Source organism: Dactylosporangium maewongense, assembly GCF_039531485.1.
Classification (GTDB): Bacteria; Actinomycetota; Actinomycetes; order Mycobacteriales; family Micromonosporaceae; genus Dactylosporangium; species Dactylosporangium maewongense.
The window spans coordinates 225388-277060 of record NZ_BAAAQD010000017.1; the positions used below are offsets into that span (position 1 = coordinate 225388).

Sequence of the window (51673 nt, forward strand, 5' to 3'; positions counted from 1 at the left end):
GACACGCCTGCGCTGGTCCGGCGGCTCGCTTCGTCCGCCGGCCGTACCGCCGCCGTCACCGAAGTGATCCACTCCGGCTACACGCTGCGGCAGACCTGGGACGGCGGCCTCGTCGCGCGGGCGCTCGGCGGCGGCAGGCGCTACGACGTCATCGTCCTGCAGGAGTACAGCACGCTCGTCGCCACGAACCTGCCCGCGGCGAAAGGCACCCTGCTCAGCCTGTACGCACCGACCTTCCGCCGCACCCTGAAGCCCGGCGGCCGGGTCGTGCTGTTCAAGAACTGGGCCCTGGTCGACCCCGCCCCGTTCCCGTCCCGCGCCGCGGCCAAGACGGCGATCGACACCAACTACGCGGCCCTGTCAGCCGCCCTGCCCACCCCGAACGTGGTGGCCCCGATCGCCGACGCGTTCGAGACACTGATCGCCACCCACGGCGCCCCGTTCCTCATCGACCCCGACGGCAAGCACCCCAACGACACCGCCCGCTACCTGGACGCCGTCACCCTCTACGGCATCGTCTTCCGCGACTCACCCCGCGACCTCGCCGACCTGTACCTGCCCGCCCCGGTCGCCGCCGAACTCCGCTCCGTCGCCGCCGCCGCGCTCGGCTACTGAGCCGCCACACTCCCCGACGCCGGCGCCGTGGGCGTGAGAAGGTGGGGTATGCCGTTGGGTGCGTACCCTGTCAGGACGTCGGTCGCCGTGTCGGACATCGAGCGGGCGGTGGCGTTCTACGAGGGCAGGCTGGGGCTGCGGGCGGTGTGGTCCGGGCCCAGTGCGCACATCGCGGGCGGCAGCCGGGTCTACGAGTCCGGGGGCGGGCCGGCGTTGAACGTGTACCAGTCGGCCACCGCCGGGCAGACGTCGGCGACCCTCGCCACCTGGTACGTCGACGACATCGACCAGGTCGTCGACGAGCTCGTCGCGGCCGGTGTCGAGCTCAGCCGCTACGAGCAGTACGAGCAGGACGCCAAGGGGATCACCGCGCGGGCCGGCGGCGGGAGGATCGCCTGGTTCCGGGACCCGGACGGCAACACCTTCGCCGTCGAGGCGGACGCCTGACCCTTCGCGCGGCAACGCTCAAGCCGGGCGCCGCGCGGCCGATTGGCGGGGCAAGGGGGTGTTGGGATGGTTCGGAACCTTCCGATCGCCGGGAAGCTGGCGTCGACGGTGGCCGTGGTGTGCGTGCTGCTCGTCGCGGTGGGGATGCTCGGGGTCAGCCAGCTCGGCGCCGCCCAGGACCGGCTGCGCGGCATGTACAGCGACAATCTGCAGGACATCGCCGACCTCGACGCCGTCGCGCTGCACTTCCTGATGGTGCAGAACCACGTCGCGAACCTGGCGATGGTCACCTCCGACGCCGACCGGCAGGCCGCGCTCGCCTCGATCGACGAGGCCAACGCCTCGCTGGACAAGGCGTGGGACGAGTTCAAGGTGCTGCCGGCGGCGGGTGACCCGGCCGACCACACCCGGTTCGAGGAGGCCCTCTCCGGCTACCGCGCGCTGCTCGAGCAGGAGGTGCTGCCGCTGGCGAAGGTCGCCGACGCGGACCTGGAGCAGCTCACCGCGCTGCGCAAGACGAAGGCCGACCCGCTCCTCGCGGCCGGCCAGCAGGCGCTGGACCGGCTCGACGCGGCCGTCGACGCCAAGGCCCGGGACACCCTCGCGACGTCGCAGCGCGCGTACGACCGCTCCCGGGCACTCATCGCCGGGATGATCGTGGCGGCGGTGCTGCTGGCCGCGGCCCTCGTGTGGGCCATCAGCCGGATGATCGCCAGGCCGTTGCGCGCCACGGTCGGCGTCCTGGAGTCGATGGCCGAGGGCGACCTCGGCGGCCGGCTCGACGTGGCCGGCCGGGACGAGGTCGGCCGGATGGGCGCCGCGCTCAACCGTGGCCTCGAGCGCCTCGGCGAGTCGCTGCGCGGGGTGGACGAGCTCGTCGGGCGGGTCTCCTCCGCGTCGGAGCGGCTCAGCCAGGCCGCCGGCGGCATGAGCGGCAGCGCCGAGCGGTCGGCGGTCGAGGCCCGGGCCGCGTCCCGCGAGACGGACCAGATCAGCCAGGACATCGGTTCGGTCGCCACGGGCTCCGAGGAGATCGGAGCCTCGATCCGGGAGATCGCCCGTAGCACCTCCGACGCGGCCGGGACCGCCGACCGGGCCGTCCGGGACGCCGCCGAGGCCGCGGGCGTGCTGCACCGCCTGGGCCAGTCGTCCGGGGAGATCGAGACCGTGGTCAAGCTCATCACGTCGATCGCGGAGCAGACCAACCTGCTCGCCCTGAACGCGACCATCGAGGCGGCGCGGGCCGGCGACGCGGGCAAGGGCTTCGCCGTCGTCGCCACCGAGGTGAAGGACCTGGCCCAGGAGACGGCCCGGGCCACCGAGGACATCGCCCAGCGGGTGGCGGCGATCCAGCGCGACTCGACCGCCGCGGTCACCGCCATCGAGCAGATCAGCGGCGTCATCACCACCATCCGCGACGCCCAGACGAGCATCGCGGCGGCGGTCGAGGAGCAGTCCGCGACGACGAACGAGATGAACCGCACGGTGAGCCAGGTCGCCGGCCGCGCCCACCAGATCAACGCCAACGTCACCAGCGTGGCCACCGTCGCCGACGAGACCACCGGCGTCGCCCAGGGCACGGCGGACACGGCCGCGGAGCTCAACGGCATCGCCGGCGACCTGCGCCGCACGGTGTCCGTGTTCAGGTATTGACCAACGTCACAGCAAGCCGATCCGCCGACCAGCGTCACAGCAAGCCACATCCGCTGACCAACGTCACAGCAAGCCGTATCCGCTGACCGGCGTCACAACTGGGCGATCGCGGCCTGGAGGAACGCGTCGCGTCGCGACGTCGCATGCGGGCTGTAGAGCGCCGTCGGCGTGTTGAGGGCGGCCACGGCGTCCCAGTACGGGACGTCGGCGGCGCGCGTCCCGTCGGCGCGTTCCCAGCCCTCCAGGACAAGCCGGGGCGCGTCGTCGTCGTACAGGATGGCGACCTGTTTGCGCAGCTCGCCGAGGTCGACGCCAGGAGAGCCGGCGCCGGCGGTCTTCCAGTCGATCAGCGCCCGCACCGCGGAACCCACGACGATCGTGTTGCCGGGCCAGACGTCGCCGTGGACGAAGACCGCCGGCCCACCGGGTGCCGGGAGCACCCGTACCACGGCATCGGCCCGCAGCAGCAGCGGCGTCGCCGGCATCCGGCCCGCCCGGCGGTCGGCCGCGAAGTCGTCGACCGCGATCGGCCGCGGCCGCAACGGCAGCCGCGGCAGCGGGTCCAGGGCGACGGCGTGCACCCGGGCGAGCGCGGCGCCCGCCGCCCGGAGCAGCTCGGCGGAGCACGCGGCGGGCCAGGTGCTCGTCCCGGCCACGACGGTCTCCAAGGTCCGCGGCGCGGGACCGTCCAGTGACGCCGCGAGCAGCCGGGGCGCCGGCAGGCCGTGCCGCTCCGCGACGGTCAGCGCCGCCGCGTTCGTCGCGATCTGCTCGGCGGTGATCCGGCTGCTCGGGCACCGCAGCACCAGCGCGGACGCCGGTGCCACATCGATCCACCAGGGGCTCTCGCCGCCGTGCAGCGACCGCACGGCCCGGATCGCCTGACGACCGTCCAGCTGCGCCTCGACCCAGGCGAGGAGTTCATTCCCGCACCGGACAACTCTGATCCGGCCGCGGGGAGCTGTCAACCTCGGCCGGTCAGACGCAGACCCAGCAGTACAGGCGCTCGCCGCGGCCGAGGGCCTCGCGCGCGAGGATCGCCAGCTCGCCCAGGAAGACCGTCAGCGGCTCCACGTCGTCGTCGCCGCCGAGCTCCTCCGTCCGCGCCCAGGCCGCGGCGGCCCGCGCCAGCTCGTCGGGGGAGCACCGGGCCAGGGCCTGCTGCAGCTCGTCGGTCACGGTCACCACCATCCGCTCGCCGTCGTCGGCCGACGCGATGTCGGCGCCGGCGCGCGGGCCTTCGACGATGTCGTCGTAGGCGACCCCGGTGATCAGCTCCTCCAGGGTCGCCAGGGTGACGATCGGGTCGAGGCCCTTCACCTCCAGGACCTGGAACCCGTGCTCGCCCCAGCGGACCCGCGGGGTCCGCAGCTCCTGGAGGGCGGCCATGTCCCCGGCGCGGACCCGGTCCATCAGCCCCGGCACGGCGGGCAGCGGACCGCCCGGGCCGGCGGGCAGGTCGAGGACCGTGGCCGCCCGCTCGTCCGACCCGGCGGCGAAGTAGTCGTACATGACGCCCATCGGGCGATCATGTCAAGGCGGTCCCCGGCCGGGCATACCGGGTGAGGACCGCGGCGCCGACCTGCTCGACCGACACGGTCTCCAGGTAGGTGGGCGGGCCGTCGGAGGGGAAGAGCCGCCGGCCGGTGCCGAGCACGGTCGGGAAGGTCAGCAGCCGGTACTCGTCGACCAGGTCCGCCGCCATCAGCGTGTGCACGACGCTCAGGCTCCCGGTGACGACGATGTCCCGCTGCTCCTGCTTGACGGCGGCGACGAGGTCGCCTTCCAGGACCCGCGAGTTGGGCCAGGCGGTGGTGTCTTCGAGGGTACTGGTGGCGACCAGCTTCGGCACGGCGTTCATCCGCTGGGAGAACGGGTCGTCGCGCTTGGGCCAGAGCGTGGAGAACAGCTGCCACGTGGTGCGGCCGAGCAGCATGACCCCGTCGTCCAGCAGCGGCCCGAGGCGGAACTTGTCGCCGGCGACGGACGCGGGGCCGTGCCGGAACGCCCAGCCGCCCGCCGGGGTGCCGCCGGACCCGTCCGGGTCGGACACGATTCCGTCGAGGGTGATGAACTCGATGACGATGACGCTCATGATGGTCCCTTCTGTCGGTGCTCACCCGTACATACCGGCGGCACCGGCGGAACTCATCGCACCTTCGGCAGATTGAACAATTCGAGCACGGCCGGGTCGGCGAACGTGACGTTGTGGGCGACCCGACCGTCGACGACGGTGAGGACCTGCAGCGTGTGCAGGTGGTGTACGCCGTCGGCCTGCGGCGCGTACGCGGCGACCGCCGGCTGGCCGTTGGCGGTCAGCGGCGTCATGACCCAGCCGGTGCCACGCATCTGGAAGACCCGCTCGATGAACCGCCCGTAGTTCCGGCGCCCGCGGTACCACAGCGGCACCGGCGGCATCTCCAGCACGGCGTCGTCGGTCAGCAGCCGCACCAGCGCGGACACGTCGGCGGCCTCGAACGCCCGGACGTACTGGTCGACGGCCCCGCGGACCTTGGCGTCGCCGGGTTCGGCGACCACGCCGGGGTCGCACGCGGCGACCGCCGCCCGGGCGCGCTGCAGGGCGCTGTTGACCGCCGGCACCGTGGTGTCCAGCTGCTCGGCGACCTCCGCGGCGCTGAACTGCAGGACTTCGCGGAGCACGAGCGCGGCCCGCTGGCGTGCCGACAGGGTCTGCATCGCCGCGATCAGCGCCAGCCGCAGGTCGGTGCGGGCGTCGGCGTCGAACCGCGCGTCGGGAAACGGCTGGAGCCACGGGATGTCGGTCGCGGGCGTGAGCGGCGCGCCGGGGTCGTCGCTCGGCGCGCCCAGCCCTGACGGCAGCGGCCGCCGCGCCCGCCCTTCGAGGGCGGTCAGGCACACGTTCGTGGCGATGCGGAACAGCCACGTCCGCACCGACGCGCGGTCGCTGTCGTACCGGTCGCGCGCGTTCCAGGCCCGCAGCAACGTCTCCTGCACCAGGTCCTCGGCGTCGTGGAACGACCCCAGCATCCGGTAGCAGTACGCGGTCAGCTCACCCCGGTGCAGGTCCAGTTCCACGCCGCCCATCCTGCCGCACGCGCCCGCTGCCATCATGACCGGATGGAAACGCGGCTGCTCTTCGTGCGACACGGCGAGTCGGTGCACAAGACGGCCGGGGTCGTCGGCGGGCCGAACGGCTGCCAGGGCCTGACGGAGGCCGGCCACGGGCAGGCCCGCCTCCTCGCGGAGCGCCTCCGCGAGGAGGTCGCCGGTCCGGTCGCCGTGTACTCGTCGGTGCTGCGCCGGGCCGTGGAGACGGCGGAGCCGATCGCCGCGGCGTTCGCCGCCGTCCCGGAGCAGCACTGCGGGCTGTGCACCTGGCATACGCCGTCCTACGCCGACGGCATGCCGATGCGCGAGTTCCACGCTGCGCACGGGGTGCCCGGCGGTGGCGTGTTCCGCCCGTCCCAGGAGGGCAACGAGACGTGGGCCGAGCTGATCGCCCGCACCGGCCGCGCGATCCTGGACATCGCGCACCTGCGCCGCGGCGGCACCGCGATCCTGGTCGGCCACGCCGAGACGGTGGAGAGCTCCTTCCACGCCCTCGCCGCCCGGCCGCTCGACCGGGCGTTCGACCTGGCGGTGGCGCCGGCGTCGGTCACCGAGTGGACGACCGGCGGCGACCCGACGGCCTGGCCCGCGCCCCGCTGGACGCTGCACCGCTGCAACGACGTCCGCTGACCTCACGTGGGCGCCGAGGGGCCCCGAGCCGGGAGCCCGGGGCCGCCTGACGATGCTCATGCCGCTTCGAGGGCCTGCTCGGCGCGCTCCGGGCTGCCCTCGGCGAGGCCGCGGTCGATGGCGCGGCGGGAGGCGAGCCACAGCACGACACCGGCGAGCAGGACGGTGACCTCGGTGACGGTGAGGGCCCAGATGATGCCGGGCAGGCCGAACCAGAGGTTGCCGAGCAGCACGACGGGCACGAAGAGGATGCCCTGCGTCATCGACATCACCGTCGCCGCGACGGCCCGGCCGGTCGCCTGGAACAGCGACGTGAGGAGGCCGGTGAAGCCGTTGGCGACCATGGCGACGAGCTGCGCGGTGAGGATCGTGAGGCCGGTGGTGAGGACCGAGCGGTCGGCCACGAACGCGGTGAACACCTGCTCGCGGAGCAGGAACACGATCGCCGAGAAGGTCACGGCGATGCCGCCGACGGTGATCGCGGAGCCGCGCAGCGCGGCGGTGAGACGCTGCCGGTCGCCCTTGCCGTAGGCGTACGCGAGCAGCGGCAGCACCCCGAGCGTCACACCCATGACGAGGAACTCCGGGACCTGCGCGATGCGGACCGCGACGCCCATCGCGGCGAGGGGACCGTCGCCGTAGGCGGCCGCGAGGTTGTTGAGCACCAGCGACGTGACGATCAGGAACGCGGACTGCAGCAGGGTGCCGACGCCCACCCCGAGGACCGGCGCCACGACGGTGCGGGCGAGCGTGAACCAGCGCGGTGCGATGCGCATGTGCTCGCTGTTGCGGTGCAGCCAGGTCGCGAAGTACGCGATGACGCCGACGTTGGCCAGGCCCATCGCCAGGGCCGCCCCGGCGACGCCCCAGTGCAGGACGAGGATGAACAGCACGTCGAAGGCGAGGTTCGCGACCGTGGACGCGATCAGGCCGGTCATCACCTGCCGAGCGGCGCCTTCCGCCCGCACGAGCTGCTCGAGGCACACGGCGGCGGCGAGGACGGGGACGAACGCGAGCATCACCCCGACGTAGGCCTTCGTCGCCGGGACGGCCGCGGCGTCCGCGCCGAGCAGCGACACGAGCGGGTCCAGCAGGGCCAGGCCGAGCCCGCCGGACACGGCGCCGACGATGACGGAGCCCCAGACCGAGAACGACGCGACGTGCCGGATCCCGCCGGCCTTCGCGGGGTCGTGCTCGGCGGCGCCGAGCAGCCGGGAGACGAGGGCGCCGCCGCCGACGCCGAACACGTTGCCGACCGCCATGACCAGGCCGAGGATCGGTGCGCCGTACGTGAGCGCGGCCAGCAGTGCGGTGTCGTGGAGCATGCCGATGAAGCCGGCGTTGACGAGGTTGTAGACGGCGGTGACGATCATCGCGGCGGCCATCGGCACGCACAGGTGCACGAGGGCGCGGACGATCGGCGCGGTCGACAGGTACCAGCGGTTGGTGCCGGCGGCGTCGGTGGCCACCGGGGATTCGAGGGTCGCGCTGCTCATGGGACCGCTCCTTTCCGGGCAGGCTTGAGCACGCGCCGGCGTCCGCCGGCACGGTGACAGGTTTGTGGGCACGCCGACGGAACCGCCGGCGCGGTGCGGGTTGATCCGCGCGCCGACGGAGCCGTCGACGCGGGTGAGGGGTTGCTGGGTGGCCTACGGCCTGGTCACGACCGCGTGGGTTGCGGCAGCTCCGAGGTGATCTTCGTGAGCAGGGCGTGCAGGGTGGCCCGCTCCGCCTGGTCCAGCGGCGCGAGGATCGTCGCCTCGGCCGCGGCCATCGCGGTGTCGAACCCGGAGATCAGCTCGGCGCCCGCCGCGGTGGCGTAGACGCGCTTGCTGCGCTCGTTGCCGGGCTCCGTCCGGCGCTCGACCAGCTCCCGGCGCTCGAGCCCCTGGAGGAGACTCGTGACGCTCGCGGCACTGGTACGGGTGATCTCGGCGATGTCACGCTGGATCGCGCCGGGGTGCTGGACCAGGTAGCCGAGCACGAAGCTCTGCTCGTGGCTGAGCTCGCGGGCCCGGATCCAGTCCTCGCCGGCCTTCCGCTGCGCCCAACCGATCCAGCGGAGCAGGTCGAGGGTCGTGGTGAGCTCCGGCGCGTCCATGATGAGAACTCTAAAAGTTAGAGGTCTAACAGTCAAGGCTCGAACTAAGCGGGCGGCAGGATGCCGCGGGCCATGGCGGTGGTGACCGCCGCGGTGCGGTCCTTCACGCCCAGCTTGTCGAAGATGCGCATGACGTGGCTCTTTACCAGGGCGGCGAGCACCCCGCTGAGCGCGACGACGATCCCGGCCGTCCCGGCGACCGCGTGCCGGGTCGGCAGCATCGCCCACACGTGCGGGAACAGCACGGCCAGCAGCGCCCCGGCCGGGGGCGCCGCCGCGAACGCCGCGGTGGCGAGGCCGCCCGCCACCGCCACGTAGCGCCAGCCGCCGGTGGAGCGGGGCAGCCGCAACCGCTTCGCCCCGACCGCCGCGTACCAGCCGGCGAGGGCCGCGAGCAGCGCCACGCCGAGCACCCGCCGCCCGGCCCCGAGCTCACCGTCGACCGCCACCAGCCCGGCGGCGAGCACGTCCAGCAGCGCGAACGCCGCGTGCCACCGCCCGGCGAGCCGGTACCACTCGTGCTGCCCCGGATCGACGCCGCCCATTGCGGCCGCCGGGGGATGGACGGCGATCATCCGGACAGCATCCCGCACCACGGAGGTCGCCCGCATCCAACTGTCGTCGGAGTCGCGGTGCCCTCGACCGGTGGCAGCGCGGCGGCGGCCGGCTCGTTCACGATCACGGGTATGAATCCCCGGATGTCGATGAACATCATGCTGGTCCTGTCCGTTTGCTACGGCGCCGCGATCGCGATCCTCGCGTTCCTCGACTCCGGCGGCCTGGCCACGTTCGCCGTCGTCGGCGCCATCGTGCTCGGCGTGCTGTGGACGGCCCGCGGTTTCCTCACCCGGTCGGGGCGCACCGGCTGAAGGCCGGGCAGGGGCCCGCGCGGCCGGCGCGGGCCCCTGCCGGTGACGGTCAGGGCGTGACGAGGTCGAACCTCTCCCACTGCCCGATCGCGGTGCGGTTGGCGATCAGCGCGGCCGCCCCCGCGTTCTCCGCGCACACGTAGCGGCCGTTGACGTTCGCCCGCAGGCTGAACGAGCCGTCGCCGTTGTTGAGCAGCTGGAACGACTCCCATGCGCCCGCCGTCGCCCGGTTCGCGACCAGCGGCGCGGCGCCCGCGTTCTCGGCGCAGACGAACAGGCCGTTCCTGGCCCGCAGCGCGACGTTGCCACCGCCGAGCGGGACCTGCTCGAACGGCTCCCACGCCGTCGCGCTCGCGATCAGCGTCCCGGTGGCCGCGGTGACGAACCGGCCGTTCGCCCTTGCACGCAGGCCGATGCCGCCACCCGTACCGGGGACGAAACGATCGACCCAGTACTTGGTACGGGTCAGGTACGCCGTCTCCGCCGCGGTGCCGGTGAGACCGTACGCACCCGAGTAGGTGAGGTACCCGTACCCCGACGGCGGGTTCGACGACGCGGGTTCGATCGACGACCCCTCGTGCCACTCGTTGAACGACGTGATCGACACCCACGACGGCGCGCCGCCCTGGGTGAGGGCGTTGTTCCAGGCCCGGTCGTAGGCGGCGCCGTTGTCGCGGCCCAGCGTCGGCGTCGTGTTGCCCGGCACGGCCCGGTCGTCGATGTAGCCGGGCGCGACCGACGGCGCCCACACCAGGCCGTTCGCGCGGCAGTACGCGTTCGCGTTCGCCCACCCCGGCGCGGTCGCCGCGGCGATCCCGTCGTAGGTGTACATCCCGCCGAAGTGCGCGACCTTGCTCGTGTCGGTCGTCTGCGCGAGGACGATCGAGGAGCCCCGCACCTGGTCCAGCGCGGTCCAGTCGGCGATGCGCAGGCTCTCGAACACGTAGTACGCGCCGCGGTTGCCGTGTGCCGTGTCGCGGTAGAACGCGGCGTGCGACCCGTACCGGGCGATGATGAAGTTGATGTCGGCGACGGTCGACGCGGCGGTCCGGCCGGAGTACGGCTCCAGGTGCCAGGCGACCTTCAGCCCGTTCCTGGCGGCGGCGTCGAGGATCAGCGGCACCAGGTTGTCCTCGTAGGAGCCCTGCCCCCACCAGCTGGTCACGACGACGCCGATGCCGGCGGCCGCGATCCACGCCATGTGCTGCTCGACGACGGCGGCGTCCCCGGAGTTGTACGCGCCGCGCACCGGGTAGTAGTTCGCGCCGAGATCCTGCGGCGGCGTGTGCCCGCCCTGGTCCCAGTGCCGGTAGGTCCCGTACCACGGGTAGTAGAAGACGTGCACGTTGGGCGCGGGCCCGGCGGCGGCCGAGGCGCCGCGCGGGGCGAGCGGAAGCACGGAGAGGCCCAGCGCCGTGGCGGAGGCGCCGAGCAACCCGCGTCGGGTCAGATGCATGCAGTTGTGTCCCTTCCGGGGAAGCGGGGCGGGCTGGCGGGCCCGCCCCGCTGCGGGGTCAGGAGAGCAGGAACTTCTCCCACGGACCGATCGCGTCACGGTTGGCGATGAGAGCGGCGGCACCGGCGTTCTCCGCGACGACGTACTTGTTGTTGACGGTCGCCTGCAGGCTGACGGTGCCGTCGGCGTTGCGGATCAGGCGGAACGTCTCCCACGAACCGGCCGTGGCACGGTTCGCGACGAGCGGGTTGGCGCCCGCGTTTTCCGCGCACACGAACTGGCCGTTGACCTTCGCCTTCAGCGCGACGTTGCCGCCGCCGAGGTCGACGACCTCGAACTGCTGCGCCGTCCCGACCGTCGTCGAGTTCGCGATCAACGGGCTGGAACCGGCGGTCACGTAGCGGCTGTTGACCTGCGCCATCAGCGACTGCCCACCGGCCGGCGGCGTACCGCCGGTGATGATCCGCAGGGCGTCGATCATGCCGACCGACGTCGTCTTGTTCACGACGCGGATGGTGTGGGTGCCGTTCGTCAGACCGGTCTTGCTGTACACCACCTGCTGCGCCTGGCGGGCGCCGGCGACGTACAGGTTGACGTTCGTCTGGAGCGTGCCGTCGATGTAGACGTCCATGTTGCCCATGTCGCTGAACCGCTCCGACAGCAGCTCGACGCCCGTGCCCGTGAACGTGTAGCTGGCGGCGGCGCCGACGGTCGTCGAGTGGTGCGTGTCGTCGTTGTAGTCGCCGTACCCGCGGCCGGTCGTGAGGTGCCAGTTCGCGTCGTAGGTCAGCGCCGTGTTGTTGACGAGGCCGGGGGTGCCGGCGCCGCCCGTGCCGAGCGTGGACGCGGTGCCCGACAGCGCCTTGACCCCGTTGTTGGCGGTGCCCGACAGCGACGTCGAGCTGTAGGAGGTCAGCGGCTTCGCGGTCCGCTCGACGATGTACACGGTGTTGGCGGCGGTACCGAAGGTGACCTCGCCGGACGTCGTGGTCGCGAGGACCGCGTTGTCGGAGGCGCGCCGCACCCGGATCTCGGCGGTGCCCCACGGGTTCACCACCCGGGCCTGCTTGCCGTAGAGGCTCTTCAGGCCGACGTACTTCGTCTCGTTGCCCTCCCGCTCCGAGCTGACCAGGAACCCGTCCTTCGCCAGCAGCGTGAACCTGCCGACGAAGTTCGTGTCGTTCGGCGCCGCGGGGAACACCCGGATCTTGTCGTTGTACGACTGCAGCAGCGTCTCGTTCATCGCCGCGAGGTGCACGCCGAGGTACTCGAACACGCCGTTGGTGTTGTTGGTCATGCCGTTGGGGTAGTTCTGGTAGCGCTGCAGCATCAGCTTCATGCCCTGCAGCGCCTGGTCGCCGAGGCCGAGCCGGGCGGCCTGCACCGCGTCGTTGGCCCACACGTTGCTGTACGGGTTCGGCCGCGTGTTCCAGCTGTTGAGCGCGGTCTGGAAGTCGGGCGCGCCGATGCCGGTCAGGTCGTAGGGCCAGATCAGCTCCGACGTGACGTTCTCACCGTTGCGCTGCTGCGCGGGTGCCGGCGGGTCGTGCGGCAGCCACGCGCCGTTGCTGGTCTTGTACGGCTCGATGCGGTCCAGCACGTTCTGCCAGCCTGCCCGCAGCCCCGCGTCGAGGCCGAGCTGGTTGCTGACCTGGATCGTGAGCGGGAAGATCAGCCGTACCGCGGCCAGGTCCGTGATCGCGTTCTTCACGTCCCAGTACGTCTCGTGCGCGTTGGACGTCGCCATGTAGTAGCGGCCGGTGCCGGAGTCGTAGCTCAGCTTCGACTGGTAGAACTTCACCACCTCCCGCATGTACGGGTAGGCGGTGTTCTGCAGGTAGCCGGTGTCGTTGGTGTACCGGTACTGCAGGTACATGTTGTAGGCGGCCTCGGTGCCGGTGGAGTAGATGTCGTTGACGTAGTCGCTGTTGATGGTGCCGCGCGCGTTGCCGTCCCAGCCCATCGTCTCCGGCACCCACAGCCCGTCGATCGCGTACCTGGTCTGCGTGTAGGCCTTCAACGCGGCGAGGTTCCGGCTGTACAGGCGGTTCTCGGTGGCGAACAGGTCGGCGTGGTTCGAGGCGAGGAACGAGTTGTAGACGTCCCGCTGGTTCCAGAACCAGTACCCGTTGCTCCACTTGGTGCGGTCCTCGGTCGCCCGGAACACGCCGTTGATGAAGTGCATCGGGTAGTTGCCGTACCCACCGGCGGCGATCATGTACGTCGACAGGTAGTACACGTTCTCCAGGTAGTCGCCCGTACCCGCCGCGCCGGAGTACTGGACGAACGACTTCGCCCAGAACGCGTGCCACCAGTCGAGGTAGTTGTTCAGGTTGGTGAGGTACCCCGTGCTCTTGGCCGCGGCGAGCTGGTTGCGCGCCTGCGTGACGGAGTTGGCGCCGGGGGAGTTGACCCGGCTCGCCGCGGTGAACCAGATCGTGTAGTTCGCCGTCGGCGTGATGTTCAGCCGTACCCGCGTGCCGTTGACGACCTGCGTCGTGTACGCGGCGCCCTCGACCGTCGCCGCGAGGGTGTAGCCGAAGTTGTTCGGGTCGTTCTGGCCGCGGCTGAACCCGGCGGCCGTCGCGTCGGCGAACGTGCTCACCTGCTTCCACGTGTCCAGGTTCGGCACGTCGGCGCTGTTGGTGACGCTCGCCGGGTCCCACATGCTCAGGTCGAGGGTGGTCGTGCCGAGCCCGGTGCGGCCGTCCTCGACGTGCACGCCCATCACCTCGGACCCGGGCACGCCGATGATCGTGACGGTGCGGTTGTTGTCGTACTTCGTGGTCAGCGTGCCGTCGTACAGCGACAACCGCTGCTGATACGAGCTCGAACCGGCGTCGAGGGCCGGGCTGGTGTTGAGGTTCACCAGGCCCGCCGCGAACGCCGACTGCGGCGACAGGTCCACGCCGGAGACCTGCATCGTGAGCCCGTTGGCGTTCCAGACCATCGCGCCGGTCTTGCCGTTGCCGACGGTGAGCCCGTACAGCGGGTTGGTCTGGGGGCTGTTGTAGACGATGTCGTGCTTGCTCAGGTACGAGCCGTAGTTCACGTCGAGCGCGCCGGTGCCGGGGTTGAACACCTCGTCGGTGGTCGACGCCGTCGCGCTCTGTCCATGGATCATGGTGATGAACGTGCCCATCAAGGCGGTGGCGGCCGCCAGCAGGGCGAGTCGGCGGGGCTTGCCCACAGGAACTCTCCTTCGCATACGTGGAGCGGGAGCCTCGCGCCGTCGAGTCTCGTGTGACAAGCAGTTAACATTGGACGTCTGTCTTCGTCAATGCCTGCCTGGTCTCTACTTCGTCCGAGACTATCCGTGATCTACGGCTTCCCGCTGCCAGATACGTAGGATGACTCCTTCAGTCCGTGGTGCCGAGGGCCTTGCGGAGCAGGGCGGTGAGGCGGTCCTGCTCCTCGGGGCTCAGGTTGGCGATCGCCGCGCGGGCGAAGGCGAACGACTCCTCGAAGCCGGCGTAGAGCGCGTCGCCGTCAGGGGTCCGGACGATCTGCCGGGAGCGGCGGTCGCTCGGGTGGGTCCGGCGCTGGACGAGCGCGCGGCCCTCGAGGCGGGCGATGATCTGGGTGACGTTCGACGCGTCGCACCCGAGCTCGTCGGCCAGCTCACGCATGCCGCGGGGGTCGGCGAGCCGGCCGAGGACGCAGGCCTGCGCCACGCTCAGGCCGTGCTTCGTCGCGGCGGTCTCGTAGGCGCGGTCATACGCGTCGACGAACTGGAACATCGCCCGCTCGGCGTCGGTCGACGCGGTCACCGGGCCCGACGGAACGGCCACGGGATCAGTCTACCAAAAAGCTTGATTGCCTCAAGTTCTCGTGCTTACGATGATGCTTGATTGCATCAAGTATCTACGTCGGAGGCAGGCATGGGCGTGGCAGCACGGGAGTGGCACCTGGCACGGCTGGAGGGGGCGCGATGAGCCGCACGGTGCTGGTGACCGGCGCCAGGGGCAAGACCGGGCGGGAGGTGGTCGCCCGGCTGCGGCGGCGGCCCGGGCTGGTCGTCCGGGAAGGGTCGTCGCAGCCGGGCGCGGCGGTCCCGTTCTCCTGGGACGATCCGGGCACCTGGCCGGACGCCGTGAAGGACGTGGACGCGGTGTACCTGATGCGGCCGGACGTGCCGGAGGCGCCCGAGCACGTGGCCGGGCTCGTCGACCTCAACCCCGCCGCCCATGTCGTGCTGCTGTCGGAGCAGGGCGCCGGCTCGCTGGCCGCCGGACACTGGGCCCGGCGGGTCGAGGACGCCGTCACCGGCCGCGCCGCCGGCTGGACCGTGCTGCGGCCCTCCTGGTTCCACCAGGTCCTGACCGACCCGCGCTTCTACCGCGACGACATCCGCGCCGGCCGGGTGTTTCGGCTGCCGTCCGGCGGCGCGCCGATCGCCTGGGTCGACGCGCGGGACATCGCGGCGGTCGCTGTCGCCGTCCTGCTGTCGCCGCTCGACCACCACGGGCGGGAGTACACGATCACCGGTCCCGCCGCGTTGCCGGTACGGGCGGTCGCGGCCGAACTGTCCGCACACCTCGGCGTGGCCGTCCGCGCCGACGACCCGCCGGCCGAGCAGGGCCTCGAGGGCCTGGACCCGTGGCTGCGGGACATCCTCGCCGACCTCTACGACCGCGTCCGGGCGGGCGGCTTCGCCCCGCTGTCGCCCGACGTCGAACGCATCACCGGACGACGCCCGACCTCGATGGGCGAGTTCATCGCCGCGCACCTGGAGGAGTGGCGCTGACCCTGGCTGGCATGGGCCTGCGGTGACGGCCGGCGCCCCCGTGGCACCGGCCGTCGCGGTGTCAGTCCGTCATGGCGACGCCGGTCTCCAGCAGCGACTTCAGGTCGCTGAGGATCCACGGCCAGCCGCCGCCCGCGCCCACGTCCTCCAGCTCGCCGGCGAGCATCTCCGCCAGACCCGCCTCGTCGCCGATCTCGTGCGTGACGGTCAGCGAGGTAACGCCGTCCTTGCCTTCCTTCAGCTCGTACGTGAGGCGGGTGAAGCCCTCCGGCACGTGGTTCGGGTCCATCAGCATCCTCCACGTCTGCACGAGCCGGAACGGCGCTTCCACCTCGACGATCTCGCCGTCGACGCCGAGCTCCGGCGCACCCGCGGCGATCATGCCCTCGTTCGACATCCCCCGGAACGCACCGCCCGGGCGCAGCTCCATGTGGTTGGCGCCGCGGTACCCGTACCGCGACGTCCACTCCGGCGTGGTGATCGCGTCCCAGATCTTCTGCGGGCTCGCCTTGATGTAGACCTTGTATACCTGCGTGCTGCTCATGGTTCGTCGTCCCCTTCGAGGTCGGTCTTCAGCTCCAGCAGTGCAGTCACGTGGTGCTCGGTGTACTTGTCGATCCACCGGTCGTGCACCTGGCGGATCGGGATCGGGTTGAGGAAGTGCAACTTCTCCCTCCCCATCCGGCGGGTCACGACCAGGTCCGCCTCTTCGAGCACCTTCAAGTGCTTCATGACCCCGAAGCGTGACATCTCCAGCTCCGACTCCAGCTCCGTCAGCGTGCGGCCGTCACGCTCAAAGAGCAGGTCAAGCAGGAACCGTCGGCTCGGGTCCGCGAGGGCCTTGAAGACGCGGTCGTCGTCATCCACTACTCGAAGTTATGTGACCCAAAGGTCACATGTCAAGTCCGGCGGGCAGACTCCCATCGCTGGGTGAGTCCGGCGCCGGCGCCGTGGTACCGCCCGGGTGAGACCGCGGGAATCGCCGGGTGAGCGGGATGGGAGATTCGGCGATGCCGTTCGCCGAGGCCGTTCTTCCTGCGATTTCGGCGGCCGGCCGCTCCTATGCTGGCGCGGTGTCCGTGAATGCCCCGGCCGACGTCACCACCACCGCTGACGTTTCAGCACCTGTCTTCGTAGATTCCACGGGCCGACGTGGACGGCGGATCCGACTCTTCTTCCACCTGGGCGGCGTGGCGGCACTGGTCTACGCGGCCCTGGTACTGGTCGCCGCGTTCCTGCTCACCGGCCCGCTGGACCTGTTGTCGTTCCCGGCGCCGGGAACGTCCGCGTCCGCGACGCCGCCGGCCAGGAAGAGCACGCCCGCGCCCGGCCAGCCCGTCAAGCGGCCCACCGGCGCCGGGACCGCCCGCAGCAGCTCCGCGCCCGCCTCGGCGAGCGCGTCCGTCCGGCCGAGCGGCTCCGTGTCCAGCGCCCCACCGTCCGGGGCGACGACGAGCGGGGCGCCCTCCGCCTCACCGCCGGCCGCGTCGGGCACGCCGACCGCATCGACGGCGCCGACCACGTCGACCACACCGCAGCCGAGCGCCTCACCGAGCTCCACCCTCGGCATCGCCGTGGTCATCGGTGTGGGCCCGGCGTGACCCGTGTGCGGAAGCGGGTGTCGTTCAGTCGCCTGATCTTCGGTCTGGTCGCGTTCATCGTGCTGGTCGGGGCGCTGCTGGCCGAGGCATACGCCAACGCCGAGTTCCACCCCGACCACACCGCGAGGCCTGGGCAGCACACCAAGGTCCCGGCCGAGGTCATCCATGGCGGCCCGATCATCGACACCCGCAACGGCACGGTGCGCTCCTACCGGCTGCCGGACCGCACCATCGCCCTCATCTTCGACGACGGCCCGGACCCGGAGTGGACGCCGCGGATCGTGGAGGTGCTGCGCCGGCACCACGTCAACGCCACGTTCTTCGTCGTCGGCTCCCAGGTGCTCCGGCACTCGGACATCGTCAGCGAGCTGGCCCGGGACGGCGACGAGATCGGCATCCACACCTTCACGCACCCGCAGCTCGAACGCCTGCCACGGTGGCAGCGGGAGCTGGAGTACTCGCAGACCCAGCTCGCCGTCGTCCACGCCACCGGCATCAAGTCGGCGCTGCTGCGGCTGCCGTACTCCTCCAGCCCCAGCGCCATCGACAACACCGAGTGGCCGCTGATCCGGGAGGCCGGCGGGCTCGGCTACCTGACGATCATGGCCGACGTGGACAGCCGGGACTGGAGCACGCCCGGCGTCGACGCGATCGTCGCCGGCGCGACCCCGCCGGGCGACTCGGGCGCGATCGTGCCCATGCACGACGGCGGCGGCGACCGCGCGCAGACCGTCGCGGCGCTGGACAAGTTCATCCCGTTGATGCAGCGGCGCGGCTACACCTTCACCACCGTCTCGCAGGGCCTGGCCCGCACGCTCGCCGGGCCGGCGGTCGTCGAGGCGCCGGCGGGCGCGGTCGACCAGCGGCGCGCCTTCGCCCTGGCCACGGCCGTCGTGCTGGCGGACTGGGTGACGGCCACCCTCCGCGTGCTGTTCCTGGCCGCCGGGCTGCTGACGATCGCCCGCACCGTGGCGCTGTTCCTGCTCGCGGGCCGGCACGCGCGGCGGCGGCGGGCCGCGTCGTGGCGGTGGGGCCCACCGGTGCAGCTGCCGGTCTCGGTGATCGTGCCGGCCTACAACGAGAAGGAGGGGATCGAGGCCGCGGTGCGGTCCCTGGCGGGCGGCGACCATGCCGGCGGGATCGAGGTGGTCGTCGTCGACGACGGCTCGACCGACGACACGGCATCGCTGGTGGAGGCGTTGCGGATCCCCAACGTCAGGGTGGTCCGGATCCCCAACGGCGGCAAGCCCAACGCCCTCAACGTCGGCGTGGCCATGGCGCAGCACGACCTGATCGTCATGGTCGACGGCGACACCGTCTTCGAACCGGACGCGATCCGGCACCTGGTGCAGCCGTTCGCCGACCCTTCGGTCGGCGCGGTCGCCGGCAACGTCAAGGTCGGCAACCGCCGTTCGATCGTGGCCCGGTGGCAGCACATCGAGTACGTCATCGGGTTCAACCTGGACCGCCGCCTGTACGACATCCTGCGCTGCATGCCCACCATCCCGGGCGCGATCGGTGCGTTCCGCCGCGAGGCGCTGCAGGACATCGGCGGGATCAGCCACGACACCCTGGCCGAGGACACCGACGCCACCATGGCGCTGTGCCGCACCGGCTGGCGCGTCGTCTACGAGGAGCGCGCCCGCGCCTGGACCGAGGCCCCCGCCACCCTCCGGCAGCTGTGGCTGCAACGCTACCGTTGGAGCTACGGCACCATGCAGGCGATGTGGAAGCACCGCCGCTCGCTGGTGGACCGCGGACCCTCGGGCCGGTTCGGCCGGATCGGCCTGCCCTTCATCGCGTTCTTCGGCATCGCGCTCCCGCTGCTGGCCCCGCTCATCGACATCCTGCTCGTGTACGGCCTGTGCTTCTCCGGCTGGAAGGCCACCACCGGCGCCTGGCTCGTCATGTTCGCCCTGCAGGTCCTCACCGCGGTCGTCGCCTTCCGCCTGGACAGGGAGAAGCTCCGCGTCCTGTGGGTCCTGCCGCTGCAGCAGATCGTGTACCGCCAGCTCATGTACCTCGTGCTCCTCCAGTCTCTCGGCACGGCCCTCACCGGCGCCCGGCTCCGCTGGCACAAGCTGCACCGGGCAGGCTCCGCCGGCGCGTCCGCCCCGGCACCGTCGGTGCCACCGTTCGTGGCGGTGCCGCCGCAGGCACAGGGCCAGGAACGGGCCACCGCGCAGCTCGCCCGCCACGCGAAGCCTCGCGACTGATCCCGCACGGCGCCGCCGCGCCGATTCGGGGAGGATCCCGTCATGGCAGAACTCCAGCTCCCCGCGCCCGCGCTCGCCGGGGATGTCGTGCGGCTGCGGGCCTGGCGTGCCGAGGACGTGCCTGGGGTGGTGCGGGCGTTCGAGGATCCGGTGATCCGGCGGTTCTCCTGGCGGGACGAGCCGTTCACGGAGCCCGAGGCGCGGGAGCACCTGGCCGGGCAGGAATGGGCGCGATCGAACGGTGACGCGCTCAGCCTGGCGGTGGTCGAGCCGGGCGACGAACGCGTGCTGCTCGGCGAGGTTTCGCTGCACGAGGTGCGGCCGACGCGGGGGAGCGCGGCGATCGGCTACTGGCTCGCGCCCGCCGGCCGCGGCCGTGGCGCCGCGACGCAGGCGGTCCGGCTGCTGGCCGGGTGGGCGTTCGCGGAGCTGAGGATCGCCCGGCTGGAGCTGACGTGCGGGCCCGACAACACGGCGTCGCAGCGGGTCGCGACCCGGTGCGGGTTCTCCCTCGAGGGTCTGCTGCGCTCCCACATGCCCTTCCGCGGCGGCCGCCGGGACAGCCTCATCTACAGCCTGCTGCCCGGCGAGCTGACCTGACCCAGCTCGCGCGCGACGGAGGTCGTGGCCTGAGGACGACCGGCTCCCGGACGAGGACGCCGAAGGCGAGCGGCCGCGGTCGCCGCCGTGCGACGTTGTGGGAGGCGGTCGTCTTCCACCCCACGTCCGCTTGTCGCCGGGCGGGCAGCACATGCACCCCACGTCCGCTTGTCGCCGGGCGGGCAGCACATGCGGCGCCGCGGTGGCCGGACTCGGCAGCTCGGTGGAGTTGCCGTCGCTGGTCGGCGGGACGTCGGCCGAACCAGCCCGATCCGAACGGCCCGGCGCCGGCTGTTGCGGGGCGCGGGGCCGCCTGTCCACCGCGACCGGACGGCCGGCCGCGGTGGTGGGATCGTCGGTCGGACGTGGTTCAGGTCATGGGGAGGCCCTGGGCGGCGATGGCGGCCTGGACGCGGCTGCGCAGGCCGAGCTTGGCCAGGACCCGACTGACGTGGGTCTTCGCGGTGGCTTCGGCGATCCCGAGGCGGCTGCCGATCTCGGCGTTGGACAGCCCGTCGCCGAGGCAGCGCAGCACATCACGCTCCCGGTCGGTGAGCCCCGATGGGTCGACCGGCGGCGCGGGCGGCCCGGCGAACGTGGCGATGACGCGGCGCGTGACGGCCGGCGCCATGACGCCGTCACCCCGGGCCACGGCCCGGACCGCGGCGAGCAGGTCGGCGGCCTCGGCATCCTTGAGCAGGAACCCGGCGGCCCCGGCCCGCAGCGCGCCGAAGACGTACTCGTCAAGGTCGAACGTGGTCAGAATCAACACGCCAGAAACCCCGAGCGCAACGATCTCACGCGTCGCGGCGATGCCGTCGAGCCGCGGCATGCGCACGTCGAGGACCACGACATCGGGCCGCAGCGCCGCGGCCATCTCCACCGCCTGCCGCCCGTCGACCGCCTCCCCGACGACGTCGAGATCAGGAGCGGACCCGAGGATGAGCACAAGCCCGGCCCGGACCGCACCCTGATCATCGGCCACGAGCACCCGCGTGGTCACGCCACCACCTCGGCCACGCTCCGACACCGGGCAGCCCCGACGCACTGTCGACGCCGCATGCCTACCCCGGCGTTGTGCTGTCGTTGGTTTGGTTGCGTTTCGGTGTTGTGATGGTCCGAAGCGCTGCCGATCCCACATGAGCGCCCGGTGTGCTCCGGATCGGTCGTTGCGGCGTCTCTGCGGGGTTCCGGTGCCGGGCCGCCCTGACGCGCTGTCGACGCCAAGTGACCGCTCGGCCGCGGTGATCCGAGCCGGACGTGCGGCGATTCCGGGCTGCCTGAGAGAACCCACGACCGAATGACCGCAGAGCCCTGTCGTCGCCGCGCTGCCGGTGAGCGGCCGTGCCTGGTCATGGCGTCACCTCGGCCGAGGTTCGGGCCCGGACCGGCTCGGCGCGGTGCTCTCGATGGGCGCCGGTCCCGTCCGGTGCTGGGCCGCTCACGGCGTCACCGGCGCCCATGTGTCCGCTGCCGAACCGATCCAGGAAGTGCTCCGAGCAGCTCGCGGCGAGACCCGCGTCGTGCGTCCACTGCCGAGCCGATCCAGGACGGCGCTCCGAACTGCTCATGGCGAAACCTGCGCCGTGCGTTTGCTGCCGGGCCGATCCAGGGCGGTGCTCCGGGCGGCTCATGGCGTCACCTGTGCCGTGCGTTTGCTGCCGGGCCGATCCAGGGCGGTGCTCCGGGCGGCTCGTGGCGTCACCTGTGCCGTGCGTCCGCTGCCGGGACGACTCAGGGCGGTGCACTGGGCGGGTCATGCGTTCACCGTGCGGGGGAGGCGGGCGGAGACGAGCCAGCCGCCGGCGTGCGGGCCTGCGGACAGGGAGCCGCCGAGCAGCTCGGCGCGCTCGCGCATGCCGATGACGCCCGCCCCGGCGCCGGCCGCGTCGGTGTCCGCGTCGGGGCGGCCGTCGGGCTTCCCGGCCGGAGCGGCCGAAGGGGAGGCCACCGTGATGTCCACCGTCGACGGCAGGTAGGCGACCGACACGGACACCGGGCCGCCGGAGCCGTGCTTGAGGGCGTTGGTCAGGGACTCCTGCACGATGCGGTAGGCGGCCAGGTCCACCGAGGTCGGCAGGGCGGCCGGCTCGCCCCGTACAGACACCGCAACGGCCAATCCGGAACGCCGTGCCCTCCCGGCGAGGTCCTCCAGGTCGGCCAGGCCCGCCGTGACGTCCTCGGCCGCCGACCCGCCCGCGGGGTCGCGGAGGAACCCGACCAGCTGGCGCATCTCGGCCAGGCCGCTGACGCTGTTCTCCCGGATGACGCGCAGCGCCTCGCGGGTGCGGTCGGGGCCGAGGTCGGTGCTGAGCGCCGCCGTGGCGTGGATGGCGACGGCGCTGAGGTGGTTGGCGATGACGTCGTGCAGCTCGCGGGCCATGCGGGCGCGCTCGGCGGCGACGGCGTTGGTCCGGTCGAGCTCGGTGAGGCGCACCAGCTGCCGCGCGACGAACGCCTGCTCCCGGTGGTGGCGCACGTGCGTGCCGGTGAGCACGGGCACGACGGTGACCAGGGCGAGGAGCACGGCGAGGCCGAGCGCCCGCACGTCGCGGAACACGACCAGGGCGACGACGGCGGTGATCACGGAGCCGGCGACGGAGCAGGCGAGCAGCGCCCGGGCGAGGGACTGCCGGCCGTGGACGCAGGCGTCGTAGAGGACCTGCGTGTAGACCAGTGGGGTCGCCAGGGACGGCCCGACGATCACGTCGGCGGTGAGCGCGGCGGTGCCGACGAGGACCGACGCGACCGGGGCGGTGCGGCGCAGCAGGACGGCCCCGCAGCACACGACGAGGGGCGGCACGAGCCACCAGACGCCGAACCGCGCCTGATATTGCCCGGTGGCGAACATGAGGACGCCGACGGCCAGCCCGGCCAAGGCCAGCACCACGTCCACCATCCGTCCCCGCATGCCTCGATTCCATCAAACAAGCGGCGCCGGCGGTATGCGACGAAGGATGTAGGCCCTGGGCCGTCTCAAGACCGATGCCATCGCGGCTGACTAGCGGAACGCTCAGGAGCATGGTCATCGGATTCATCATCGGTTGTGAGATCGCGTTCTGGATCGTGCTCGGTCTGGGGCTGCTGCTGCGGTACCCGTTGCGCCGCCCCACCGCCGGCGCCGTCGTGCTGGCGGGCGTGCCGCTGGTGGATCTCGCGCTGCTGGTCGCCTGCGCGGTCGACCTGCACAACGGCGCGACCGCCGGCTCGACGCACGCGCTCGCCGCGCTGTACCTCGGGTTCTCCCTCGCGTTCGCGCACACCGTGGTGCGCTGGGCGGACGTGCGGTTCGCGCACCGGTTCGCCGGTGGACCCGAGCCCGAGAAGCCGGCCAACCGGCGGGCGCACGAGTGGCGCCTGTTCGGCCTCGCGGCCATCGCATGGGCCGTGACCTGCGCATTACTCGCGGTCGGGATCTGGTGGATCGGCGACCCGGCGCGCACCGCCGCGCTGAAGAACGGCATGGGTCAGGTGTCGATGGTGCTCGTCATCTGGTTCGTTGTGGGCCCACTCTTGACTTCCAACACAAGCGGGCGTAAACAAAGCACAAGCAAAACGAAACGGCGGTGAAACAACACGATGTACGCCGAAGAACGGCAGCAAGAGATCCTCCGGATCGCCCGCGCGCAGGGCCGGGTCGAGGTCGCCGGCCTGGCCGACGAGCTCAACGTCACGACCGAGACGATCCGCCGCGACCTCACCATGCTGGAGCGGGCCGGCGTCCTGCGCCGGGTGCACGGCGGGGCGATCCCGGTCGAGCGGATCGGGTTCGAGCCCGCCCTGGCGACGCGCGACGCGGTCCTCATCGAGGAGAAGGAGCGCATCGCCAAGGTCGCGCTCGCCGAGGTGCCCGACGAGGGCGCCATCATCCTCGACGCCGGCACCACCACCGCCCGCCTGGCGCGGCTGCTGCCCGCCGACCGGGAGCTGACCGTCGTGGTCAACTCGCCGGTCATCGCCACCACCCTCGGAGTCCGCGCCAACCTCAACGTGCTGCTGCTCGGCGGCCGGGTCCGCGGCAAGACCCTCGCCACCGTCGACGACTGGTCGCTGCGGCCCCTCGCGGACCTTTACGTGGACGTGGCGTTCGTCGGCACGAACGGCATCTCCGTCGAGCGCGGCCTCACCACGCCCGACCCGGCCGAGGCGGCCGTCAAGCGGGCGATGATCCGGGCCGCCCGGCGCACGGTCCTGCTCGCCGACCACACCAAGCTCGGCAACGACTACCTGGCCCGGTTCGGCGAGCTCGCCGACCTGGACCTGCTCATCACCGACACCGTCGCCGACAACGACCTCGTCGGCGACCTGGAGGCCGCCGGCGTGAGGGTGACCCGGGCATGATCGTCACCGTCACGCTCAACCCGAGCCTCGACCGGGCCGTCGAGGTCGACGCGCTCACGCGCGGCGAGGTCATCCGCGCCACCGCCGCCCACCTCGACCCCGGCGGCAAGGGCGTCAACGTCTCCCGGGCGCTGCTCGCCAACGGCGTGCCGTCCGTCGCGGTGCTGCCGTGCGGCGGCGACGAGGGCGGGCAGCTCGTGCGCCTGCTGAAGGCGGAAGGCGTCGAGGTCCTCGCCGTCCCGATCACCGGCAGGACCAGGTCCAACATCACCCTCGCCGAGCCCGACGGCACCGTCACCAAGGTCAACGAGCCGGGTCCGGCGATGTTCCGCGCCGAGTTCGACGAGATCACCGACCGCGTCCTGACCCGTGCCGGCAGCGCCGACTGGGTCGTGCTGTGCGGCAGCGTCCCCCCGGGCCTGCCTGCCGACGCGTACGCCCAGCTGTGCCGCCGGCTGCGGTCCGCCGGCATCCGCGTCGCCGTCGACACCAGCGGCCCCGCCCTGCGCGAGGCCGCCTCGGCCGGGGCGACCCTGCTCAAACCCAACCGCGACGAGCTCGCCGAGGTCGTCGGCGCGCCCTTGAGCGGCATGGCCGCCCTCGGCGACGTGGTCGAGGCCTGCCAGCAGCTGCGCGCGTGGGGCGCGGACGCTGTCGTCGCCAGCCTCGGCGCCGACGGTGCCGTCCTCGTCGACGCCGACGGGGTCGTCACCGGCACCTGCCCCGTCACACGCCCGCGCAGCACCGTCGGCGCCGGCGACGCCCTGCTCGCCGGGTTCCTCGCCGCCGGCGCCCGCGGCGCCGCCGCGCTCGCCGAAGGCCTCGCCTGGGGCGCCGCCGCGGTCAGCCTCCCCGGCAGCCGGATGCCCGGCCCCGCCGACCTGATCCGCCACAACGTCACCATCCACCCCCAACCGGACCAGCTCCGCCCCCTGCTGCGCTCCGGCCCGCCCTCCTGAAGGAGAACCCCGTGTCGACCTACACCCCGCAGGTCCAAGGCGGTGGCTTCAAGGCCTCCGTGCAACGCGTGGGCGGCTACCTGGCCGCCATGGTCATGCCCAACATCGGCGCGTTCATCGCCTGGGGGCTGATCACGGCACTGTTCATCCCGACCGGCTGGCTGCCCAACGAGAAGCTCGCCGGGCTCGTCGGCCCGATGATCAGCGTGCTGCTGCCCGTGCTCATCGGCTACACCGGCGGCCGGCTCGTCCACGGGCAGCGCGGCGCGGTCGTCGGCGCGGTCGCCACCATGGGCCTCGTCATCGGCGCCGACGTCCCGATGTTCCTCGGCGCGATGCTCATCGGCCCGCTGACGGCGTACCTGCTGAAGCTCTTCGACGGCCTGGTGGAGAACCGGATCCGGCCGGGCTTCGAGATGCTGGTCGACAACTTCAGCGCCGGCATCATCGGCGGCGCGATGGCCATCGGCGGCGTGTACGGCATCGGCCCGGTCGTCGAGTGGCTCACCAAGCGCGCCGGCTCCGGCGTGGACTGGCTCGTCGACAAGGACCTGCTGCCGCTCACGTCGGTGCTGGTCGAGCCGGCGAAGGTGCTGTTCCTCAACAACGCCATCAACCACGGCGTGCTCGGCCCGCTCGGCGTCGCCGAGGCCGCCGACAAGGGCAAGTCGATCCTGTTCATGATCGAGTCGAACCCCGGCCCGGGCCTCGGCCTGCTGCTCGCGTTCATGCTCTTCGGCCCCCGCGCCCTGCGGCCCAGCGTCCCGGCCGCGATCATCGTGCAGTTCCTCGGCGGCATCCACGAGATCTACTTCCCGTACGTGCTGATGAAGCCGAAGCTGATCCTCGCCATGATCGCCGGTGGCGCCGCGGGCGTCGGCACCTTCATGGTCACCGGTGCCGGGCTCGTCGCCACCCCCGCACCCGGCAGCATCTTCGCCTACATGGCGGTCACGCCGAAGGGCGGCTACGTCGCGGTCCTGCTCGGCATCGTCATCTCCGCCGCCGTCACCTTCGCCGTGGCCTCCGTCCTGATGGGCTTCGGCCGGGGCGAGCCGCCCGCCGACGGGGTCGACGACGACACGGCCGCCGCCGCGGACGCCGCGGTCGTCGAAGAAGGAACCGCACGCACCACGGACGCGGTCTCCACCGGTGGACCATCACCAACAGACGGATTGCCGCGCACAACCACGGCCCGCCAGGAGGTTTAGCGCATGCCCACCATCAACGGCACCGCGATCAAGAAGGTCGTCGTCGCGTGCGACGCCGGCATGGGCAGCAGCGTCATGCTCGCCAGCACCCTGCGCCGGCAGCTGTCGAAGAGCGCCGTCACCGTCGAGCACACCCCGGTGAACCAGATCCCGGCCGACGCCGACGTGGTCATCTGCCACGCGGGCCTCGCCGCCCGGGCCCGGGTCAGCGCCCCCGACAAGGTGATCGTGCCCATCCAGGTGTTCATCGGCGACCCGGCGGTGACGAAGGTGGTCAATGCCGTCCAGCGCGGCGGTGAGCTCAATGGCTGACCAGCCGACCCAACACGCTGACCAGCTGGCCGACCATGCCGACCATGCCGACCAGCCGGCCGGCCTGCTGACCAGCGACGCGATCCGGCTCCACGAGCGGGCCGGATCGCGGGACGAGGCGATCCGCCGCTGCGGCGCGGTGCTCGTCGAGGTCGGCGCCGTCGGCGAGCAGTACGTCGACGCCATGCTCGCCCGTGAGCGGAGCGTCTCCACGTACATCGGCGAGGGCGTCGCCATCCCGCACGGCACGCTGAACAGCAAGGAGAACGTGCGCCGCGACGCCCTGGCGGTGCTGCGTTTCCCCGACGGCGTCGACTGGGACGGCAACGACGTGCGCGTCTGCGTCGCCATCGCCGCCGCCGGGGACGGCCACGTCGACATCCTGGCGTCCCTGGCCGAGGTGCTCATGGACCCCGATCAAGCCGAAGCGCTGCGGGACGCGACGGATGCCGGCTTCGTACAACGCCTTCTTACAAAGGAAAACCAGTGAAAGTCCTGACATTCCATGCCCCCGGCGACGTCCGCATCGAGGACGCGCCGGAGCCCACCCCGGGCCCCGCCGACGTGAAGATCCGCGTCCGGGCCTGCTCAACATGCGGCACCGATGTGAAGATCTACAACCATGGACACCACCACATCGTGCCGCCGCGGGTCATGGGCCACGAGATCGCCGGCGAGGTCGTCGAGGTCGGCGCCGACGTCACCGGGTGGCAGGCCGGCGACCGCGTCCAGGTCATCGCGGCGATCCCGTGCGGTCGCTGCGGCGAGTGCACGCGCGGCCACATGACCGTCTGCTCCAACCAGGTGTCGATGGGGTACCACTTCGACGGCGGCTTCGCCGAGTACATGGTGGTGCCGCGCAACGTGCTCGACGTCGACGGCCTCAACCGCATCCCCGACGGCGTCAGCTACGCCGAGGCCTCCGTCGCCGAACCGCTCGCCTGCGTCCTCAACGGCCAGAACCTCGCCCGCGTCGGCGACGGCGACGACGTGGTCGTCGTCGGCTCCGGCCCGATCGGCTGCCTGCACGTCCGGCTCGCCCGGGCCCGCGGCGCCAAGCGGGTCTTCCTGGTCGACCTCAACCGGGAGCGCCTCGACCTCGCCGCCGACCTCGTCCGCCCCGACGCGGCGATCTGCGGCGCCGAGACCGACGTCGTCGACGCCGTCATGAAGCTCACCGAGGGCCGCGGCGCCGACGTCGTCATCACCGCCGCCGCGTCCGGTGCCGCCCAGGAGCAGGCGCTGCAGATGACCGCCCGGCAGGGCAGGATCAGCTTCTTCGGCGGCCTGCCGAAGGACAAGCCGGTCGTCTCCGTCGACTCCAACATCGTGCACTACCGGGAGCTCACGATCGTCGGCGCCAACGGCTCCAGCCCAGAGCACAACAAGGAGGCGCTGCGGCTCATCGCCTCCGGTGCCGTGCCCGTCGCCGACCTCATCACCCACCGCCTGCCCCTCGCCGACGCACTCGACGCCTTCGGCATCGTGGCCCGCGGCGAGGCGATCAAGGTCACCATCGAACCGTAGGAGGTGCTTGATGCCCACCCGGACCGTCCTCGTCGGCTCCGCCAGCGGCCTGCACGCGCGCCCCGCCGCGCTGTTCGTCGCCGCGGCCGCCAAACAGCCCGTGCCGGTCACCATCCGTACCGGCGAGAAGAAGGCCGTCCCGGCGCGCAGCATGCTGTCCGTGCTGTCGCTCGGGGCGAAGAAGGGCACCGAGGTGACCCTGGAGGCCGACGGCGACGGTGCGCAGGCCGCCGTCGACGCCCTGGCGGACCTCCTGGAGCGCGACCTGGACGCCGAAGATGGGTGAGCTGCAGGGCATCGGCGTCAGCCCCGGACGCGCCGCGGGGCCGGTCCACCGGCTGGCCCCGCCGCCCCCGCTGCCGCCCGCGCCGGCCGTGATCGACGCCGACGCGGAACGCGCGCGGGCCCGGGACGCCGTCGCCGCCGTGTGCGCGGACCTGACCCGCCGCGCCGACCTGGCGAGCGACGCCACCGCCGCCGAGGTGCTGCGCGCGCAGGTGCTCATGGCCGGCGACGAGATGCTCCTCGAGGCGGTGGACGCCGCGGTCGACGGCGGCGCGGACGCACCGCACGCGTTCGACGCCGCGCTCGCCGAGCACCGCGCGGCGTTCGAGGCGGCCGGGGGCTACCTGGCCGAACGCGTCAGCGACCTCGACGACATCCGCGACCGGCTGGTCGCCGCGTCCCTGGGGCTGCCGATGCCCGGGGTGCCGTCGCCCGGCCACCCGTTCATCCTGGTCGCCCGCGACCTGGCGCCTGCGGACACCGCCGGCCTCGACCCGGCCGTCGTGCTGGGCCTGATCACCGAGGAGGGCGGGCCGACCAGCCACACCGCGATCCTGGCCCGGACCCTGGGCATCCCCGCCGTGGTGCGCTGCGGTTCCATTCTGGAGATTTCGGATGGTGTACTGGTGAGCCTCGACGGCTCCAGCGGCGCCGTCGCACCCGGCATCTCGGAACTGTCCGCGCGGGCGGTCAACGACGCGCAGCGGGAGCTGCTGGCGCGGCGCTCCGCGTCCACCGGCCCGGGCGCGACGTCCGACGGCCACCCAGTGGCGCTGCTGGCCAACATCGGCTCGGCTCGCGACCTTGCCCCCTCCGTGGAAGGCGTCGGGCTCTTCCGCACCGAGCTGCTGTACCTCGACCGCACCGAGCCGCCCGCGTTCGCCGAGCAGGTCGCCGCCTACCAGGAGGTGTTCGCCGCGCTGCCCGGCCGCAAGGTCGTCGTGCGGACCCTCGACGCCGGCGCCGACAAGCCGCTGCCGTTCCTGCGCCTCGCCGACGAACCCAACCCGGCGCTCGGCATCCGCGGCCTGCGCGTCGCCCGCACGATGCCGTCCGTCCTCGACACCCAGCTGTCCGCGATCGCCGCGGCCGCCGCGGCCACGTCCGCCGACGTCTGGGTCATGGCGCCGATGGTCGCCACGGCGGGGGAGGCCGCCGCGTTCGCGGCCTCGTGCCGCGAGCACGGGCTGCGCACCGCCGGCGTCATGATCGAGGTGCCCGCCGCGGCGCTGCGTGCGGGCGCCGTCCTGCGCGACGTCGACTTCCTCAGCATCGGGACCAACGACCTCAGCCAGTACACCTTCGCCGCCGACCGCATGTGCGGCGACCTCGCCGAACTGCTCGACCCGTGGCAGCCCGCCCTCATCTCGCTCATCGCCGCCTGCGCGGCCGCCGGCCGTGAGGCCGGCAAACCCGTCGGCGTCTGCGGCGAGTCGGCCGCCGACCCCGACTTCGCCCTGGTGCTCGTCGGTCTCGGCATCACGAGCCTGTCGATGGCGGCGCGCAGCATCCCGGCCGTGCGGGAGGCCCTGGCCGCCCACACGTACGACGAGTGCGTCCAGTTCGCCAAGGCCGCCCTCGCCGCCGACACCCCGACCGCTGCGAGGGCCGCCGTCCGCCCCTGACCTCCGGGCCGCCGGCCGTGCTCCGGTCGGCAGCCTGGCTGCGGTCGAGTGCCTCGCCGCCGTCGGGGGCCTCGCTTCGGTCGGGGGCCTCGCTTCGGTCAGCGGCCTTGTGGAAGATCCACACGCCCGGCCGACACGGACGGTTGACAGGCATGAGATCGTTGCCAACGTGTTACTCGAACCGCTTGCAGAAGTCGAAGAGCTGACCGACCGTGGCGTCCTCCGGACGTTCCTGGCGCCGTGCCTGCTCGTCGCGGCCTCGGTCCTGACCCTCGCCGGGATCACGGTCGCCGCCGGCAACCGCCTGTCGGCCGCCCCGCCGCCGTGCACCAGGGTCACGTCCCAGCCGACGAAGTCGGCCTGCCCCTGACCGTGACCGCTGGCGCTGCCGGGCGGCGCCTCAGGTCCGTTCCTGGTCGGCGTCGCCGTCGGAGGACCTGCTCAGGAAGACGATGTCCAGGTCGCTGATCCGGTCGGGGTCGGTGACGATGGCGATGCCGGAGATCCGGCCGTCGGTGATGGTGAAGTCGAAGACGGCCTTCGGCAGGCCGCGGTGGGACCAGACGGCCGCCGGCACACCGTCGACGAGCGCGAGCCGGGCCGCCTGCGCCCGTCCGGAGAAGATCGCGGCCACCGCGTGGGCGCCAGTGGCGTCGCCGGAGACGGCGTCCGGGTGCAGCAGCTCGAGCAGCGCGGCGAAGTCGCCGTTGCGGGAGGCGGCGAGGAACGCGTCGACGATCTCCCGCCGCCGGGACTGCGCGGCGTCCGACGCGGCCGCGGCGCCCTGCACCCGCCGCCGAGCCCGGCTGGCGAGCTGCCGCGAGGCCGCCGGCGACCGGTCGATGACGGGACCGATCTCGTCGAACGACACGGCGAACACGTCATGCAGCACGAACGCGAGCCGCTCCGCGGGCGTCAGCGTGTCCAGCACGACCATGAGCGCCACCCCGACCGAGTCGGCCAGTAGTGCCTCACCCTCGGGGTCCGCGGGTCGCACCGTGGTGGTCGCCGGCTCGGGCGGCAGCGCGCCGACCGGATCCTCGCGTCGGGCCTTGCGGGCCTCCAGCATGTTGAGGCACACCCTGGCGACGACCGTCGTCAGCCACCCGGCCGGGTTCTCCACCTGGCCGGTGTCCGCCCGGCTGACCCGCAGCCAGGCCTCCTGCACCGCGTCCTCGGCCTCGGCCGACGAGCCGAGCATCCTGAACGCCACCGAGTGCAGGCGGCTCTGGTGCTCGGCGAACCGCTCGCTCACCCAATCTTTCCCGATCATCCGTCACATTCCTCCGTCGCGGCCTGTCATAGGAGATGACCGGCGAACCAGGCCGGTTGTGACAGCACACCGTCGACGATCGGGAGACAACCCATGAAAGCGCACGTCAGCTCCATTCTGCTCGGAGTCCGCGACCTCGACCGCGCCACCCGGTTCTACACCGAGGGCCTCGGCTGGACCGTCAAGCACAACTACGGCGTGTCCGTGTTCTTCGAGCAGGACGGCGGCTCGCTGATTGGCTTCTACGGCCGCGAGGGCCTCGCCGACCAGGTCGGCACGAGCGCCGACGGCAGCGGCTTCAGCGGCATGGTCCTCCAGTACATCGTCCGCAGCGAGGACCGGGTCGACGAGATCATCGCCGAGGCCGAGAAGGCCGGCGCCACGATCCTCAAGCCACCCGCCGCCCTGCAGTGGGGCGGCTACGGCGCCACCTTCGCCGACCTGGACGGCTACGTGTGGAGCCTCGCCTTCAGCGCCCAGGGCAAGGACCAGCCCTACGCGGAGTAGCAACCCCGACGGCGGCGAGGTGCTTTCAGCGCGGCAGTGACGCGGTGTCGATCCTGAACGGAAACGGCTCCCGCACATCCAGCACCTCGCCGCCGCCGAGTCAGCTGCAATGTGGGGGCTTCCGACATCAACTCTATCTAGATAGAGTTAGAGCCATGACGCGCGTGAAGCGGTGGGGCGGGCATGGGGTCGCGGCGCTGCTGTGGCTGGGGGCGGCCGGTGCGCTGGTCGCGGCGGTGTTCGTGGCTCAGGGTGTCGGGTTCGAGGTGATGCGGCACCGGGTCGAGGTCATGGTCGGGGTCGTGGCGGTCCTTGTTTTGGTCGCCGCGGTGCCTGTCGGACCCGTGGCGGCGCGGGGGAGCCTGGCCGGGGTGGTGCGAGCGGCGGTCGCGTGTGTGGTCGCGCTCGAAGTGCTGGGCGTGGCGCAGGCGCTCAGGGTGGTGCCACCGATCACGAGGAGCGGGGGACCGAGGACCGGCGACGCCACCACCGTCCTCGTCGTATGGGTGGTGCTGCTTGGATTGGTGCTGGCGGCCGCGGTACACGTGACCGGCCGCCGCACCAGCGTCCGGTCTGAGGCCGCCGGGATCGCCGTGGGGTGTGGGTTCGGGGCGGGTGTGGTGTGGCTCGGGCTGGCGGCGGTGCTGCCGGAGGTCGCGGCGACCGTCGTGCCGGCGATCCTGGCGATGATGGCCACCGGCGGGGTGGCCGTCCGCCTGATCGCTCGACGGCAGGGCGACCCGGCTCGTGCGGGCAGGTCGGTCGGGGCGGGCGATGCCGGTACATCGGCGGCAACGGTCATCGGAGGGGTTGTCGCGGCCATGGTCACCGCCGCCGTGGTCGCCACGGCGATCGACGGGCTGTTGCCGCTCGGGCACCCGTGGATCCGCAACAGCGCGCCGCCGTGGGAGGTTGGGACCCGGCTTGTCGACCCGGTCGGGCTGCTCGTCCTCGCCGGGGTACTGGCCGTCGTGGTGGTGGCCGCGGGGCGCAGCCGAGCGGTGGAGCGCGGGTGAGCGCCGGGAGCTGCCGGAAGAGCGGTCACGGGCGGTGAACGTGGTCCGGCAGGGCGCCCGCACCCAGGTCGGCGCCGGCGATCCGACCCCTACCGGTCGGCACGTCAAGGTCATGCACGGCGGGCTCGCCGAACGGGGCGATGGTGGCCGGTTCGTCGAGAGGGGCGCGCGGCGGGGTGAGCAGCCGGCGGACGGAGCGGTAGACGCGCACCGCGATCAGCGCGGGCAGCAGCGACAGCAGGGCGAGCGCCGCCTCGAGGACGCGGCCGGTTCGGCGGTACGCCGCCGTCGTGGTCTTCTGGGTGTCCTCGACCGCGGCGGTCACGGCCGTGTTCGCCGTGAGGATCGCGTCGAACAGGTCCTTGCCCCGGGCGCTGCGGTCCGCGTCGACGCCGGGACGGCCGGCGGGCAGGGCGCTGATCGGCAGGGCCACCTGCGCCAGCCACCGCTGTGCGGCCTGGTCCTGGTCGCGGACGAGGACCCGGGTCCGGTCGTCGGGTGCGGCCCGCAGCGCCGCCGACCGGGCGACCGGGTAGTCCGCCGAGCCGGCGCGGAACGCCTCCAGGTAGGCCGGGTCGCCGGTCAGCTGGTACCTGAGCGCGGCGGTGTCGATGTCGGTGAGGTCCCGCAGCATCCGCTGGTTGGCCTGCCGCGCGTCGTCGAGGCCCCGCAGCCGCTCGTCGTGGACGCCGGTGAGGTAGTGGCCGGCGAGCAGCCGAGCGGCGCCGATGGACAGCAGCAGGAGGATGAGCCAGGTGAACTGCGGGCGCAACGTGGCCGCGATCGGTTTCCGCACCTGTGAACCCCCGCAGCCTCGCCCCCAGGCCCCTCCAACGCTAACGTGCCCGGGGCGGCGGCGCGGCCGATTCAGGGGCGCTCCGGGTCAGGCCGCGAAGGATCCGGCGAGCGGACGGAACAGCTCGCGCGGTAGTCCGGTGGCACGGTGCCAGTTGGCGTGGCGCCGTCCGCGCATGTGGCGGCGGTGGCCGTCGCGTCAACCTGCGCGCGGTCCACGAACTGGGCAGTCCCGTCGTCGCCGGTCGCGGCGACCAGACCGGCGACGCCACCGCCGACCAGCAGCAGCCCGAGCGCCGCCACCAGGATCCGGGCGACCGTCCGCCGCCGGTCGGCGTCCCTGCCGTTCACCCCGTGCGCGGTTCCGGCTCGTACCGGCGTCGGACCTGCCACGGGATCGGCGGGCGCTGCCGGTACCGACGCCGCCGACGCCGGACCTGGCAGCCGCAACGTCGCCGTCGATGGGGCTGCCGGGGCCGGCGCCGAGGCGACCTCCGACAGCATCGCCCGCGCCTGATCGGCCGTGAGCCGCTCGGCCGGGTCGCGGCGCAGCAGCCCCTCGAGCACCTCCCGCAGCGGCCCGGCCCGCTCGACCGGGTCCGGCGGCGCGGTGGCCAGGGCGTCGAGGACCTCGGCCGTCGTCCCGCGCGCGTACGGTGTCCGGCCCTCGACACACCAGTACACCGTGGCGCCGAGCGACCAGAGATCCGTCTCGACGCTGGAGACGCGGTCCCGGACCCGCTCCGGCGCGACGTAGGCGGGCGACGCGACCAGCGGCACCTCCGGCCCGTCGACCTCGTCGTGCAGCACCGCGATGCCGAAGTCGCCGAGCAGGACCCGCCCGTCGCCGGTGACCAGCACGTTCGGCGGTTTCACGTCGCGGTGCAGGACGCCCGCCCGGTGTGCCGCGGCGAGCCCGTCCAGCACGGCGAGCCCGACGCCCGCGGCGACGTCCGGTGCGAGGGGTCCGCCGGCGCGCACGACCTCCTCGAGGGAGCGGGACGGCACGTACTCCATGACGATCCACGGCCGGCCGCCGGTGAACAGCACGTCGTAGACCCGCACCACGTTGGGGTGCGCCAGCCGCGCCGCGGCCCGGCCCTCCGCGATGGTGCGCCCCCACAGGTCCGCCAGCCCCGGCAACGCCAGGACCTCCTTGACCGCGACGTCCCGCGCGAGGATCTCGTCGCGGGCGAGCCACACGCGGCTCATCCCACCCGTGCCGATGACCTTGATCAGCCGGTACCGGCCGGCGACCGTCCCCGAATCCATGAACGTGGTTCGGAGCCGGCGCCCGCCCGGACGGGTCGCTACGCCGGCCGGTCCTTCTTCGGCAGCTTGGACACCACCCAGCGGTACGACTCGTCGACCGCCTCGAGGATCTCCTCGTCGGGGATGTTCCCGCCGACGGTCAGCGTGTTCCAGCCGGACTTCCCGATGTACGGCGAAGCGGCCGCGTCCTGCGGGAACCGCCGCAGCCACTCGTCGGCGGCCTCCCGCGTCGGCGCGCACTTCACGCCCACGGCCGTCCTGTTGCCGAGGAAGGCGAAGATCTTCGGCCCGACCTTGACGACGAGGTCGTCCTCCCACGGGGTGTCCTGCCACGCCCCGGGCTTGGCCATGCAGTGTGCGATCAGCTCGTCCCGCGTCACGCAGCGACCGTACCGGTTAACTCGGTCGGAAGTGTCGTACCTCGCTGTTACGGTGCGGGCGTGACGATTCGAGTGCCATATCTCGGCGATGAGAAGCAGAGTCTGCATGCCAGTCTCAACCGGCACCGCGACGTGGTGCTCTGGAAGCTCGACGGCCTCGACGACGAGCAGCTGCGCCGCCCGATGACCCCGTCGGGCAGCACGATGCTCGGCCTGGTCAAGCACCTCGCCGCGGTCGAGTATGGCTGGTTCTGCGACACGTTCGGCCGTGAGCACGAGCCGCTGCCCTTCCGCGACGACGACCCCGAGGCCGACCTGCGCGTCGAGCCGGGCGAGTCCACCGCCGACGTGCTCGCCTTCTATGCCCGCGCCCGCGCCACCTGCGACGCCGTCATCGACTCCTTAGACGTGGAGGCGACCGGCACCGCCTGGTATGGCGAGAAGGTCTCGCTCCGCTGGGTCCTCATCCACATGGTCGAGGAGGTGGCCCGCCACACCGGGCACCTGGACGTCATGCGCGAGCTCCTCGACGGCGCCACCGGCGACCACCGCCCGGACGAGTAGCAGGGACGCCGGCGGCGCGGCGGTGGACGGTTGGCGGCCGGGCACGGCGGCAGAAGGGCCGGCGGGTGCCGGTCGGGGAGCGGCGCGCTGGCGTCCCGGCGCCGGTGGCCCGCGGTATGCGGGGCCGGCGGCCCGCGGTAGGTGGAGCTGGCGGCCCGCGGTAGGTGGAGCTGGCGGTCGGCGGCCGAACTGGTGGCGATGCTGCTCGTGTCCGGCCGTTGCGCTGTAGCGGCGGCTGGGGTGGTCGGCGCTGGTGGTTGGTGGCGGTGAATGTTGTGGTGGTTGGTTCCGTGCGCGACATCGGGAGCGACTCACGCCGGACTCGGCGGGTGCCCTCAGTGCGTGCCGTCAACGCTGAGCTGACAGTCGCCGCTCACGCATCGGCGCAAGTGCTGGATCAAGGCGTGTGTGGGCTGCGGCGTGGCGCGGGTGCTGGGTAGCGTCGCCGCCATGCCGTTGGCTCCCAGTTCGACAGGCCTTGAAGGCCGCCATGTACGTCTTGAGCCGCTTGCCGAGTCGCATGTGCCCGCCCTGTTCGGCGCTGGCGGGCGGGACGACGAGGTGTGGCGGTGGCTGAGTGCGCCCACTCCGCGTACCGAGGCGGAACTGCGGGAGATCGTGTGCGGGCGCATCAAGGACGTCGACGACGGGAAACGGGTCGCGTTCGCCGTGGTGGCTCGGGACGAGGGGACAGCGATCGGCACCACGAATCTGCACAGCTGGCAGCGCGGCGACGGGCGCATCGAGATCGGTGGCACGTGGTTCGGCAGGAGGTGGTGGCGTACCGCGGCGAACACCGAGACGAAGCTCCTGACGATGACCTATGCCTTCGATACGCTCGGCTACGCGGCCGTCGTCTGGCGCATCAGGCCGGAGAACGTCCGCTCCCAGGCAGCGATCACCCGTATCGGTGCCACCCTGAGCGGCCGCGAACCGCAGGTCGACGGCGAGCCGGGCCTGCTGGTCTACACGATGCCCCGAACCGACTGGCCCGCGGCGAAGGCGCGGCTGTCCGAACGCCTGGCGAGTTGATCGAATAGCGAAAACGCTATTCGATCAGCGGGCGGTGGGGGAGCCGGGTGGGTGGAGGTTGAGGGCGTGGGCGATGGTGCGGAGGGCGGGGATGACGTCGGTGTCGGCGGGTTGGAGCTGGACGCAGACGTGGTCGGCGCCGGCGTCGAGGTGGGCGCGTAGGGCGGCGGCCAGGGTGGGGGCGTCGCCGTGGGCGACGATGCTGTCGATCAGGTGGTCGCTGCCGCCGTCGGCGAGGTCCTCGGGGGTGAAGCCGGCGCGCAGCATGTTGGTGGTGTAGTTGACCCGCTGCAGGTACATGGCGAGGAAGGCGCGGGCGCTGCGGCGGGCGGTGGCCGGGTCGGGGTCCAGCACGGCGGTCTGTTCGGGGGCGACCAGCGCGGCCGGGCCGAGGGCGGTCCTGGCCTCCCGGGTCTGTGTGGGCACGGTGAGGTACGGGTGGGTGCCGGCGCTGCGTTCGGCGGCCAGGGCGAGCATGCGGGGGCCGAGCGCGGACAGCACCCGGTGCTCGGCGGGCACGCCGCGCGCGTCGAGGACGTCGAGGTAGCGGGCCATGGACTCGACCGGGCGGGTGCGGTCCGGGTTGGCCTCGCGGTGCCCGGACCCGATGCCGAGCAGCAGCCGACCGGGGTGTCTGGCGTGGATGCGGTGGAACGAGTCGGCGAGCTCGGCCGCGTCGGACGACCAGATGTTGACGATGCCGGTGGCGATGACGACCGAGTCGGTGCCGTCGAGCAGGGCCTCGGCGGGGCGCAGGTCGGAGCCGGGGGAGCCGCCGAGCCAGACGGTGCCGTACCCGAGCTCCTCGATGGACCTGGCCATCGGCGGATCGAGCAGCGTGACGCCACGCCACACACCGACGGTGCCGAGTCGCTGGCTCCAGTTCATGTTCATCCCCCGTACGACGCGACACCTGGACACAACCACCTAGATCCTAGCGTCCTAGGACGGCGTAGGGGGTGTGTGCGGCGGCATTCGAGGGCTCAAGTTTCCTGATGTGGCGCCGATGTCGAGAAGTGCGAGATTCGCTGGATTCCGGGATGGTGCACAGTGGCGGACACGGGAACGGTCAAGGGCGGCGGCTGGCTGGCCGACCGCAGGATCCGGACCAAGATCCTGTTCGCGCTGACGGCGATGGCGCTGACCGCGGTCGTCACGGGGGCGTTCGCGCTGTCGCGGATGTCGGCGATGGACGGCAAGGTCAGCAAGATGCGCGCCGAGAACGTCCAGGAGCTGGTGCTGCTCAGCAAGATCCGCGGCGCCCAGTCGCTGATCAACCACAACGCGGCGATGCAGCTCGGGTCGGGTGGTGACCCGCAGGTCATCGCGTTGGCGCAGAAAGGCACCGGCGACGCGATCAAGCAGCTCAACGCGGCGCTCGAGGAGTACCTGAAGCTGCCCAAGAGCGCCGCCGCGCAGCGGACCGTCGACGAGTTCACGTCGCTGTGGCAGCAGTTCACCGGGGCGATGGCCGACCTCGCCCAGGGCAAGCCGGCGACGATCGACTTCAACAAGGTCGTGCCCGGCATGGAGGCGGCGGTCGCCGAGCTGGCCGACCACCAGGCCGCCGACGCCGACGCCGCGGTGCAGGACGCCCACTCGCAGTACTCCACCGCCCGGCTGCAGGTCCTGCTCACCCTGATCGTCGGGCTGGTCGTGGCGACCGCGCTGGCCCTGTACGTCGCCGCGTCGATCACCCGCCGGCTCGCCCCTGTGGTGGGGGCCATGGACGCGATGGCGGCCGGGGACCTGTCCACGACCGCGCCGGTCGGCGGCCGGGACGAGATCGGCAACATGGCGGGCGCCGTCAACCGGGCCACCGCCAGCGTCCGGGAGACCGTCGCGGCCCTCGCGCGCAGCGCCGAGCTGGTGGCCCGCAGCTCCAGCCAGCTCGACGCGGTCACCGCCGGGGTGGCCGGCAGCGCGCAGGCGGTGTCCGCGCGGGCCCGGGAGGCCGACCAGACCGCCGCCCAGGTCTCCGGCAACGTGCAGACGGTCGCCGCCGCGTCCGACGAGATGTCGGCGTCGATCCGGGAGATCGCCCGCAACGCCAGCGAAGGGGCCCGGGTCGCCGGGCAGGCCGTCACCGTCGTCACCACCACCAACGACACCGTGTCCAAGCTCGGCCAGTCCTCGGCCGAGATCGGCGACGTGGTCAAGGTGATCACGTCGATCGCGGAGCAGACGAACCTGCTCGCGCTCAACGCGACCATCGAGGCGGCCCGGGCGGGGGAGGCCGGCAAGGGCTTCGCCGTCGTGGCGGGCGAGGTCAAGGAGCTGGCGCAGGAGACCGCCCGCGCCACCGAGGACATCGCCACCCGGGTCCGCACGATCCAGGCCGACACGGACAGCGCGGTCGCCGCGATCGAGCAGATCAGCATGATCATCGGGCAGATCTCGCAGTACCAGACGACGATCGCCTCGGCCGTCGACGAGCAGACCGCGACCACGAGCGAGATGACCCGCAACGTCGGCGAGGCCGCCGGTGGCGCGCAGACGATCGCCGCCACGATCGCGGAGGTGGCCGCGGCCGCGGAGGAGACGAACCGGAGCGTGGCGGCCGGCCGCGAGGCCAGCGGCGAGCTCGCGGGCCTGTCCGGCGAGCTGCAGCGGCTGGTGTCCCGCTTCAAACACGTGTGACAGCGCGTCCGGATCTCCGGACAGTTGCCGGACATCCGGACGGGCATCGGCAACTTACGATTTTCAGGTGTCCACACCGACCGCGTTGGCGGCCTTCGCTGAACACCTCCGGGGCTGCAGACGCCTGGCGGGGGAGCCGTCGCTGCGCGAGATCGAGCGGCTGACCCGGCAGGCCGGCCGCCCGTACCCGCGGGCGACGATCGACGACAAGCTGCAGGGCCGCACGGTGCCCGACTGGGGCTTCGTGGAGGCGTTCGTCGCCGCCTGCGACCGCAACGCCGGTGGGACCGGGGACGTGGACCTCACGTACTGGCGCCGCGAGCACCTGCGGATGCTCGCCGACCTCGCCGCGCAGCGGGCCGAGCGGCGCAACGCCCCGGTCGAGCCGGAGGCCCCGCTCGAGGTGACGGTCAAGCTGCACGACGTCGGGTTCGTCGTCACCCGCGGGCCGAACGGCCTCGAGGAGGTGCCCGGCAGCGGGCACAGGGTGCGGCTCGTCGTCGAGGCGCCCAGCATGCCCGCCGTCGTCCTGCACGCGCTGCGGCCGGTGGTGCTGTCGCGGCGGGAGACGCCGGCCGGGGACTTCAACCCGCACCTCGGGTCGGTGGACGTCCGGCAGTTCGACGTGTTCCTGGACGAGCCCGCCCCGCGGCTGCTGCCGATCGGCGGTGGTGCGGACTTCCCGTTCAAGGTCGCCCCGGCTGATCCGGAGGTGTTCGACCTGGTCGTACACCTGGACAGCGGCGACGTGGAATGGGCGCTCGACCTGGAGTGGACGTGCGCCGGCCGCAGCGGCGTGCGCCGGGTCGACCTGGCGGGCCACCCGTTCCGCACCATCGCCGACACATCGACAGCGAACGGAGCAGCATGACAGGCATCAGCGGCGGCGGGCGGGCGTGGGCCGCGCAGATCCTCGACCGGCCGGTCCGCCGGACGTCGCCGGCCGCGGGCGCGCAGCAGCCGCCGTTCCTGGCGGAGGTGACATCCCGCTCGCACGTGACGTTCGTGCAGAGCCCGGGTTCGGACGTCGGACCGGTGGCGGTGCACGTCCCGGTCACGGGACACAACCTGTTCCTGGAGCTGACCGCCGACGGTGGCCCCGTGGTGCTCCGGTCGCTGACGGCCGAGGTGGTCGGCCGTGGGCCGCTGGTGGCCGAGGGCACCAGTTTCGCGACGCCGCGGACGCCGGACCTGGTCCTCGATCCGCGGCTGGCGCCCGTCGCGGAGCGCTCGGTGCAGGCGTACGAGGAGCTGGAGATCCCGCAGCTCGAGGTGCTGCTGCTGGGCGGTGCCGCCGCGCAGGTGCGGCCGGCCCGGGACGCGTACGGGCGGCGGCTGCGGCCGGGCCCGGTGTGGCCGCTGGAGGTGCCGACGGGCGCGGCCTGCCGGATCGTGCTCGCGGTCGTCACCGACGAGCCGGACCTGCTGCGGTGGCGGCTGCACGCCGTCGCGACGCAGGGCGGCCGGACCTGGCAGCTGGAGTGGGACCTGCGGATCTCCGCCCGTCCGGTGATGCGGAAGTTCGTGCCCGGCGGGAGCGGGCCGATCCCGGTGCCCGTCCACGAGCGGTTCCCGCAGCACTGGCAGCCGCGGTGGCCGGTCGGACCGGCGCCGTTGCCGCGCGGCGCAGACGAGGCGGTGCGGCTGCCCGCGATCGCGCAGGCGGGGCGCGTGGTCGCCGCGGACGGGGCGCTCATCATCACCGTCGACGAGTGCGAGGTCCCCGACGACCCGGTCGGGTTTCCGGGGCTGCCCGCCGGCACGAGGTTGTGGGTGTACGGCACGGTGGGGCTGGCCGCGGCGGGCCTGACGGAGGTGACGGCGGCCGTGCTGCCACCCGGCGGCGGGAAGGAGCCGCTGAACAGCGGGCTGATCGAACTGATCCTCGGCATGTACTCCGCCGCGGTGCACCAGGGCTGGCGGATGCGGGTCAACGACGTCATCGGGTTCGGCCAGCCGATCGACGTCGGCGGCAGGGAGATCGGCGGGGCGCTGATCACGCACGCCGCCGGCGACGGCGCGTGGTTCCCGGCGGACTGGCCGCCGCTGCTGCTGGTCCCGCTGTTCGACGGCGAGATGGAGGCGGTCGGGCGGCACGGCCGGGGGAGGGTGCTGGCGAACCTCGCCGCCACCGAGTCGTGCTTCCCCTACCCGTGGTGGTTCGACCCGTCCCGGCCGCCGGTCGTCGACCCGGACACGTACGACGGGTCCACCGTCCTCGACGACGTCAGCAACCTCCGCGACGAGAACGTGATGGTGGTGGAGGGCCCGGGCGAGCTGATGATCATCGTGGACCGGGAACGGCACGCGGTCCTCGGCGGGGCCTGGATCCAGATGCCGCCGCGGTTCGCGCTCATCCCGCGGTACACGACGATGACGGGCCGGGCGCGGGTGTGGTGGCCGGACCAGTCGGCGCCGAGCGAGGTGGTCGCCGCGCGGCCGCGGTCGCAGAACCAGGCCGGGGTGCACTTCCTGCTGTTCATCCAGGGCGGCTCGGCGGTGACGGTCGACCCGATGGAGGACGGGTTCGTCGTCGGCCTGCCGGTGGACGACTGGTATGCGATGGGCACCCACCTGCGGGCCGGGCGGCCGATCGAGTGGCGGACGGGCGACGGCACCCGGCTCAGTGTCGGCTATTCGGGCGGATAAGCGCCCGGATGCGAGGCCAGCAAGCCGTTTGCAAGAACGGCGAGGTTAGCTGGGGCACGTGAAAGAAACACTACGGCTGGTGCGGCGGGTGCCGGCCGGGCGGCGCGCCGTGACCCGGCTCGCGCTCGGCGTGTCCGTCGTCGACGAGTTCCTGTTCGACGGTCTGGAGTGGTGGGAGCTGATCGACCCGGCCGACGGGGACGAGCAGCCCGCCGCGGCCCTGGCTGCCGTCCGGCCGGGTGAGTCCATCGTCCGACTGGTCGGTCTCGTCGCGCCGGGCGGACGCTCCGACCTCGCCGTTCAGGTGCTGATCTCGTTGGTGGACGCCCTGCGGGCCGGTCCAGCCCGTAGGCTCGTCGCGGCGCCTCTGGCGCACGGCGAGGAGCTCCTGGAGGCCGCAGGCTTCGGACCGTACGACGACGGATCGTTCGCCGTGGAGCTGTAGCCAGCGTCCGCGGCCGAGGTGGAGCTCCGGGAGTTGCCTATCCTGCAGATTAGGATCCTGGGCCCGCTCGAGGTCGTCGGGGAGAGCGGCCCGGTCGACACCGGCACCCCGAAGCAGCGCGCCGTGCTGGCGATGCTGACGATGCAGCCCGGCCGGACCGTGTCCGTGCAGCGGCTCATCGACGAGCTGTGGTCCGACGAGCCGCCGGAGCGGGCGATCGCCTCCCTGCAGGCGTACGTGTCCCGCCTCCGCCGCGCCCTCGAACCGGGGCGTACGGCCCGGGACCGCTCGACGGTGCTGGTCAGCCGCGCGCCCGGGTATCAGCTGATGGTGCCGGCGGACGCGGTGGATGCCGCCCGGTTCGCGGCCGCGGTCGAGCAGGCCCGCACCGGCTCCGACCCGGCCGTGGCGCTGCAGGTGCTCACCGACGCGCTGCACCTGTGGCGCGCGGATCCGCTGCCCGAGCTCGGCGACTCCCCGCTGGCCCGCGCCGAGCGGGGCCGCCTGCAGGAGCTGCGCCTGATCGCCGTCGAGGAGCGGTCGGAGGCGCTGCTGCGGCTCGGACGTGCCGCTGAGGTCGCCTACCTGAGCGAGAGCGCCCTGGCCGAGGCCCCGTATCGGGAGCGGCTGTGGGGTCAGCTGATGCTCGCGCTGTACCGGTCTGGCCGGCAGGCCGAGGCGCTCGCCGCCTACGGCCGGGCCCGAGCCGGCCTGGTGGACGAGCTCGGCATCGAACCGGGTCCGGCCCTGCAGCAGCTCGAGCAGGACATCCTCCGGCAGGCCCCGCACCTGGCCGAGCCGGCGCCGGCCGCCCCGACGTCCGGCGCTCCGGCGGCCACCCGGCCAGGTCCGGCGGGGCCGGTCAGCGCCCCGCCCGCGGGCGACATGTCCGACATATCGTCGGAAAGCGGCGCGGCCGAGCAGAGCGACAGCGATGTGGCAGGGCCCGCCGGCGAGGGGCGCGACGCCGACGACGGCGGGCTGGTCGGGCGGGACGCCGAGCTGCGGACCGTGCAGGAGCTCCTCGCCAGCACGGCCGCCGGCCGGGGGCGGTTGCTGCTCGTCTCCGGCAGCCCGGGCATCGGCAAGTCCGCGCTGCTGCGGGAGCTCGCCGCCCGCGCCACCGGGCTCGTCGGCACCGGGACCGGCGTCGACGGGGAGGCGCCGCCGGTGTTCCTGCCGTGGGCGCAGATCCTGCGGGCCGTCGCCGCCGCACCCGGCGCCGCCGACGCCCTCGCCACCGCGTTCGCGCCGTACGGGAACCTGCCCGCCGTCCTGGACCCGACGCTGAGCGAGGCGCTGCCGCTGCCCGCCGCCGAGCGGATCGCCGACCCGGAGCTGGCCAGGTCCCGGCTGTACCAGGGGATCGTCGACGGCCTGTGCCGGCTCGCCACGCACCGGCCGCTGGTCCTCGTCGTCGACGACGCGCACTGGCTGGACGCGCCGTCGACGGTGCTGCTGACCATGTTCGCCAAGGCGGTCCGGCGCAGCGCGGTGCTGCTCGCCGTCGGCTACCGGGAGGCCGAGCTCGCCCCGGAGGCGCCGCTCGCGGGCGCGCTGGGGGAGCTGCTCGCCGACCCGTCCGCGGTGCGGCTGCCGCTGCAGGGGCTCGGCGCCGACGGGGTGTCCGCGCTCGCCCGGGACGTGACCGGCGCCGACGTGCCCGCCGAGACCGTCGAGATGCTGCTGGACCGCACCGGCGGCAACCCGTTCTTCGTGGTGGAGCTGCTGCGGGTCCTCGTCGCCGAGCACACCCTGGCGCCGGAGCACGTCCCGGTGCGGGTGCAGGAGGTGGTCCGCCGCCGCCTCGCCAAGCTGCCTGTGCAGGTGAACGCGGTCATCGCCGTCGCGTCGGTGCTCGGCCGGGACGTGTCGGTGCCGGTGCTGCGCGAGGTCGTGCAGATCGACGAGCTGGCGCTGTTCGACACGCTCGACACCGCGGTCGTCAGCGGGGTCCTGACCGCGACCGACGACCCGGGGCTGCTGCGCTTCTCCCACGACCTGGTCCGCCAGACCGCGTACCTCGACCAGGGGCCGCTGCGCCGGGCCAGGCTGCACGCCCGGGCCGCCCAGGCGCTGCGCGACACGGGCCTCGCCACCGTCGCCGAGCTGGCCGCGCACCTGCGGGCCGCGCTGCCGGTGCTGTCACCGTTCGACGTGGTGCCCGCGCTGGTCGAGGCGGCCGGCGAGGCGTACGACCTGACCGCCCACGAGCAGGCGTCGGCGCTGCTGGTGGAGGCGATCGGGGTGCTGCACCGCGCCCCGGCCGGCGAGCGGCGCGACGTCGCGGAGCTCGACCTGCGGATCCGGCTCGCGTACATGCACCAGGCGACCGACGGCTACCTGGCGCCGTTCGTGGCGGCACAGTACGCGGCGATGGAGCCGCTGCTGGTGCGGCTGCGCGGCCGGCCGGTGCTGGACATCCTGCCGGCGCTGTGGGGGTACGCGTCGTTCCACACCGCGGCCGGCGACGTCGCGCGGGGCGTCGCGATGGCCCGCTCGGCGAGCGAGCAGGGCAGCACCGACCCGTGGGCGACGATCGTCGCGGAGGTCCACGAGGGCGCGGCGGCGCTGTCGGTGCTGGACCTGCCGCGCGCCCGCGGGTGCTTCGAGACGGCGCTGGAGGCGCTGCCCGGCGGGGACCTGCCGGTGTTCCCGATCGTCAACTGGGACCCGGTCGTCGGTGCGCAGGCACCCGCGGCGATCGTGTGCGGGATGCTCGGCGACCACGAGGCCGCGGAGCGGCACCTGCGGTCCGCCCGGGAGCGTGCCGCCCGGGTCGGTGAGCCGTTCCTCGACATGTACATCAGCCACTACGCCGCGGCGGTCGCCGCCGACCGGTTCGACGGGCCGGCGACGATCACGGCGGCCCGCGCCACGCTGCGCCTCGCGGAGCGCGGCGGGCACCTGGAGTACCAGGCGCTCGCGGCGATGGTGCTCGGCTGGGCCGAGGTCCGCACCGGCGACCTGACCGGGGTGGACCGGATGGCGAAGGCGCGCGCCGCCCTCGGCGAGGGGATCCGCCGCTTCGGCCGGCTGGAGGCGCTCTACGCCGACGCGCTGCTCACCCTCGGCCGGGACACCGAGGCCGCCGAGGTCGCCGGCGCCGCGCTGGAGCGGGGCCTGCCGGGCCAGGGCGGTCTCGCGGAGCCGGACCTGCGCCGCATCCACGCCCTGGCGAAGGGCGACGCGGCCGAGGCCGAGGAGGCGCTGCGGCTGGCCCGCAAGCTGCACTACGCGGGAGCTGCCACCCGCGTCGAGGCCGCCCTCGAACGCCTGCCGTCATAGGGGGACGCCGCCGGACGGGGCGGGCTCGGCGGCCTCGACGCCGACGTGCCGGCGCAGCGGGACGGCGACGACCTGCGGGTCGGGCCGCGGGTGGCGCCTGATGATGTACGCGGCCAGCTGGTCGAACCGCTCCGCCTGGACGGTGAGCAGCAGCCGCCACTCCTCGGCCTCCACGAGCGTGCCGTCGCGCCAGCCCATGGACAGCACGGGGCCCTCGACCCGCGCCGCGACGGCGAGCCGCGTGTGGATGACCGAGCGGGCCACGTACGCCGCGTCCTGCTGGCTCGGGAACCCCGTCGACACCTCGAGAAAGTCCATCACGGGGAGGCAGCGTAACGGGTCCGGGCGTGCCGCACGACGGCGATCCGGACGGTGTGCGAAAGCGCGATGGACGGTGTCAGGGACGGGCGGCGGCCGGGAGCGGGGCCTCGACAGTGGCCGCGTCGGTCCCGGCGACGGCCGCGGTGGAGGGCCGGCGGCGCAGGAGGCGCAGGGCGGGCAGCTCGACGCCGTGGTGGACGGCCATGGCGCCGAGGAGGCTGCTGGCGAACACCGACACGGTGATCAGGGCGGCGACGAGCGGGCCGGCGCGGTGCGGCAGCAGGCCGAGGCGGTCGTAGGTGAGGTACGTCAGGTAGTGCACCAGGTAGAACGCGAACGACACCTCGCCGAGGTACCGCAGCGACGGGCGGGTCCAGACGGTGCGGACACCGGCGAGGTCGGCGCGGGCGGCCGCGGCGACGACGAGGGTGACCGGCACGAGCGTGAGGGCGTGCTGGTTGAGCGGGTACGGGGCCTTCAGCGCGAGGACGGCGCCGGCCCCGACCAGCACGAACGACCAGCGCAGGCCCGGGCCGCGCCACGCGCCGGACCGCACGAGCAGCGCGACGGCGATCCCGAGGGTGAACTCGGCCATCCGGACCGGCGGGAACACGTAGCCGAGCCAGAGCGCGAACGGGCGGTCGGCGGACGTGAGGGCGGCGCCGATCCCGAGGACCACGGCGACCTGGAGGGCGGCGACCGTCCACAGACCTCTGGGTCCGAGCCGGCGCAGCAGCCGGTACAGGAGCGGAAAGCACAGGTAGAAGAACGCCTCGCACGACAGCGACCAGCTCACCGGGTTGAGCGCCCGGAAGACCGACGCGTGCGGCAACCAGGTCTGGGTGAGCGTCAGGTGGGTGGCCACCTGCAGCGGTGAGGCGCCGCCGACGACGACCAGCGCGAGGAGGGTGGTCACCAGCGTCGCCGGGTAGATCTTGGTGAACCGCCGCCAGTAGAACGGGCCGGGCCTGGCGGACCACGTCAGGACGAAGCCGGACAGCACGAAGAAGAACGAGACGCCCATCGCGCCGCCGTTGACCAGCAGCGCCCACAGCACGGCCCGGACCGGTCGCGGGGCGACCAGGTCCGAGTCGTAGAAGAGCTCCAGGGTGTGCTGGCCGAACACCACGAGCGCCGCCGCCCAGCGCAGACCGGTGAGGGCCGGCAGGCGGCTGTCGCGGTTCACGGTGAATGTCTAGCCACTCTTCCCGGCCGGCGCACGCCGAGCCGGGAAGAATTCACCCCGATGTGACCAGTGGTCACCTCACCTGACCGCCATGTCACCGCCGGTCCTGCTCACGGTCACGGCCACGGCCACGGCCGGAAGGCAGGCGCGTCGTCATCATCGTCATCAGGCTGAGCGCGATGATGACGAGGCCGATGACGATGTTGTTGGCGATGGAGCCGCCGGACGGGTGGGCGCCCTGGATGACCCACGGGGCGACGAACGTCCACACGCCGAGCACCACCGGCACCCAGGTGAGGCCGTGGGTGCGCCCGTACGCCGCGGCGAAGCCGATGGCGAGGAAGCTGACGGCCACGCCACAGATGAAGTTGTTGACCGCGAGGTCACCCTCGAACGGCGCGAAGCCGACGATCCAGGGCGACAGGGTCAGGTAGATCCCGGCGAGCAGCAGCCCGCCGTCGGTGATGTGCGCGGTCGGCGTCTCCGCCGCGCGGTCGTAGTGGGCCCGCAGCTCGAGGATGTCCGGGTGCTGTTCGAGGTCCGCGATCGGACGGGTCATGACGGTCCCCTTTCGTTGTCGACATCGGGGTTGTCTAACCCGTACCGCTGAGAACTAACACGAAATGGGTGGGCACGGCGGCGGCGCTGCAGACGCCGGCCGCCGCACCCCGGTTCGCGATGGGAGCCGCGAAAAGGGTTGGCATCACCTCCGGTGGATCGATAGCCGTCGCGACCATAGGCGAAATCAGGACGCTTGTCCCGGGAGCGCTCCCATGCCAGAATCAGCGCCACCTCGCGTCTGGGAGCCGACGGGGCACACGCAGCGACTGGCTTATGTACCAACGCCGCCGCACTGTCGCGTGCCCGTATTCCGCCCAGAAACTTTCACGAGGAGCCCCCACACATGACCACCCGGACCCAACGCTGGATGCGTGTGGCGTCCGTCGGCCTCCTGGCCGCCGGCACGCTGTTCGTCATGCCGGCAGGACCCGCACACGCCGCCGCCGGCTGTACGGTCGTCTACTCGGTACGCAGCCAATGGCCGACGGGCTTCACCGGCGATCTGCTGGTGACGAACCTCGGCGACCCCCTGACGAGCTGGAACGTGACCTGGACGTTCGCCGGCAACCAGCAGCTGCAGCAGAGCTGGAACGGCGACTACACCCAGACCGGCAACCAGGCGACGATCCGCAACGCCCCGTGGAACGGCAGCCTGCCCACCAACGGCACCGTCAACCCCGGCTTCAACGCCGGGTACAGCGGCACCAACGTCAACCCGACGAGCTTCGCGCTCAACGGCGTGACCTGCACCGGCCCGAACCAGGCGCCGACGGTCGCCATCACCTCGCCGGCCGCCAACACCCGGTACACGGCGCCGGCGACGATCCCGATCGCCGTCACCGCCAGCGACCCGGACGCCGGTGACTCGATCGCGAAGGTCGAGTTCTACCACGACGGCCTGCTGCTCGGGCAGGACACGACCGCCCCGTACACGTACAGCTGGGCCAGCGTGCCGAGCCAGACCGGGGCGTACAGCCTGCAGGCGAAGGCCTACGACAGCAAGGGCGCGGTGACCACGTCCGCGGCGGTGCCGGTGTTCGTCGACCCGTTCGTCGGGCCGTCGATCGTGGCCACGCCGTCGCCGCTGACCGTGCCCGAGGGCGGCTCGACGCCGCTGTCGGTCAAGCTGAACCAGGCACCCACCTCCAACGTGACGGTCGCGGTCGCCCGTACCGGCGACACCGACATCACCGTGTCACCGACCTCGCTGACGTTCACGGCCGCGAACTGGAACGTCGCGCAGGTCGTCACCGTCTCCGCCGCCCAGGACGCGGACACCACCAACGGTGCCGCGACGATCAACCTGACCGCTACGGGTTGGGCGTCGGCGTCGGTACCGGCGAACGAGAGCGATGACGACGTCGCCGGCGGCGTGTACGTCCAGCGGTTCCTCGAGCAGTACCAGAAGCTGCACAGCTCCGGGTACTTCTCGCCGGAGGGCGTGCCCTACCACTCGATCGAGACGCTCGTCGTCGAGGCGCCGGACTGGGGCCACGAGACCACGTCCGAGGCGTTCAGCTTCTGGCTGTGGCTGGAGGCGCAGTACGGCCGGGTGAAGCAGGACTGGGCCCCGTTCAACAAGGCCTGGGACACGATGGAGAAGTACATCATCCCCACCCACGCCAACCAGCCGACCGGCGGCTACAACCCGAACGACCCCGCCGACTACGCGCCCGAGGCCGGGCAGCCCAGCCTGTACCCGCAGCAGGGCGGCCACCTCGACTCGTCGGTGAAGGTCGGTGTCGACCCGCTGTACACGGAGCTGACCTCGACCTACGGCAACACCGACGTGTACGGCATGCACTGGCTCGAGGACGTCGACAACGTCTACGGCTTCAGCTCGTGCACCCCGCAGCCGGGCTCCACGGTGTCGTACATCAACACCTACCAGCGCGGCCCGCAGGAGTCGGTGTGGGAGACCGTCGCCCACCCGTCCTGTGAGGACTTCCGCTTCGGCGCGAAGGCCAACGGCGGCTTCCTGCCGCTGTTCATCGACGGCTCGCCGGCCAAGCAGTGGCGCTACACCAACGCCCCCGACGCCGACGCGCGCGCCATCCAGGCCGCGTACTGGGCGCAGCAGTGGGCCTCGGCCCAGGGCAAGGCCGCGGACGTCGCCACCGTCGTGGGCAAGGCCGCCAAGATGGGCGACTACCTGCGGTACGCGATGTACGACAAGTACTTCAAGAAGCCCGGCTGCACGTCGACGGGCTGCGCCGCCGGCACCGGCAAGGACTCCGCCGCGTACCTGCTGAACTGGTACTACGCGTGGGGCGGCGACGCGGGCGGCCAGTGGGCGTGGCGCATCGGCTCCAGCCACAACCACCAGGGCTACCAGAACCCCCTGGCGGCGTACGTGCTGTCCAACGTCACCGGGTTCGCGCCGCGCTCGCCTTCGGCGAAGGGCGACTGGCAGACCAGCCTCGGCCGGCAGCTGGAGTTCTACCAGTGGCTGCAGTCCTCCGAGGGTGCGTTCGCCGGTGGTGCCACCAACAGCTGGGGCGGCAACTACTCGGTGCCGCCGGCCGGCACGCCGACGTTCTACGGCATGTTCTACGACGAGAAGCCGGTCTACCACGACCCGCCGTCCAACCAGTGGTTCGGCTTCCAGGCGTGGTCGGTGGAGCGGGTCGCGGAGTACTACTACGCGACCGGTGACGCCAAGGCCAAGACGATGCTCGACAAGTGGGTGGCCTGGGCGATCGCGAACACGACGTTCACCGCGAACGGCGACTTCAAGATCCCCGACACGCTCCAGTGGACCGGCGCGCCGGCGACCTGGAACCCGGCCAGCCCGGCCGCGAACACCAACCTGCACGTCAGCGTGGTCAGCACCGGCACCGACGTGGGCATCGCGGCAGCGTACGCCCGCCTGCTGACCTACTACGGCGCGAAGGCCAACAACACCGCGGCGAAGACCACGGCGAAGAAGCTCCTGGACGGCATCTGGCTGCACACCGACAGCAAGGGCGTCGGCATCCCGGAGACCCGCACCGACTACAACCGCTTCGACGACATCTGGTCCTCGTCCAACCAGCAGGGCCTGTACATCCCGTCCGGGTACAGCGGCGTCATGCCCAACGGTGACGTCATCGCCCCCGGGAAGTCCTTCCTGGACACCCGCTCCTTCTACAAGAACGACCCGAACTGGCCGGCCGTGCAGGCCTACCTGAACGGGACCGGCCCCGCGCCGACGTTCACCTTCCACCGCTTCTGGGCCCAGTCCGACATCGCGATGGCGATGGCCGACTACGGCCTGCTGATCGGCGGCTGACGCACCACCCTCGCACCGGCGGCCACCGTCTCTCTTGAGGCGGTGGTCGCTGGTGTACCGGCGGCCACCGTGCGACTGTTCGCGCGGTGGCGCCTCACCGCAGTGCACAGAGGGCCACCGTGCGACTGTTCGCGCGGTGGCGCCTCACCGCAGTGCACAGAGGGCCACCGTGCGACTGTTCGCGCGGT

At 72.6% G+C, this 51673-nt stretch carries 51 protein-coding genes (1 of these 51 cut by a window edge); 28 read left to right on the plus strand and 23 right to left on the minus strand.

Annotated elements, in window-relative coordinates:
* From ABD332_RS37090 to ABD332_RS37100, 3 genes are all read left to right on the plus strand, one after another.
* Nucleotides 1–615, plus strand: partial view of a hypothetical protein gene (locus tag ABD332_RS37090; protein WP_344507629.1) — the 3' portion only. It extends 165 nt beyond the left edge of the window; the window shows 615 of its 780 coding nt (coding positions 166–780); the start codon falls outside the window, past its left edge; its stop codon occupies nt 613–615.
* 48 nt (nt 616–663) lie between these two features.
* On the plus strand, nt 664–1062 hold the full coding sequence (locus tag ABD332_RS37095) for a VOC family protein (RefSeq protein ID WP_344507631.1): 399 nt from the start codon (nt 664–666) through the stop codon (nt 1060–1062).
* Between the two features lie 66 nt (nt 1063–1128).
* The gene (locus tag ABD332_RS37100; RefSeq protein ID WP_344507633.1) at nt 1129–2715 is read left to right on the plus strand and encodes a methyl-accepting chemotaxis protein; all 1587 of its coding nucleotides are present in this window, start codon (nt 1129–1131) and stop codon (nt 2713–2715) included.
* Between the two features lie 92 nt (nt 2716–2807).
* On the opposite strand, the gene ABD332_RS37105 is transcribed toward ABD332_RS37100, so the two are convergent.
* The 4 genes from ABD332_RS37105 to ABD332_RS37120 all read right to left on the minus strand — a co-directional run bounded on the left by ABD332_RS37105 (nt 2808) and on the right by ABD332_RS37120 (nt 5772).
* Nucleotides 2808–3584 (minus strand): phosphotransferase family protein, encoded by a 777-nt coding sequence (locus ABD332_RS37105; protein ID WP_344507634.1) that lies wholly within the window; start codon nt 3582–3584, stop codon nt 2808–2810.
* Between the two features lie 109 nt (nt 3585–3693).
* Nucleotides 3694–4236: a hypothetical protein gene (locus tag ABD332_RS37110; protein WP_344507636.1), complete on the minus strand. Its 543-nt coding sequence runs from the start codon at nt 4234–4236 to the stop codon at nt 3694–3696.
* Between the two features lie 7 nt (nt 4237–4243).
* Nucleotides 4244–4810 carry a dihydrofolate reductase family protein gene (locus ABD332_RS37115; protein WP_344507637.1) on the minus strand — a complete coding sequence of 189 codons (567 nt, stop codon included), beginning with the start codon at nt 4808–4810 and terminating at the stop codon, nt 4244–4246.
* Nucleotides 4811–4863: 53 nt separating this feature from the next.
* Nucleotides 4864–5772, minus strand: coding sequence for a sigma-70 family RNA polymerase sigma factor (locus ABD332_RS37120; RefSeq protein WP_344507639.1), 909 nt, complete (start codon nt 5770–5772; stop codon nt 4864–4866).
* Between the two features lie 42 nt (nt 5773–5814).
* Between ABD332_RS37120 and ABD332_RS37125 the strand changes: the two genes are divergently transcribed.
* Nucleotides 5815–6435, plus strand: a complete 621-nt coding sequence (locus ABD332_RS37125; protein ID WP_344507641.1) for a histidine phosphatase family protein — start codon at nt 5815–5817, stop codon at nt 6433–6435.
* A gap of 56 nt (nt 6436–6491) precedes the next feature.
* Here the strand turns inward: ABD332_RS37125 and ABD332_RS37130 are convergent, their stop codons facing one another.
* From ABD332_RS37130 to ABD332_RS37140, 3 genes are all read right to left on the minus strand, one after another.
* Nucleotides 6492–7931, minus strand: coding sequence for an MATE family efflux transporter (locus tag ABD332_RS37130; RefSeq protein ID WP_344507643.1), 1440 nt, complete (start codon nt 7929–7931; stop codon nt 6492–6494).
* 164 nt (nt 7932–8095) lie between these two features.
* Complete coding sequence (locus tag ABD332_RS37135; protein ID WP_344507645.1) at nt 8096–8536, minus strand: MarR family winged helix-turn-helix transcriptional regulator; 441 nt, start codon at nt 8534–8536, stop codon at nt 8096–8098.
* Between the two features lie 44 nt (nt 8537–8580).
* Nucleotides 8581–9111 (minus strand): helix-turn-helix domain-containing protein, encoded by a 531-nt coding sequence (locus ABD332_RS37140; RefSeq protein WP_344507647.1) that lies wholly within the window; start codon nt 9109–9111, stop codon nt 8581–8583.
* A gap of 111 nt (nt 9112–9222) precedes the next feature.
* Between ABD332_RS37140 and ABD332_RS37145 the strand changes: the two genes are divergently transcribed.
* On the plus strand, nt 9223–9405 hold the full coding sequence (locus ABD332_RS37145) for a hypothetical protein (protein ID WP_344507649.1): 183 nt from the start codon (nt 9223–9225) through the stop codon (nt 9403–9405).
* Between the two features lie 49 nt (nt 9406–9454).
* On the opposite strand, the gene ABD332_RS37150 is transcribed toward ABD332_RS37145, so the two are convergent.
* The 3 genes from ABD332_RS37150 to ABD332_RS37160 form a co-directional block, all read right to left on the minus strand.
* Complete coding sequence (locus ABD332_RS37150; protein WP_344507651.1) at nt 9455–10861, minus strand: glycoside hydrolase family 99 protein; 1407 nt, start codon at nt 10859–10861, stop codon at nt 9455–9457.
* Nucleotides 10862–10919: 58 nt separating this feature from the next.
* Complete coding sequence (locus ABD332_RS37155; protein ID WP_344507653.1) at nt 10920–14051, minus strand: glycosyl hydrolase family 95 catalytic domain-containing protein; 3132 nt, start codon at nt 14049–14051, stop codon at nt 10920–10922.
* A gap of 169 nt (nt 14052–14220) precedes the next feature.
* Nucleotides 14221–14652: a MarR family winged helix-turn-helix transcriptional regulator gene (locus ABD332_RS37160; RefSeq protein WP_344507655.1), complete on the minus strand. Its 432-nt coding sequence runs from the start codon at nt 14650–14652 to the stop codon at nt 14221–14223.
* 140 nt (nt 14653–14792) lie between these two features.
* Here ABD332_RS37160 and ABD332_RS37165 point away from each other — a divergent pair, with 140 nt between their 5' ends.
* Nucleotides 14793–15608, plus strand: a complete 816-nt coding sequence (locus tag ABD332_RS37165) for a Rossmann-fold NAD(P)-binding domain-containing protein (RefSeq protein WP_344507657.1) — start codon at nt 14793–14795, stop codon at nt 15606–15608.
* Between the two features lie 61 nt (nt 15609–15669).
* Here the strand turns inward: ABD332_RS37165 and ABD332_RS37170 are convergent, their stop codons facing one another.
* From ABD332_RS37170 to ABD332_RS37180, 3 genes are all read right to left on the minus strand, one after another.
* A complete protein-coding gene (locus ABD332_RS37170; RefSeq protein ID WP_344507659.1) occupies nt 15670–16152 on the minus strand; it encodes an SRPBCC domain-containing protein in 483 nt (160 codons plus the stop codon).
* A complete protein-coding gene (locus ABD332_RS37175) occupies nt 16149–16475 on the minus strand; it encodes an ArsR/SmtB family transcription factor (RefSeq protein ID WP_344507661.1) in 327 nt (108 codons plus the stop codon). The genes ABD332_RS37170 and ABD332_RS37175 overlap by 4 nt, the downstream gene beginning before the upstream one ends.
* A 337-nt stretch (nt 16476–16812) precedes the next feature.
* Nucleotides 16813–17178 (minus strand): hypothetical protein, encoded by a 366-nt coding sequence (locus ABD332_RS37180; protein WP_344507663.1) that lies wholly within the window; start codon nt 17176–17178, stop codon nt 16813–16815.
* Between the two features lie 27 nt (nt 17179–17205).
* On the opposite strand from ABD332_RS37180, the gene ABD332_RS37185 reads away from it, so the two are divergent.
* The gene (locus ABD332_RS37185) at nt 17206–19425 is read left to right on the plus strand and encodes a bifunctional polysaccharide deacetylase/glycosyltransferase family 2 protein (protein ID WP_344507665.1); all 2220 of its coding nucleotides are present in this window, start codon (nt 17206–17208) and stop codon (nt 19423–19425) included.
* 42 nt (nt 19426–19467) lie between these two features.
* Nucleotides 19468–20025 (plus strand): GNAT family N-acetyltransferase, encoded by a 558-nt coding sequence (locus tag ABD332_RS37190; RefSeq protein ID WP_344507667.1) that lies wholly within the window; start codon nt 19468–19470, stop codon nt 20023–20025.
* Between the two features lie 370 nt (nt 20026–20395).
* On the opposite strand, the gene ABD332_RS37195 is transcribed toward ABD332_RS37190, so the two are convergent.
* Both ABD332_RS37195 and ABD332_RS37200 read right to left on the minus strand, forming a co-directional pair.
* Nucleotides 20396–21028 (minus strand): response regulator, encoded by a 633-nt coding sequence (locus ABD332_RS37195; protein ID WP_344507669.1) that lies wholly within the window; start codon nt 21026–21028, stop codon nt 20396–20398.
* A 753-nt stretch (nt 21029–21781) separates the two neighbouring features.
* Nucleotides 21782–22936 carry a sensor histidine kinase gene (locus ABD332_RS37200; protein ID WP_344507671.1) on the minus strand — a complete coding sequence of 385 codons (1155 nt, stop codon included), beginning with the start codon at nt 22934–22936 and terminating at the stop codon, nt 21782–21784.
* Nucleotides 22937–23046: 110 nt separating this feature from the next.
* Here ABD332_RS37200 and ABD332_RS37205 point away from each other — a divergent pair, with 110 nt between their 5' ends.
* From ABD332_RS37205 to ABD332_RS37250, 10 genes are all read left to right on the plus strand, one after another.
* Nucleotides 23047–23595 (plus strand): hypothetical protein, encoded by a 549-nt coding sequence (locus ABD332_RS37205; protein ID WP_344507673.1) that lies wholly within the window; start codon nt 23047–23049, stop codon nt 23593–23595.
* Between the two features lie 9 nt (nt 23596–23604).
* Nucleotides 23605–24366 carry a DeoR/GlpR family DNA-binding transcription regulator gene (locus ABD332_RS37210; protein ID WP_344507675.1) on the plus strand — a complete coding sequence of 254 codons (762 nt, stop codon included), beginning with the start codon at nt 23605–23607 and terminating at the stop codon, nt 24364–24366.
* A complete protein-coding gene (gene pfkB, locus ABD332_RS37215; RefSeq protein ID WP_344507677.1) occupies nt 24363–25325 on the plus strand; it encodes a 1-phosphofructokinase in 963 nt (320 codons plus the stop codon). The genes ABD332_RS37210 and pfkB overlap by 4 nt, the downstream gene beginning before the upstream one ends.
* An 11-nt stretch (nt 25326–25336) precedes the next feature.
* The gene (gene mtlA, locus ABD332_RS37220; RefSeq protein ID WP_344507678.1) at nt 25337–26536 is read left to right on the plus strand and encodes a mannitol-specific PTS transporter subunit IIC; all 1200 of its coding nucleotides are present in this window, start codon (nt 25337–25339) and stop codon (nt 26534–26536) included.
* A gap of 3 nt (nt 26537–26539) precedes the next feature.
* Nucleotides 26540–26848, plus strand: a complete 309-nt coding sequence (locus tag ABD332_RS37225) for a PTS sugar transporter subunit IIBC family protein (RefSeq protein WP_344507679.1) — start codon at nt 26540–26542, stop codon at nt 26846–26848.
* Complete coding sequence (locus ABD332_RS37230; RefSeq protein WP_344507680.1) at nt 26841–27338, plus strand: PTS mannitol transporter subunit IIA; 498 nt, start codon at nt 26841–26843, stop codon at nt 27336–27338. Before ABD332_RS37225 ends, ABD332_RS37230 begins: the two co-directional genes overlap by 8 nt.
* Nucleotides 27335–28375: a zinc-dependent dehydrogenase gene (locus ABD332_RS37235; protein ID WP_344507682.1), complete on the plus strand. Its 1041-nt coding sequence runs from the start codon at nt 27335–27337 to the stop codon at nt 28373–28375. The genes ABD332_RS37230 and ABD332_RS37235 overlap by 4 nt, the downstream gene beginning before the upstream one ends.
* A gap of 10 nt (nt 28376–28385) precedes the next feature.
* Nucleotides 28386–28661 (plus strand): HPr family phosphocarrier protein, encoded by a 276-nt coding sequence (locus ABD332_RS37240; RefSeq protein WP_344507684.1) that lies wholly within the window; start codon nt 28386–28388, stop codon nt 28659–28661.
* Nucleotides 28654–30285, plus strand: a complete 1632-nt coding sequence (ptsP, locus tag ABD332_RS37245; protein WP_344507686.1) for a phosphoenolpyruvate--protein phosphotransferase — start codon at nt 28654–28656, stop codon at nt 30283–30285. The genes ABD332_RS37240 and ptsP overlap by 8 nt, the downstream gene beginning before the upstream one ends.
* Before the next feature lie 169 nt (nt 30286–30454).
* Complete coding sequence (locus tag ABD332_RS37250; RefSeq protein ID WP_344507688.1) at nt 30455–30655, plus strand: hypothetical protein; 201 nt, start codon at nt 30455–30457, stop codon at nt 30653–30655.
* Nucleotides 30656–30685: 30 nt separating this feature from the next.
* On the opposite strand, the gene ABD332_RS37255 is transcribed toward ABD332_RS37250, so the two are convergent.
* Nucleotides 30686–31558 carry a sigma-70 family RNA polymerase sigma factor gene (locus ABD332_RS37255; RefSeq protein ID WP_344507689.1) on the minus strand — a complete coding sequence of 291 codons (873 nt, stop codon included), beginning with the start codon at nt 31556–31558 and terminating at the stop codon, nt 30686–30688.
* 93 nt (nt 31559–31651) lie between these two features.
* Between ABD332_RS37255 and ABD332_RS37260 the strand changes: the two genes are divergently transcribed.
* Nucleotides 31652–32065: a VOC family protein gene (locus ABD332_RS37260; RefSeq protein WP_344507690.1), complete on the plus strand. Its 414-nt coding sequence runs from the start codon at nt 31652–31654 to the stop codon at nt 32063–32065.
* Between the two features lie 155 nt (nt 32066–32220).
* The gene (locus tag ABD332_RS37265) at nt 32221–33081 is read left to right on the plus strand and encodes a hypothetical protein (protein WP_344507691.1); all 861 of its coding nucleotides are present in this window, start codon (nt 32221–32223) and stop codon (nt 33079–33081) included.
* Between the two features lie 25 nt (nt 33082–33106).
* Here the strand turns inward: ABD332_RS37265 and ABD332_RS37270 are convergent, their stop codons facing one another.
* The 3 genes from ABD332_RS37270 to ABD332_RS37280 all read right to left on the minus strand — a co-directional run bounded on the left by ABD332_RS37270 (nt 33107) and on the right by ABD332_RS37280 (nt 35528).
* The gene (locus ABD332_RS37270; RefSeq protein WP_344507692.1) at nt 33107–33877 is read right to left on the minus strand and encodes a CHASE3 domain-containing protein; all 771 of its coding nucleotides are present in this window, start codon (nt 33875–33877) and stop codon (nt 33107–33109) included.
* 71 nt (nt 33878–33948) lie between these two features.
* On the minus strand, nt 33949–35148 hold the full coding sequence (locus ABD332_RS37275) for a serine/threonine-protein kinase (protein ID WP_344507694.1): 1200 nt from the start codon (nt 35146–35148) through the stop codon (nt 33949–33951).
* A 38-nt stretch (nt 35149–35186) separates the two neighbouring features.
* Entirely contained in the window at nt 35187–35528 is a 342-nt protein-coding gene (locus ABD332_RS37280; protein WP_344507697.1) for an MmcQ/YjbR family DNA-binding protein, read from the minus strand.
* 60 nt (nt 35529–35588) lie between these two features.
* On the opposite strand from ABD332_RS37280, the gene ABD332_RS37285 reads away from it, so the two are divergent.
* Both ABD332_RS37285 and ABD332_RS37290 read left to right on the plus strand, forming a co-directional pair.
* On the plus strand, nt 35589–36092 hold the full coding sequence (locus ABD332_RS37285; protein ID WP_344507699.1) for a DinB family protein: 504 nt from the start codon (nt 35589–35591) through the stop codon (nt 36090–36092).
* A gap of 420 nt (nt 36093–36512) precedes the next feature.
* On the plus strand, nt 36513–37124 hold the full coding sequence (locus ABD332_RS37290; protein ID WP_344507701.1) for a GNAT family N-acetyltransferase: 612 nt from the start codon (nt 36513–36515) through the stop codon (nt 37122–37124).
* 24 nt (nt 37125–37148) lie between these two features.
* Here the strand turns inward: ABD332_RS37290 and ABD332_RS37295 are convergent, their stop codons facing one another.
* On the minus strand, nt 37149–38018 hold the full coding sequence (locus ABD332_RS37295) for an LLM class F420-dependent oxidoreductase (RefSeq protein WP_344507703.1): 870 nt from the start codon (nt 38016–38018) through the stop codon (nt 37149–37151).
* A 156-nt stretch (nt 38019–38174) separates the two neighbouring features.
* Here ABD332_RS37295 and ABD332_RS37300 point away from each other — a divergent pair, with 156 nt between their 5' ends.
* From ABD332_RS37300 to ABD332_RS37320, 5 genes are all read left to right on the plus strand, one after another.
* Nucleotides 38175–39764, plus strand: a complete 1590-nt coding sequence (locus tag ABD332_RS37300) for a methyl-accepting chemotaxis protein (RefSeq protein WP_344507705.1) — start codon at nt 38175–38177, stop codon at nt 39762–39764.
* A 67-nt stretch (nt 39765–39831) separates the two neighbouring features.
* Nucleotides 39832–40635 (plus strand): hypothetical protein, encoded by an 804-nt coding sequence (locus ABD332_RS37305; RefSeq protein ID WP_344507707.1) that lies wholly within the window; start codon nt 39832–39834, stop codon nt 40633–40635.
* The gene (locus ABD332_RS37310; protein ID WP_344507709.1) at nt 40632–42413 is read left to right on the plus strand and encodes a hypothetical protein; all 1782 of its coding nucleotides are present in this window, start codon (nt 40632–40634) and stop codon (nt 42411–42413) included. The genes ABD332_RS37305 and ABD332_RS37310 overlap by 4 nt, the downstream gene beginning before the upstream one ends.
* 58 nt (nt 42414–42471) lie before the next feature.
* A complete protein-coding gene (locus tag ABD332_RS37315; RefSeq protein WP_344507711.1) occupies nt 42472–42858 on the plus strand; it encodes a hypothetical protein in 387 nt (128 codons plus the stop codon).
* Nucleotides 42859–42891: 33 nt separating this feature from the next.
* Nucleotides 42892–46146, plus strand: coding sequence for an ATP-binding protein (locus ABD332_RS37320; RefSeq protein WP_344507713.1), 3255 nt, complete (start codon nt 42892–42894; stop codon nt 46144–46146).
* Here ABD332_RS37320 and cutA read toward each other — a convergent pair.
* The 3 genes from cutA to ABD332_RS37335 form a co-directional block, all read right to left on the minus strand.
* Nucleotides 46141–46464 (minus strand): divalent cation tolerance protein CutA, encoded by a 324-nt coding sequence (cutA, locus tag ABD332_RS37325; RefSeq protein ID WP_344507723.1) that lies wholly within the window; start codon nt 46462–46464, stop codon nt 46141–46143. The two genes, ABD332_RS37320 and cutA, sit on opposite strands and share 6 nt — an antisense overlap.
* A gap of 79 nt (nt 46465–46543) precedes the next feature.
* Nucleotides 46544–47653, minus strand: a complete 1110-nt coding sequence (locus ABD332_RS37330) for an acyltransferase family protein (RefSeq protein ID WP_344507715.1) — start codon at nt 47651–47653, stop codon at nt 46544–46546.
* Between the two features lie 94 nt (nt 47654–47747).
* Nucleotides 47748–48212 (minus strand): SPW repeat protein, encoded by a 465-nt coding sequence (locus tag ABD332_RS37335; RefSeq protein WP_344507717.1) that lies wholly within the window; start codon nt 48210–48212, stop codon nt 47748–47750.
* Nucleotides 48213–48557: 345 nt separating this feature from the next.
* Between ABD332_RS37335 and ABD332_RS37340 the strand changes: the two genes are divergently transcribed.
* Nucleotides 48558–51485, plus strand: a complete 2928-nt coding sequence (locus ABD332_RS37340) for a glycoside hydrolase family 48 protein (protein ID WP_425552345.1) — start codon at nt 48558–48560, stop codon at nt 51483–51485.
* The last annotated feature ends 188 nt before the right edge of the window (nt 51486–51673 follow it).

Excerpts from the sequence above, each read along its gene's own strand:
- ABD332_RS37095 (WP_344507631.1), top strand. The coding sequence starts at position 664 with ATGCCGTTGGGTGCGTACCCTGTCAGGACGTCGGTCGCCGTGTCGGAC.
- ABD332_RS37100 (WP_344507633.1), top strand. The coding sequence starts at position 1,129 with ATGGTTCGGAACCTTCCGATCGCCGGGAAGCTGGCGTCGACGGTGGCC.
- ABD332_RS37110 (WP_344507636.1), bottom strand. The coding sequence starts at position 4,236 with ATGGGCGTCATGTACGACTACTTCGCCGCCGGGTCGGACGAGCGGGCG.
- ABD332_RS37115 (WP_344507637.1), bottom strand. The coding sequence starts at position 4,810 with ATGAGCGTCATCGTCATCGAGTTCATCACCCTCGACGGAATCGTGTCC.
- ABD332_RS37125 (WP_344507641.1), top strand. The coding sequence starts at position 5,815 with ATGGAAACGCGGCTGCTCTTCGTGCGACACGGCGAGTCGGTGCACAAG.
- ABD332_RS37130 (WP_344507643.1), bottom strand. The coding sequence starts at position 7,931 with ATGAGCAGCGCGACCCTCGAATCCCCGGTGGCCACCGACGCCGCCGGC.
- ABD332_RS37135 (WP_344507645.1), bottom strand. The coding sequence starts at position 8,536 with ATGGACGCGCCGGAGCTCACCACGACCCTCGACCTGCTCCGCTGGATC.
- ABD332_RS37140 (WP_344507647.1), bottom strand. The coding sequence starts at position 9,111 with ATGATCGCCGTCCATCCCCCGGCGGCCGCAATGGGCGGCGTCGATCCG.
- ABD332_RS37145 (WP_344507649.1), top strand. The coding sequence starts at position 9,223 with ATGAATCCCCGGATGTCGATGAACATCATGCTGGTCCTGTCCGTTTGC.
- ABD332_RS37150 (WP_344507651.1), bottom strand. The coding sequence starts at position 10,861 with ATGCATCTGACCCGACGCGGGTTGCTCGGCGCCTCCGCCACGGCGCTG.
- ABD332_RS37165 (WP_344507657.1), top strand. The coding sequence starts at position 14,793 with ATGAGCCGCACGGTGCTGGTGACCGGCGCCAGGGGCAAGACCGGGCGG.
- ABD332_RS37170 (WP_344507659.1), bottom strand. The coding sequence starts at position 16,152 with ATGAGCAGCACGCAGGTATACAAGGTCTACATCAAGGCGAGCCCGCAG.
- ABD332_RS37180 (WP_344507663.1), bottom strand. The coding sequence starts at position 17,178 with ATGCCGAGGGTGGAGCTCGGTGAGGCGCTCGGCTGCGGTGTGGTCGAC.
- ABD332_RS37190 (WP_344507667.1), top strand. The coding sequence starts at position 19,468 with ATGGCAGAACTCCAGCTCCCCGCGCCCGCGCTCGCCGGGGATGTCGTG.
- ABD332_RS37200 (WP_344507671.1), bottom strand. The coding sequence starts at position 22,936 with ATGCGGGGACGGATGGTGGACGTGGTGCTGGCCTTGGCCGGGCTGGCC.
- ABD332_RS37205 (WP_344507673.1), top strand. The coding sequence starts at position 23,047 with ATGGTCATCGGATTCATCATCGGTTGTGAGATCGCGTTCTGGATCGTG.
- ABD332_RS37210 (WP_344507675.1), top strand. The coding sequence starts at position 23,605 with ATGTACGCCGAAGAACGGCAGCAAGAGATCCTCCGGATCGCCCGCGCG.
- pfkB (WP_344507677.1), top strand. The coding sequence starts at position 24,363 with ATGATCGTCACCGTCACGCTCAACCCGAGCCTCGACCGGGCCGTCGAG.
- ABD332_RS37225 (WP_344507679.1), top strand. The coding sequence starts at position 26,540 with ATGCCCACCATCAACGGCACCGCGATCAAGAAGGTCGTCGTCGCGTGC.
- ABD332_RS37230 (WP_344507680.1), top strand. The coding sequence starts at position 26,841 with ATGGCTGACCAGCCGACCCAACACGCTGACCAGCTGGCCGACCATGCC.
- ABD332_RS37240 (WP_344507684.1), top strand. The coding sequence starts at position 28,386 with ATGCCCACCCGGACCGTCCTCGTCGGCTCCGCCAGCGGCCTGCACGCG.
- ptsP (WP_344507686.1), top strand. The coding sequence starts at position 28,654 with ATGGGTGAGCTGCAGGGCATCGGCGTCAGCCCCGGACGCGCCGCGGGG.
- ABD332_RS37255 (WP_344507689.1), bottom strand. The coding sequence starts at position 31,558 with ATGATCGGGAAAGATTGGGTGAGCGAGCGGTTCGCCGAGCACCAGAGC.
- ABD332_RS37260 (WP_344507690.1), top strand. The coding sequence starts at position 31,652 with ATGAAAGCGCACGTCAGCTCCATTCTGCTCGGAGTCCGCGACCTCGAC.
- ABD332_RS37265 (WP_344507691.1), top strand. The coding sequence starts at position 32,221 with ATGACGCGCGTGAAGCGGTGGGGCGGGCATGGGGTCGCGGCGCTGCTG.
- ABD332_RS37275 (WP_344507694.1), bottom strand. The coding sequence starts at position 35,148 with ATGGATTCGGGGACGGTCGCCGGCCGGTACCGGCTGATCAAGGTCATC.
- ABD332_RS37295 (WP_344507703.1), bottom strand. The coding sequence starts at position 38,018 with ATGAACATGAACTGGAGCCAGCGACTCGGCACCGTCGGTGTGTGGCGT.
- ABD332_RS37310 (WP_344507709.1), top strand. The coding sequence starts at position 40,632 with ATGACAGGCATCAGCGGCGGCGGGCGGGCGTGGGCCGCGCAGATCCTC.
- cutA (WP_344507723.1), bottom strand. The coding sequence starts at position 46,464 with ATGGACTTTCTCGAGGTGTCGACGGGGTTCCCGAGCCAGCAGGACGCG.
- ABD332_RS37335 (WP_344507717.1), bottom strand. The coding sequence starts at position 48,212 with ATGACCCGTCCGATCGCGGACCTCGAACAGCACCCGGACATCCTCGAG.
- ABD332_RS37340 (WP_425552345.1), top strand. The coding sequence starts at position 48,558 with ATGACCACCCGGACCCAACGCTGGATGCGTGTGGCGTCCGTCGGCCTC.